Source organism: Niastella caeni (assembly GCF_004834005.1).
Taxonomy (GTDB): domain Bacteria; phylum Bacteroidota; class Bacteroidia; order Chitinophagales; family Chitinophagaceae; genus Niastella; species Niastella caeni.
The window spans coordinates 115344-173014 of sequence record NZ_STFF01000010.1; the positions used below are offsets into that span (position 1 = coordinate 115344).

The 57671-nt window shown below is 37.4% G+C and carries 47 protein-coding genes and 1 tRNA gene (2 of these 48 cut by a window edge); 21 read left to right on the forward strand and 27 right to left on the reverse strand.

Translation table 11 applies throughout. The features are described from left to right. Window positions 1-352, reverse strand: the 5' portion of a protein-coding gene (locus tag FAM09_RS26395; protein WP_243751788.1) for a DsbA family protein. 344 nt of this gene lie to the left of the window's left edge; 352 of the gene's 696 nt are visible here — the first part of the coding sequence; its start codon is at window positions 350-352; the stop codon falls past the left edge of the window. Then, complete coding sequence (locus tag FAM09_RS26400; protein WP_136580170.1) at window positions 324-1337, reverse strand: manganese catalase family protein; 1014 nt, start codon at window positions 1335-1337, stop codon at window positions 324-326. The genes FAM09_RS26395 and FAM09_RS26400 overlap by 29 nt, the downstream gene beginning before the upstream one ends. Window positions 1338-1712: 375 nt before the next feature. Between FAM09_RS26400 and FAM09_RS26405 the strand changes: the two genes are divergently transcribed. Together FAM09_RS26405 and FAM09_RS26410 are read left to right on the forward strand one after the other, a co-directional pair. After that, a complete protein-coding gene (locus FAM09_RS26405; RefSeq protein WP_136580171.1) occupies window positions 1713-2114 on the forward strand; it encodes an SPW repeat domain-containing protein in 402 nt (133 codons plus the stop codon). A gap of 283 nt (window positions 2115-2397) precedes the next feature. After that, on the forward strand, window positions 2398-3045 hold the full coding sequence (locus FAM09_RS26410) for a DinB family protein (RefSeq protein WP_136580172.1): 648 nt from the start codon (window positions 2398-2400) through the stop codon (window positions 3043-3045). A gap of 77 nt (window positions 3046-3122) precedes the next feature. Here FAM09_RS26410 and FAM09_RS26415 read toward each other — a convergent pair whose 3' ends face one another. Then, window positions 3123-4355, reverse strand: coding sequence for a PQQ-dependent sugar dehydrogenase (locus tag FAM09_RS26415; RefSeq protein WP_136580173.1), 1233 nt, complete (start codon window positions 4353-4355; stop codon window positions 3123-3125). A 738-nt stretch (window positions 4356-5093) separates the two neighbouring features. Here FAM09_RS26415 and FAM09_RS26420 point away from each other — a divergent pair. Further along, window positions 5094-5167 (forward strand) — tRNA-Asp (locus tag FAM09_RS26420). A 579-nt stretch (window positions 5168-5746) separates the two neighbouring features. Here the strand turns inward: FAM09_RS26420 and FAM09_RS26425 are convergent. After that, the gene (locus FAM09_RS26425) at window positions 5747-5962 is read right to left on the reverse strand and encodes a helix-turn-helix transcriptional regulator (protein WP_262711684.1); all 216 of its coding nucleotides are present in this window, start codon (window positions 5960-5962) and stop codon (window positions 5747-5749) included. 147 nt (window positions 5963-6109) lie between these two features. On the opposite strand from FAM09_RS26425, the gene FAM09_RS26430 reads away from it, so the two are divergent. Next, on the forward strand, window positions 6110-6439 hold the full coding sequence (locus FAM09_RS26430) for a helix-turn-helix domain-containing protein (protein WP_243751789.1): 330 nt from the start codon (window positions 6110-6112) through the stop codon (window positions 6437-6439). A 398-nt stretch (window positions 6440-6837) separates the two neighbouring features. Here FAM09_RS26430 and FAM09_RS26435 read toward each other — a convergent pair whose 3' ends face one another. From FAM09_RS26435 to FAM09_RS26455, 5 genes are all read right to left on the reverse strand, one after another. Further along, window positions 6838-8010, reverse strand: a complete 1173-nt coding sequence (locus FAM09_RS26435) for a radical SAM protein (protein WP_136580176.1) — start codon at window positions 8008-8010, stop codon at window positions 6838-6840. After that, entirely contained in the window at window positions 8010-9095 is a 1086-nt protein-coding gene (locus tag FAM09_RS26440; protein WP_136580177.1) for a glycosyltransferase family protein, read from the reverse strand. Before FAM09_RS26440 ends, FAM09_RS26435 begins: the two co-directional genes overlap by 1 nt. After that, on the reverse strand, window positions 9092-10420 hold the full coding sequence (locus FAM09_RS26445) for an ATP-binding protein (protein ID WP_136580178.1): 1329 nt from the start codon (window positions 10418-10420) through the stop codon (window positions 9092-9094). The genes FAM09_RS26440 and FAM09_RS26445 overlap by 4 nt, the downstream gene beginning before the upstream one ends. Then, entirely contained in the window at window positions 10417-10671 is a 255-nt protein-coding gene (locus FAM09_RS26450) for an acyl carrier protein (RefSeq protein WP_136580179.1), read from the reverse strand. The genes FAM09_RS26445 and FAM09_RS26450 overlap by 4 nt, the downstream gene beginning before the upstream one ends. 67 nt (window positions 10672-10738) lie before the next feature. Next, a complete protein-coding gene (locus FAM09_RS26455; protein WP_136580180.1) occupies window positions 10739-12049 on the reverse strand; it encodes a condensation domain-containing protein in 1311 nt (436 codons plus the stop codon). A 605-nt stretch (window positions 12050-12654) separates the two neighbouring features. Between FAM09_RS26455 and FAM09_RS26460 the strand changes: the two genes are divergently transcribed. After that, window positions 12655-13530 carry an alpha/beta hydrolase gene (locus FAM09_RS26460; protein ID WP_136580181.1) on the forward strand — a complete coding sequence of 292 codons (876 nt, stop codon included), beginning with the start codon at window positions 12655-12657 and terminating at the stop codon, window positions 13528-13530. 497 nt (window positions 13531-14027) lie between these two features. Here the strand turns inward: FAM09_RS26460 and FAM09_RS26465 are convergent, their stop codons facing one another. The 6 genes from FAM09_RS26465 to FAM09_RS26490 all read right to left on the reverse strand — a co-directional run bounded on the left by FAM09_RS26465 (window position 14028) and on the right by FAM09_RS26490 (window position 23510). Continuing rightward, a complete protein-coding gene (locus FAM09_RS26465; RefSeq protein WP_136580182.1) occupies window positions 14028-15299 on the reverse strand; it encodes an ImmA/IrrE family metallo-endopeptidase in 1272 nt (423 codons plus the stop codon). A gap of 123 nt (window positions 15300-15422) precedes the next feature. Further along, the gene (locus tag FAM09_RS26470) at window positions 15423-16763 is read right to left on the reverse strand and encodes a hypothetical protein (RefSeq protein WP_136580183.1); all 1341 of its coding nucleotides are present in this window, start codon (window positions 16761-16763) and stop codon (window positions 15423-15425) included. 170 nt (window positions 16764-16933) lie between these two features. Continuing rightward, entirely contained in the window at window positions 16934-18079 is a 1146-nt protein-coding gene (locus FAM09_RS26475) for a Wadjet anti-phage system protein JetD domain-containing protein (protein WP_136580184.1), read from the reverse strand. Then, window positions 18066-21470 carry an ATP-binding protein gene (locus FAM09_RS26480; protein ID WP_136580185.1) on the reverse strand — a complete coding sequence of 1135 codons (3405 nt, stop codon included), beginning with the start codon at window positions 21468-21470 and terminating at the stop codon, window positions 18066-18068. The genes FAM09_RS26475 and FAM09_RS26480 overlap by 14 nt, the downstream gene beginning before the upstream one ends. Continuing rightward, on the reverse strand, window positions 21448-22041 hold the full coding sequence (locus tag FAM09_RS26485) for a DUF4194 domain-containing protein (protein ID WP_136580186.1): 594 nt from the start codon (window positions 22039-22041) through the stop codon (window positions 21448-21450). The genes FAM09_RS26480 and FAM09_RS26485 overlap by 23 nt, the downstream gene beginning before the upstream one ends. Further along, complete coding sequence (locus tag FAM09_RS26490) at window positions 22041-23510, reverse strand: DUF3375 domain-containing protein (protein ID WP_136580187.1); 1470 nt, start codon at window positions 23508-23510, stop codon at window positions 22041-22043. The genes FAM09_RS26485 and FAM09_RS26490 overlap by 1 nt, the downstream gene beginning before the upstream one ends. 316 nt (window positions 23511-23826) lie before the next feature. On the opposite strand from FAM09_RS26490, the gene FAM09_RS26495 reads away from it, so the two are divergent. Continuing rightward, on the forward strand, window positions 23827-24309 hold the full coding sequence (locus tag FAM09_RS26495; RefSeq protein WP_136580188.1) for a hypothetical protein: 483 nt from the start codon (window positions 23827-23829) through the stop codon (window positions 24307-24309). A 114-nt stretch (window positions 24310-24423) separates the two neighbouring features. Here FAM09_RS26495 and FAM09_RS26500 read toward each other — a convergent pair whose 3' ends face one another. Both FAM09_RS26500 and FAM09_RS26505 read right to left on the reverse strand, forming a co-directional pair. Further along, window positions 24424-26196, reverse strand: coding sequence for a UvrD-helicase domain-containing protein (locus FAM09_RS26500; protein ID WP_136580189.1), 1773 nt, complete (start codon window positions 26194-26196; stop codon window positions 24424-24426). Then, window positions 26187-28370 (reverse strand): ATP-dependent nuclease, encoded by a 2184-nt coding sequence (locus FAM09_RS26505; protein WP_136580190.1) that lies wholly within the window; start codon window positions 28368-28370, stop codon window positions 26187-26189. The genes FAM09_RS26500 and FAM09_RS26505 overlap by 10 nt, the downstream gene beginning before the upstream one ends. Window positions 28371-29219: 849 nt before the next feature. On the opposite strand from FAM09_RS26505, the gene FAM09_RS26510 reads away from it, so the two are divergent. The 3 genes from FAM09_RS26510 (at window position 29220) to FAM09_RS26520 (ending at window position 32870) form a co-directional block, all read left to right on the forward strand. Beyond that, window positions 29220-30587, forward strand: a complete 1368-nt coding sequence (locus FAM09_RS26510) for a site-specific integrase (RefSeq protein WP_136580191.1) — start codon at window positions 29220-29222, stop codon at window positions 30585-30587. A gap of 299 nt (window positions 30588-30886) precedes the next feature. After that, a complete protein-coding gene (locus tag FAM09_RS26515; RefSeq protein ID WP_136580192.1) occupies window positions 30887-31675 on the forward strand; it encodes a serine/threonine protein kinase in 789 nt (262 codons plus the stop codon). Between the two features lies 1 nt (window position 31676). Further along, a complete protein-coding gene (locus FAM09_RS26520) occupies window positions 31677-32870 on the forward strand; it encodes a hypothetical protein (protein ID WP_136580193.1) in 1194 nt (397 codons plus the stop codon). On the opposite strand, the gene FAM09_RS26525 is transcribed toward FAM09_RS26520, so the two are convergent. The 6 genes from FAM09_RS26525 to FAM09_RS26550 all read right to left on the reverse strand — a co-directional run bounded on the left by FAM09_RS26525 (window position 32838) and on the right by FAM09_RS26550 (window position 38879). Continuing rightward, window positions 32838-33503, reverse strand: a complete 666-nt coding sequence (locus FAM09_RS26525; RefSeq protein ID WP_136580194.1) for a hypothetical protein — start codon at window positions 33501-33503, stop codon at window positions 32838-32840. The genes FAM09_RS26520 and FAM09_RS26525 overlap by 33 nt on opposite strands. Before the next feature lie 5 nt (window positions 33504-33508). Continuing rightward, complete coding sequence (locus FAM09_RS26530) at window positions 33509-34162, reverse strand: PP2C family protein-serine/threonine phosphatase (RefSeq protein WP_136580195.1); 654 nt, start codon at window positions 34160-34162, stop codon at window positions 33509-33511. Between the two features lie 244 nt (window positions 34163-34406). Further along, complete coding sequence (locus FAM09_RS26535) at window positions 34407-35072, reverse strand: DUF2290 domain-containing protein (RefSeq protein ID WP_136580196.1); 666 nt, start codon at window positions 35070-35072, stop codon at window positions 34407-34409. Beyond that, window positions 35059-37179, reverse strand: a complete 2121-nt coding sequence (locus tag FAM09_RS26540) for a DEAD/DEAH box helicase (protein WP_136580197.1) — start codon at window positions 37177-37179, stop codon at window positions 35059-35061. The genes FAM09_RS26535 and FAM09_RS26540 overlap by 14 nt, the downstream gene beginning before the upstream one ends. A gap of 105 nt (window positions 37180-37284) precedes the next feature. Continuing rightward, entirely contained in the window at window positions 37285-37512 is a 228-nt protein-coding gene (locus tag FAM09_RS26545; RefSeq protein ID WP_136580198.1) for a helix-turn-helix domain-containing protein, read from the reverse strand. 545 nt (window positions 37513-38057) lie between these two features. Continuing rightward, window positions 38058-38879, reverse strand: coding sequence for an AbiV family abortive infection protein (locus FAM09_RS26550; protein WP_136580199.1), 822 nt, complete (start codon window positions 38877-38879; stop codon window positions 38058-38060). A 69-nt stretch (window positions 38880-38948) separates the two neighbouring features. On the opposite strand from FAM09_RS26550, the gene FAM09_RS26555 reads away from it, so the two are divergent. Then, window positions 38949-39899, forward strand: a complete 951-nt coding sequence (locus FAM09_RS26555) for a PD-(D/E)XK nuclease domain-containing protein (protein ID WP_136580200.1) — start codon at window positions 38949-38951, stop codon at window positions 39897-39899. Window positions 39900-40405: 506 nt separating this feature from the next. Here FAM09_RS26555 and FAM09_RS26560 read toward each other — a convergent pair. After that, window positions 40406-41035: a hypothetical protein gene (locus tag FAM09_RS26560; protein ID WP_136580201.1), complete on the reverse strand. Its 630-nt coding sequence runs from the start codon at window positions 41033-41035 to the stop codon at window positions 40406-40408. 175 nt (window positions 41036-41210) lie between these two features. Here FAM09_RS26560 and FAM09_RS26565 point away from each other — a divergent pair, with 175 nt between their 5' ends. The 4 genes from FAM09_RS26565 (at window position 41211) to FAM09_RS26580 (ending at window position 48076) form a co-directional block, all read left to right on the forward strand. Then, window positions 41211-42140 (forward strand): HamA C-terminal domain-containing protein, encoded by a 930-nt coding sequence (locus FAM09_RS26565; protein WP_136580202.1) that lies wholly within the window; start codon window positions 41211-41213, stop codon window positions 42138-42140. Then, the gene (locus FAM09_RS26570; RefSeq protein WP_208025662.1) at window positions 42137-44722 is read left to right on the forward strand and encodes a DEAD/DEAH box helicase; all 2586 of its coding nucleotides are present in this window, start codon (window positions 42137-42139) and stop codon (window positions 44720-44722) included. The genes FAM09_RS26565 and FAM09_RS26570 overlap by 4 nt, the downstream gene beginning before the upstream one ends. A 108-nt stretch (window positions 44723-44830) precedes the next feature. Beyond that, window positions 44831-45868, forward strand: a complete 1038-nt coding sequence (locus tag FAM09_RS26575) for a RelA/SpoT domain-containing protein (protein WP_136580203.1) — start codon at window positions 44831-44833, stop codon at window positions 45866-45868. 618 nt (window positions 45869-46486) lie between these two features. Next, window positions 46487-48076 carry an ISL3 family transposase gene (locus FAM09_RS26580; RefSeq protein WP_136580204.1) on the forward strand — a complete coding sequence of 530 codons (1590 nt, stop codon included), beginning with the start codon at window positions 46487-46489 and terminating at the stop codon, window positions 48074-48076. A 606-nt stretch (window positions 48077-48682) separates the two neighbouring features. Here the strand turns inward: FAM09_RS26580 and FAM09_RS26585 are convergent. Beyond that, window positions 48683-49390, reverse strand: coding sequence for a hypothetical protein (locus FAM09_RS26585; protein WP_136580205.1), 708 nt, complete (start codon window positions 49388-49390; stop codon window positions 48683-48685). Window positions 49391-50890: 1500 nt separating this feature from the next. Between FAM09_RS26585 and FAM09_RS26595 the strand changes: the two genes are divergently transcribed. Continuing rightward, window positions 50891-51445, forward strand: coding sequence for an ORF6N domain-containing protein (locus tag FAM09_RS26595; protein ID WP_136580206.1), 555 nt, complete (start codon window positions 50891-50893; stop codon window positions 51443-51445). Between the two features lie 53 nt (window positions 51446-51498). Beyond that, the gene (locus FAM09_RS26600) at window positions 51499-52089 is read left to right on the forward strand and encodes a GGDEF domain-containing protein (protein WP_136580207.1); all 591 of its coding nucleotides are present in this window, start codon (window positions 51499-51501) and stop codon (window positions 52087-52089) included. 57 nt (window positions 52090-52146) lie between these two features. Here FAM09_RS26600 and FAM09_RS26605 read toward each other — a convergent pair whose 3' ends face one another. Both FAM09_RS26605 and FAM09_RS26610 read right to left on the reverse strand, forming a co-directional pair. Continuing rightward, entirely contained in the window at window positions 52147-52566 is a 420-nt protein-coding gene (locus tag FAM09_RS26605; protein ID WP_136580208.1) for a VOC family protein, read from the reverse strand. 57 nt (window positions 52567-52623) lie between these two features. After that, a complete protein-coding gene (locus FAM09_RS26610; RefSeq protein ID WP_136580209.1) occupies window positions 52624-53355 on the reverse strand; it encodes a helix-turn-helix transcriptional regulator in 732 nt (243 codons plus the stop codon). Window positions 53356-54610: 1255 nt separating this feature from the next. Between FAM09_RS26610 and FAM09_RS26615 the strand changes: the two genes are divergently transcribed. The 5 genes from FAM09_RS26615 to FAM09_RS26635 form a co-directional block, all read left to right on the forward strand. Beyond that, window positions 54611-55036, forward strand: coding sequence for a small multi-drug export protein (locus FAM09_RS26615; RefSeq protein WP_136580210.1), 426 nt, complete (start codon window positions 54611-54613; stop codon window positions 55034-55036). Between the two features lie 108 nt (window positions 55037-55144). Next, window positions 55145-55819 (forward strand): porin family protein, encoded by a 675-nt coding sequence (locus FAM09_RS26620; RefSeq protein WP_136580211.1) that lies wholly within the window; start codon window positions 55145-55147, stop codon window positions 55817-55819. A gap of 85 nt (window positions 55820-55904) precedes the next feature. Continuing rightward, window positions 55905-56495 carry a hypothetical protein gene (locus FAM09_RS26625; protein WP_136580212.1) on the forward strand — a complete coding sequence of 197 codons (591 nt, stop codon included), beginning with the start codon at window positions 55905-55907 and terminating at the stop codon, window positions 56493-56495. A 284-nt stretch (window positions 56496-56779) separates the two neighbouring features. After that, on the forward strand, window positions 56780-57244 hold the full coding sequence (locus FAM09_RS26630; RefSeq protein ID WP_136580213.1) for a T9SS type A sorting domain-containing protein: 465 nt from the start codon (window positions 56780-56782) through the stop codon (window positions 57242-57244). An 84-nt stretch (window positions 57245-57328) separates the two neighbouring features. After that, window positions 57329-57671 carry the 5' portion of a polymorphic toxin type 23 domain-containing protein gene (locus tag FAM09_RS26635; RefSeq protein ID WP_136580214.1) on the forward strand. It continues 6122 nt past the right edge of the window, so only the first 343 of its 6465 coding nucleotides appear in the window; its start codon is at window positions 57329-57331; its stop codon lies beyond the right edge, outside the window.

Genomic DNA, 57671 nt, shown 5'->3' on the forward strand with positions numbered 1-57671 from the left:
TTACAGCTATGCAAGCCGGATAGGAAGAGGCAGGCGGATTATCAACCCATATTTTGTGTGGTATGGGTAAACCGGAAATTTGACTTGCCTGCATCCACACAGGTCCCATTTGGGCCGGGCGGCTTATACAATTCAGGGAATCTATGTACTTATTCCATGCCGGCAATAAACCGCCCATGCAATACCGCCAGTGTATGGTCCCATTCCATGCTGTTTTTAGTTGGGCCAGTTGCCGGTTCATTGCCCAGCTCCAACAACACAAAGGATCGGTAAAATAAACAATGTTTAAATCCTCGTCTTTTCCCTGCCTGCCAGCGGATGTATTACAGGCCTGATTGATCGTTTTTTCCACTTTTGCCCGATTTGGTTTTACGTTTTGATTTTTCATTGGTGCTTTCTCCCATTGGCTCATCCCATTGTTGTTCACCTATAGGAGCGGCAACATTTATTTCTTCACTCCGAATGCCACTAAGCTCGCGGTCCATTGCATCAACCCTTTCAGGCGTACGGTCTGTTCCCATTGGCTGCTGCTGCATTAATCCATGTGTTTCCAGTATATACTGTATCGGATCTTCTACGTATTGGTAATTTTCAGCAAGCTGACTTGTCTGGCCTTCATTCCAGGGGCCTGAAAAATCGTTGCCGGTAGACATATTAAAATACTGATTGCTGTACCTGGGATCACTTTGAAGAACGCCTGGCGGGAAATTGGGTTGAATGGTTCCCAGCGCTGCTTCAAACATCTGGAAGTGCGCTACTTCTCTTGTCATCAGGAAACGCAGGGTGTCTTTTACATACGGATCGTTGGTAAATTGCAACAGGTATTCATATACCATTTTGGCTCTTGATTCGGCTGCAATATCAGATCTGAGATCGGCAGTAAGATCTCCTGTGCAATCGCCGTTAATATAGGCTGCGGTCCAGGGAACACCCTGGGTATTGGTGTAAGCCGGAGTGCCGGCACTGCCAACCAGGAACTGTGGAGCCGTCATCCCTTCATGGATCATTTGTTCTTTAGCGCCTTTTCCGTTCAATAATTTCATGATCTCTGAATTATCAGCAGCATTCTTTAAATCACCATTAATACCAGTCAATAACATCTGGATAGTAGCGCCAACTATTTCCAGGTGGCTGAACTCTTCGGTGGCGATGTCCATCAACAGGTCATACTTATCAGGATAAGGTTTTCGGGCGCCAAATGCCTGACCAAAGTAGCGTAAAGCTGCGGCCAGCTCACCATTAGCGCCTCCGAATTGTTCTAATAATAAAGTAGCAAATGCAGGATCGGGTTTTGATACCCGTGCATTGAATTGTAATTCTTTAACATGATAAAACATATGCGTTGAATTTTATTTTAATTAAGAAAACTGAATTACAGCACGCTTTCAATAAGCATGTAATACCTATGTTTCGTTGGGTAAAGTCGCCCTTTAACGAAGCAAAAACCAGGAAGCAATTATTTATTTGACACTACATTTGGCGGGACATAACGATTCGCATAAAATTCATGCCGCGCATTATTTCCTGTTATAAGGATATATTGATTGAGTAGCGATCTCAACGTTTTTAAATAATGCCTATAATTATACTCATAATACATCACATTAATGTTGCTGGCTGCAGGTAACAAAAGGCTTACCAATACTGGCATAGCCAGACTATGCAGGCTGGCATAACTTGTGAAGCTTTTATTGTAACTAAATGCTGATGTTATGAAACTAATAAGCACGAGGGTCCATGGATACCTGGATTATATTATGGGGGTATTACTCATAGCAGCGCCATGGATATTTGATTTTGCGCGGAATGGTGCAGAAACATGGGTACCGGTAATCCTGGGTATATCAACGATCTTATACAGTTTGCTAACAGATTATGAATTGGGTGTAACCCGCATGATCTCAATGCGTACACATCTTATGCTTGATCTTGTTTCAGGTTTGTTGCTGGCTGTTTCGCCCTGGCTGTTTGGCTTTGCCGAATACATTTGGCAACCGCACCTGATATTAGGTCTCCTTGAAGTTGGAGCGGTGTTAATGACAAGGCGTGAACCTGGTGAAAGACGTACGCCTGCCGATAGAAATATACACCAGCGGACTGCAACGGGGCATTAAGCCTGGTTTTTGGAGCACTTGTTTAATTCAAAAGTTTGTAGATCTGATCCGTGGCTCGCAAGGGGTTTGAATTTTAGTCAGCCCTAAAATGCAAAGGGGATCTCCGATGTATCGGGGATCCTCTTTTTTGTGACTGAAGCCTAAGGAGGAGGAGAGTGATCAGGAAATACATTAGGAGTTGTCATAATTCCTTTCGGCTTGCTGGTAATTATCCTACTACCACTTTGTAGATATTGCCGGTTGATCAAATCGTGGTAACTTCAGAGGTAACAAAACTTATGTTATGAAAGCTGAAATTACAACCAACCGCAGGGGATTTATTAAAACTACTGCCACCCTTACTGCCGGTTTAACTGCGTTACCAACGATATTGATGGCCGCTGAAAGTACTGTTGAGGATGGTATCCATATTATAGGGCCCAAAGAAGGTTTCTCTCCACAGATAGGGACCCTGGTATCTATGATGAACTGGATGCGCGAAACTGTATTGCGTTCGGTGAAAGGAATGAAACAGGAAGAACTGGACTACCTGCATGATCCCAAATCAAACACTATCGGAGCAATGTTATTGCACCTGGCGGCCACCGAAGTTTATTACCAGGGTAATACTTTTGAAGGACTGAAAGAATTTAAAGACAAAGCTACCTGGTCAATTCCCATGAGGCTGGGCGAGGAAGGCCGTAAAACCATAAAAGGTCATGACCTGGCTTATTACGTTAACATTCTCACCGAAACCCGCGAGAAGACCCTGACCGAACTGCGCAAGCGTGACGATAAATGGCTGATGACAGTAGACCCAAAATTTTTTGGCGGCCAGCCCACCAATAATTACTGCAAATGGTTTCATGTGGTGGAGCATGAATCTAACCACAATGGACAGATCAAGTGGATCAAGGGCCGGTTACCGGGAGCAGCAGGAGGAGGGGATTAGATAAGTCTCCTGCTTCAAAAACAAAAATGCCATCCCGGACCAGGGATGGCATCGTTATTCATTACAGGAATTAATTATTATTTCTTATCGATCTTATACAACCTGCCACCATCGGTTATGGCATACAACGCTTCATCCTTTCCTTGTGTAATATCCCTGAATCGTTGGTTTTCGCTTGCCAGCAATCTTTCTTCCCCTACCACCTTGTTATTATCTATCACCAGGCGTGCAATATGAGTACCACTTAACGCACCAATGAACAGATCGTTTTCCCATTCAGGAATACGATTGCCTTTGTAAAATGTCATTCCACTGGGTGAGATAACCGGGTCCCAGTAATAAACCGGTTGTTCCATACCGTTTTGCTGTTGTATAGGCGGATTGCCTATGGGTTGTCCACCATACTCGATACCGTAAGTAATAACCGGCCAGCCAAAATTAGCGCCTGCCTTAATACGATTAATTTCATCGCCGCCACGGGGGCCATGTTCGCTTTGCCAAAGCTCGCCGGTTGTTGGGTGAATAGCTATTCCCTGCGGGTTTCTATGACCGATACTATACAATTCCGGCAAAGCGCCTGACTGGCTGAACGTAGGATTTCCGGGCGCAGCCGTTCCATTGGTGGTAATGCGGACAATTTTTCCCAAAGCCGCCGTTACCGACTGGGCCAATGGCCGTGTAGCTATATCTGACCGTTCGCCGGTGCTCACGAACAGATTACCGGTTTTATCAAAAAGAATGCGGCCTCCGTAATGCATGGTGCCATTATAAGCGGGATTGGCGCGGTAGATCACTGTTGCGTTCTCTATGCTGGCTTCATTGTCGGCAAGCCTGCCTTTGGCTACTGCGGTTACAGTACCTCCTGTTACAGGTTCAGAAAAGACCCAATAGACCATTCTGTTTGAGTTAAACTGTGGGTCAATACATAAGCCTAACAAGCCACCCTGGTTACCAGCATTAACTGCCGGAATACCGGTGATGGGGTTACCTACTGTACCGGTGTTCGTAACAATACGCATTCTTCCTGCTTTTTCGGTGATCAGCAACCGACCATCCGGCAGGCTTGTGATGCCCCAGGGGGCAGTCAATGCAGATGTGAGAACAGTTGCCTGATAAGCAGCGGCGGTAGTAACACCATTAATACGTGTTTGCCCGGTAAATGCAGGTGGGTAGCTGGTATTGGCCGGTTTGGTCTCCACGGGTTTGCCTGTAGATGGAGAATCAGGTTTTTTGTCTTTATCATCCTTGGAGCAGCCATTCAAAACTGCTAGCGTAGCCGCAAGGGTGATAAAATAGGAAATAGATTTCATGTAACTACATTTTTGGTGGATAAATTAGTGTTCCCTTACCTGTTAAAAAATCGTTCCAGATTTCTTTCTTTAGCCAAAAATATATTCACCTGAGCATGATGTTGACGATGTAGTTTCTCAAATATGAATTTTTAATAATACTACTTTTCAATGCATCGAATAATTAGGTGTGTTAGGTACATTAAATATCCTCAAACATGCAAAAGATGTTGAGAGCAAATAATTAGAAAAAAACCTTTGTTATAATATTTTGAAGAGAATCACTGAAAGAGATTCGTTTCTTTAGCGTGTGATTTTTACTTTCAGGAAACCAATAGAGTTTGATGTCAACTTTGGTCACTTGTTTTGGAATAGTAACAAAACAACTACTTTCTCTATCTCCCAACTTTCAACCAGATCTCTGATTGCTGTTATTTTTAGGGCTGTGTGGCCCAGAATTGTAAGAGGCGGCCGGCTAATGGATATTTCAGCCAGCATACCGATCACCCAATCGACAGCCCTAAAATGTCCCTGCTCTCCACTTTTTATTAGTTTTCAATAAAAAAACTAAAAAACTTTTTTGGAGAAAGCCCAAAACTACTATCTTTGCCATCCCAAAAACGAACACGCTATCAGCGAAAACGTTTCGAGGTAAGGATCGGTAATTCAGTTGGTTAGAATACATTCAGCGATCCGGGTAGCTCTTAAGATTAAAAGCATTATCAAAATAACTTTGCAAGACCCAAAAGGTTAAGCAATGGATCGGTAGTTCAGTTGGTTAGAATGCCGCCCTGTCACGGCGGAGGTCGCGGGTTCGAGTCCCGTCCGGTCCGCTCACAAATCGCTTGAAACCCGCGCCCAGCGCGGGTTTCGGCGTTTTAGGGATTCTTTTATGCGACATAACCGGACAATACCCCAAACGTCCTCAGTAAAATTTGAATATCTAATCTATTGAACTTCATCTATCTGTAATAAATTGCAGTTTTCTATCCTTACATAAATGGACGAATTATTACTCGCGTAAAAATGATACATAAAACACTAACGTGATTGCTCAATTGAAGCTGCTTCCTAAGTAAAAAGCATGGAATTTTGTCATCCCGGAATCCAAAAGTAATGACATCACCCCAAACGTCCTCAGTAAAATCTGAATATCTAATCTATTGAACTTCATCTGTTTGTAATAAATTGCAGTTCTATCCTTACATAAATGGACGAATTATTACTCGCGTAAAAATGATACATAAAACACTAACGTGATTGCTCAATTGAAGCTGCTTTCCTAAGTAAAAAGCATGGAATTTTGTCATCCCGGAATCCAAGAGCGATTCCATAATTTAAAAGAAGTAGGTGGTGTAGCTTAGAAAATGATAGCGCTTTTCGAATACAATAAATATTCGTAAGTCTGAGAATTAATAATCAACCAATTTTTTTAAGGGTATATTCAGGGCTTCAGCAATAGAGACAAGAGTATCCAATGTTGCACTATACTTCGCATTTTCAATCCGCTGAATGGTAAGCTTGGATACTTCTGCGATATCCGCTAGTTCTTGCTGGGACATACCGGCGTTTTCCCTAAGAATTCTTAGGTGTGTAGCAAATGCTTTTATAGATGCCGGATTTTTCACCGGCTCAAAAGTCGTCTTCAGTTAAAATTTATTGGATACATATATGTATCCAAAATTGTATATTTGTATGAATGTGAAAGGGATAGGCCCTTTTTATTTCTTCGGTCTGAGTGATATCGTTGTGATTGTGTAATGAAAAGCGTGAAAATGGGAAACTCTTGGACTACACCCATCGTGCTGATTCCATTGGCGGAAGAACAGTTCTGGGAAAGGATGCGCCTGATTGTACGGGAAGAAATTCAGCTGTTTCAAAATTGGCAGCCTCCCGTAAGTGGGGCTGAATTTCAAACACCTGGCTTAACCTACAAGCCCCTTTACAAAATGGTCGAGGTGCAACAGCTCCTTCAGGTATCACGGACTACAATTTATGAGTGGATAAAACATGGAAAGCTGAAGCCTTACAAGGTTCGTTCACGGGTTTACTTTTTGTGGAAGGATGTACAAAACATATTAAATTCTAACGATTCTGAAAAGTAAAACACTACTCGTTTGAAGTGAGTACTATTAATTTAGCCATTATTCACTGTAAATGAAAATCAATTCTTTCGGAAAAAATTGCAGTAATCAATAAGGTTGGTTACCGGCTTGCCTCCTCCCATAGATTTTAGATCAAGCGCAGGAACTTTATTTGGCCTGGAGACTCCTATTGCAATCCTAAAATCGCATTTTTTATAATCCCGAGGCGACATTCCGGTTGGTATTCTTGAAGACTTTGGGGAATGTAAAATATTACAGTAGCCTATCTAACTAAGATATGATGTCGGCGCGTAACTCATTTGATAGTCGCCATAAGTCCATCACCCACCATCTTTATTTTAATGCGACTGAAATGAATTTGTTTTCTTAGCTGGCTTGGCATTAACTCTTTGTCGCCATTAATACCCGTTTCTATAAAGTAGTATACATTTAGAGCAGATAGGTAACAACCCATTCCCTAAAATATGACGTAACTTATTGAACTTATCACTTCTCCACAAGTTTAATAAGCCATAATCTTTAATGTTTCCTATACTTAATTCTGGGAAAAACTTGCAACATGTTCCCGCCCTTCCATCTGCAAGTATTTCAATCCTTGATGACCATGCGAAACAACTCCTGGTTGAAGAGTGTGAATCTATAATGAAGTCTAGAATTTCGTGATCCTGCATGTGCTGTTGAAATCTAACTCTGCTGTTCCATATTCTGCTTTTCAATTTTTGTATCTGTTCCTGTACTATAATTGCTGAGTCAGGACTTAACTTATAATTAAACGAATGCCAGCTTTTGGTGCCAGATAGTGTAGACTCATCCTCAATCCATGCTAGCTTTGAATTATAAAACTTATCCATTTCATATGCTCTTTGCGGAGATATATACCAAGGATAATTAAAATACACTGAGTCCACTCCAAGATCATCAAAAAATTCCATAAATTCATAAATATGAGGAGCAAGAGAATCGTTTAAAACAGCATTGATTGAAATGGTCCCCTTGTAAGTTCCTTTTTTTTGCTCAGTAAAAAGATCGCTAATTTGAGTCATTACGCGTTCAAATGTTAATTTTCCTCTCAGTTCATTGTTTGTATCTCCTAGTCCATCTATGCTAATTAGCAAAGCAAGATTTGATGATATTCTAAGTAACGAATCCATATTCTTTTGAATGAGCAATCCATTCGTACACATTGTAGTGTAACGTAAGTCTTTTTCTAATGCTTTAGAGATCCCTTCAAAATTCGAATGAAATAGCGGTTCGCCTCCCCATATATAAAGAGACGATTTTATATCCAGGGTTTCTTCGAGAATCTTTTCGAAAAGATCTACCGCAATTTCGTTGTGCATATTTTTAGCACTACTTGCACTATTAAGATATCCCGTTTCATTCCATTGATAACACATTTTACATCTTAGATTGCACGCATAAGTTAGTTGAATACTTATTTCTTGTGGAATATCGATGTAATATGCAGGATTTGATAATCTCATCTTTCTGGTATTTGACCATTGTTCAATTCTTTTTACCTGTCGGTCAAATGTTGTTTTGTCAAATTTTCTATTAGTTTTTGGTTCCATTATAGTTCGATTAAATATTCAGCAATTGAAATTGTATCTTTTTTCTTTCTTTTCAAATTTTGATGAATATCGAGAAGTATTTTGTTCGAAAAGCCATCTCTTTTCCAATCGTTAAAGGATATCCCAAGGCCAAGAAGTTCCCACAAAAGGCCGTTTTTTTGTTCATATTCTCCAAAAGGGTCTAAAATTATTAATGGTGTTTCAAAAGATAAAGAATCAATCAAAGTTCCTCCACCAGGTTTACTTACAATAGCGCCACTTTCGTTGCATAAGTCGTCGAATGAAATAACTTTAGTTGAATCATACAATTCCGTGAATTCATCGCCGACAGATTTAATTGATGGATATTGACAGTTTCCGCCGTCGTCTTTTATCCAGTTTTTCCAATTGGGATCAAGATAAAAGTACTTACATCTACAAGAAGTCATATTTAGGTCTTTGTGTTGGTAACCTAAAATATTCAATGAATACGGCGAGTCAATTAACTCGGCAACTGCATCCTGATAATTTCCAATACCCCATCCTCCACCATGAACAAGTAAGTTGTTATATATACCGTTATAGGATAAATTGCCGTGTAATGCAGTTTCGAAATGAAAATTAACAGCTTTTGTTTCCCAGTTACAGACCCATAATTGTATATATTCTGAATTAACGTTTGGGAACAATCCCCAAGAAGTTGAGTAGTCACAATCAACATGGCATAAAACAACAGTAAACGATTTGTAAGAGCCCTTATCTACATATTCATCTATTATTGGCAACCAAAATCCTGAGAATAGAACAAACTTTCTTATATCTTTTTTGTCCCAGGCTGAAAATAATTTACTGACTTTATCTCTATCAAGAAATGGGCTAAGGTCTTTGGCGACTAGTTGAGCTGTTTTGGCAAAAGTGAAATTCTCATGGAAGAGCTTTTTGGCTTTTGCGACATTATCTTGCTTTTCATCCAGGAGTAATCCTTCAATTACATCAACATCCGCAGAAACGCCCCTTTCCCTTAATTGGTCGCAAAGTTTCAATCCTGGCACGTAAAAACCAAGACCAGGCCCAGCACATAGTATTTGAAAATTTATACTATTCATAAGCTGGCAGAAATTGGTAGGCTTGAATTAAGCAAAGAGTAGAGAGCTGCAGATAAGATTTCTTCATTTGTAAAGCTTTTACTTTTAATAATAGAGATATAAATTCTGCCTTTGTATGGATAACCAACGTTATGCTTAAAATTAATATCAACCGTATTTGCTGATAGTGGAATAATGCCATAGGGTTTCTTTGTAGTAAAAATTAAATCCTCTTTGTCCCAGATGTCAAAAATGTCTTTAAATGAAATGTTTTTATCTGATTTTAGATAAATACAGGTAAAAAATCCGTCAGTCTTAAATTTATTTAAAAAATAATTTAGGTGCGTATTAAGAGTTCCCATCGACTTACGTGCATTTATTTCTATAATAGGAAATACTTTGTCGTCGTATGTTATAAGAGAGTCAATACATACAGGTCCAAAATATCCTTCATTGAATAAAGCATTTCCGACGTTTTCTACGATATTAAAGTATTTATTTTGATGCAACAGTCTCAATAGATTAACATCTGCATTTTCAATGCTATTGAAACAAAATCCACTATTGTGGAATTGTTGTACGTTTAGTATTTCAATATTGCCATCTTTGTCGATTTGCAAATGACTAGAAAAGTCTCTTTTTTTTGGTAGCAATTGTTCTATTACAAAATCTATTATTTTGTTTTCACTTTCTTGTTGAGAAAAATAAGACACAATTCTTAAAAGAATGTTTAATGAAGTGACTTTCAATATTCCTTTACCTGAAACCCCATAAGAATCTTTTATTAATATAGGACCATTTTCTAACATTTTCGTTCCAGCAGACATTAGTTGCTCTGAACTGCGAATGACTATTGAATATGGTGGACTGTATAGTGTAGAGATTTGTGATGAGAATGATTTCGAATTAACTTTAACTACAGTCCCATAACTGGGGAAGTTGTACGTTATGGAGTATCTTTCGCAAAAAGAAATAATAACCTTAGCTATCGAAAATGGCGATATATCATGCCCTTCTATATTTAAGGCTTTCCATTTGTCTTTAAACGATAATTCATTTTCTATTATTTGATCGAATATCGTTTTGACCCGCCCTGAATCATGTCTTATATCAAAATCATTACAGGAAAATGAAAAACCTATATCTTTTAAGTAGTCTTTAAGCATAGGATTCATTGCTACGGATGTAATTAGTAAATCATTGCTGCTTTTACAAAATAAAAATTGCATCTCATCCATAACTTGAACGATAGCTTCAGCTTGGGTGTCGTACATTTGAGGCAAACTGACATAATTTGCTTCCTTCCAATGTGATTCAGCATTGAATGAGCCCAAAAAGCAGGTCATGGGGTATTTTTTATATTTTCTTGGTTGGATATAAAATCTACAAAGCTTTCAATAGATCTTAGTTTATTAAAATCAAGCTTGCCATAATCAATATGAAAATTAAACTCCGACTCAATAGTTAGTAAAAATTCGATCATTTGTAAAGAATCCAATCCAATGTCATTTATTAGATCAGCAGAACTATCTGCGTTAATCTCAATTGATGGATCTTCCATAACTTCTGACAATATTTTTTTGACTCTCGCTATCATTTTATTATTTTAAATAATACTGTAATCGGCGTATGTACACTGTTTGATTTAGGCGTAATACTTTATATTATATCTTATTAATTACTTCATTACATCGGTTACTATTGGCAGTAGTTATAAGTTCAATAACAACTTGCAATTTATTCCTCATTTCTGTTGGGTTAACAGGCCATAATATTTTATCCCAGGCTAGATCTAGAGATAAAGATTGTGTAAACTGATGAGCCCCTAGCGTAAAATACCCGATCGGTACTTTAGAACTCGACGCGGTTATCAAATAAACTCGTTCAGAAAAGAGTGCGTTTGGAAATTGTAGGGGATCGCTGTGCATAATGAAACTGCATCCCTTGGACAGGTTTATGCGTGAATTGTTGCTCTGTCTAGTACTAAGTAAGAACCGGATTAGCGATGAATAATCGTATTGCTTATGTAGTATTGATGCTAATACTGTGTCTCTAGTGCGTTGTATAAAGCATTCAATTGATTCATTAGGGTTGATCGTAAATCGGACATATAACGGCGATACAAGATTGCCAATGATTTTGTGATCTTGAGGTCGGGATCTATTAGATATAGGTATACCAATTACCGCATCTGTAGTTTTGTCAATTGAAAACAGCAATAATAATTGGCAAGCAACAACTATATTAAATAATGAACATTTATTTTTTTTACATAAGAGCAATAGACTTGTATAGGTCTCTCCTTTTAACTGCATCTTGATAAATCCAGCAGGATGCATTTTCTTTGTTGCCGAAGCTGGAAAATAGAGTGGTGCCTCTTTTAGATGATTCTGCCAGTAAGTAAGGTTTTCATTTTCACGGATCCTTTGTTTTGTTTCTCTTAAAATATATTCAGAAAAAGAATTACACTCACTATCGGGTAATATTGAATTGCAACAGAATAAAGTATAATTATCAATCAACTCTTTTTCAAAATTATCAAAGGCTATTTCGTCCACTGATATATGATCTATACATATGCTAAGTAATGATTCGCCATTGACCTTTACAATTTTTGCCTTTAAAGGAGGCTCTGTCCTTAAGTCCATTATCGGCTTGCTCTCTTCTTTAAGAAGGATGTTTGCATAAATTGACTTAAATAATTTCCCAAGTCCCTTAACTTCTTCTTTTGTAATATCAATATTCAAATTGGGAAAATGCTGGGTTAGGCTGTTGGGAGCTTCATTAATCTGTAATCTAAGGGCTGGATGTTTTGAAACTGTATACTGAAGGGCTTTTATAAATTCAATATACTTATAATTTTGTCTAAAGCGATAAACTCGCTGAAATGGCTTGCATAATGTCGGAGCCGATTTCAGCCTATTGTATAAATAGCGTTGCCCACTGGTCAATAAATACATCTTTGATGATGTCATTTCTTTCTATTAAAGATGAATGATACTGGATGCCATATACAAAATGTTTTCGATGGAGGTAGGGAAATGAAAGGTCTATTCAAAAGAATGATTCTTATGACAAATTATTAGAGTGTCGTAGTGAACGATGGTTTAAAATAGAATCACTGGCTATACGTGCGTTGTTCTCTAAGAATAAATATGCAGGCGATAGTGTTATAATAATTGGCAACTAATTATCTAACCAGGCCTTAAGATCATTTGTCTTATCAGATATCATAAGTTACAGAATTATCTTGAATAAATTTCTGATAGGAAACATAATTATAATAACATGACGTATCCTTGCGTGATATATTAATTTACGCATGCCTAAATTCAAAATGAATAGAACGTTGCTGCCGATTCATTGAGCACCTTGCCATGGTCTTGGAGATTTACTGTATTAACTTAAAACGCGCAGCAAAGCTTGATAAAAGGAATAATTAAATATAGTTTGATTATATTTGAAATCATCAGATCGGTTAGTGTTGTGTTTTGGGTACATAAATCATCATTCTTTTTAGCGTATGAAAACCGGTACGCTCGCAGGCCGTATACGTATTTTGATAAAGTAAATATTTTAAATGTATATAAGAATTATTAAGACAATATTACTGGTCCTACTCTTTGGAGTATCAAAGCTTAAAGCTCAAAATGGTACTCATATCAAGGATCTAACATTTAAGAGTAAAATTCTAAATGAGGATATAAAATATGATATTTATCTTCCTCCACAGTACGATACAACAAAAAAATATCCATGCATTTATTACTTGCACTGCTTTGGCGCAGATAACCACCTTTCTTCGCACTTTACTCGGGAGGTAGACTCCTTAATAAAGTTAAAGCAATTTCCAGAAGTAATAATCGTATCACCATTTGCAAAAAACAGTTGGTATTTAGATGATTACTCAGGGAAATACAAATATTCTTCAATGTTTATAAATGAATATTTGCCCTTTATTAAAAAACAATATTCCATCTTCACTGAACCATCAAAAACAGTTATTACAGGATTCTCAATGGGAGGTTTCGGAGCCTTGAGGTTTACAATGTTGTATCCTGAGTATTTTGGTATTTGCGTTAGTTTTATGGCGGGTATGTCTACAAAAGAACAAATATGTCAAGATTCGGATGCTGATTATGCATTTTTTCATCAAAAAATTTATGGTGATAATTTGAAAACAACGGAAAGAGCCAATAAGTATTTTGTAGATAATAATCCGCTTTATATTGCTGAAATTGTTAATACTGAGATATTACGCAAATCCAAGTGGTATATACAATCATGCGATGATGATTATCATTCATTAGGGAATGTTGAATTGCATGCTGTTTTTCATAAAAAAGGGGTTAAGCATGAATTTAGAGTCAATGATGGCTCTCATGATGGAAATTGTGTTAATAGAAGTATGCAGGATGCTTTGAGGTTTATAAAATCAAGTATTGCGGATCGGTAGCCTGTTTTCCCATATGCACTCAACCTGAACGCCCGGCGTGGGAAAAACAGAACTGTTTCATGCAAATGTTCAGCGGCTTCCTATACAGCTCCGATGTGTATAACTACAGCCACATAGTTTTATGCCTAAGAAGAGTTTTGCTAGATTGAATACTTGAGCCAGGCAGGATGTCGCTTTGTATTAGTTAACAGAGGGAACGAAACTGGTATCTCCCGAATGATGATGATAATTACAATATTTCAAACAATCCTCATTGAAAGAAATTTGCCAGGATCATTGATTATACACCTGGCGCCCCAGAAGAAATTAAACTAGTAGCACAAACGAAAACCACTATATCTCTTAAAAAAGTAGTTCAAATCATGGGCCGCACAACAGCTAGCGGTCTCTACCCAGGTTAACATAATGCTGGTTATAGAGTATGCCAAACTGCTGTTTTATTATTAGCTTAATACCATACGGTTGTGCATTCTATATGCTAAATTATACCTTGGCGATTACATGTAACGCATTTCTTTCAAAACATCTTTTATACTCTTGTATCTGTTATCAATTAACAGACCTAATGCAATTAATCTGATTCTCACCACCTCAACGGAAACTCCATATAATGTGCTAAGTCTTGTTAGCAGGTTAAAGACCAGGTTTTGATTAACCGGCTGATTATCCCAGTAAAGAGCTCTTTTATAAATATTTTCTTTGGCAAAATACGTTGCGACTTCTTTTATAAGTGTACTAATAGGTAACAGTAAATGACTTGCAAAAAGATTAGCCTGGTATTCGAGGCGCTTCGTCGTTGCTTCTGAAACGGCATATTTAAATGACAAAGAGTAGTCGGTGTCCGTCTTTTCAGTAACTTTTTCCTGAAGAAGCTTTGAGTGAAGTATCAAATGGCCAATCTTATGAGCTAAAGTAAAACGCCAACGGTTTATGTCAGGTTTCAATGATTTTGAAACTTGAATTTTCAAAGGGCTAAACGTTATTTTTCCGAGTATATTATCAGGAAGTGTAGTTTCGAAATCGAATGTAACAGGATATTTTGTTTCAAGAAATCTGCATAACTTCATTTCATCCAACAGTTTTCCATTGAATACATCGTATCCTTCTAGCTTTTGCACTATGTTATCTATTTTTTGTGCAGTGATAAAAGGAATATTGATGAACTTCTCCTTATATGTGAAAAAATCTATCACTTGTGATTGTATAAGGAGCTCAGTCACCGTTTGTAATACAAATTCGCCATTCATAGCCAGAAAGTTCGGTCGGCTATCGCTGTCGTTTTCAAGTAATATAATCGCGTCAGATTTCTTTAGCAAAGCATCATTATTAGCTTTACGGTGTACAAGCCATTCAAATTCATCATCGCCGTTAACCCTCGCTAGGCCGATGCCGGCGGACTGGGCAAAATTGTATAAGCCAGATTGGAAAGTGCTATTTGTTATAAGGATGCCCTTTGTATTGTGTTCGCTTATCTGCCTGATTTTTGAATCAAACTCTTCCAGATCGTTTACAGGCACTGATGACTGATAGTTTTTGCATTCGATAAGCGTTAACAGTGAATAGTTGGAGTTATTGTTTAGATATGTTTCGATGGCAATATCAAAAATGATTTCGGATTTTCTTTTTTCAGAATAGTAGCCCTTTTTTCTAAAGATTTTACTACGCTTTCCGCTGACATAAAAATCATCGTTGTCAAGTAGTTTCTTAAAAAGCTCAAATGTTTTGATTTCAAATGAATCGCCGCGGCTATAGGTGCTAGAATCACTCATGATTTAATATTTAATGCCGTTTTGGAAATATTACAGAAATAGTAAGCTGCGTACAAGTAAGGGATGTTTAATCTGGCAGAAATAAATTAATCAAAAAATGACAATGGTGAATTAATTGACGCGTTAAAATCTTCTACGCCTTAGAGTTTCTTTTTGGCTGTCGTCAATAGCAAATAAAATTGAATGACCGATTTTAATAGCAGCCTCAATAAAAGTTGCAACTTTTTCGGATGCAACTACATTGGTCCCGAGAAGGCCCTTTTGGACAAGTTCAATAAATAATTGAGTGCCGATGTATCTTTTACCTAAATTGTGAAATCCAACTTGTAGTCCACCTTTGGGGCCTTGAATAGACGGATCCTTTAAAAGAATATTCCAATGATTCAATGAGATGTAAGCCCCAGGAACTATCGAAGCATCGTCAGCCTTTAACCCGATTTTTTTACAAAGCTTGAAAAATATAGGGCAATCCGTCAATCGATAGTCAATCAATGTGCTGCTCACTGGTTCAGCATTCAGTAATTTAAAAAAATTATCCATCCGTAATAGTTCATCATTGTGTGAGTTTTGATTTGGGTTATAATAAAATTCTCTTTTCTCAGTTTGATTTTCCATAATCTTATATTGAACGAAAGTAAAAGCCTGATATTTCCGATGGTAATAGATTAGATCAACGCCTAAAGCCTTTTCTAGTGGTTTACGGTTGGCGTTAATAATCACTAAACGTTCTTCTAGTTCATTTTTAAATTCCACAATTCCCGTAATATTCTTGGCTATTTGCTCCCATCCCGGAAGCGAATGAAGGTCGTGGCTAATTGCATCGTCTTCATAAATTGTATAATCAGTTAGGCCAGTTAAAAATGATTTGCCATTTAATCCTTCTTCAGGATCCCAAGTTTGAATAATTTGGCTTCTATCGATACCAAATATATCCAAACAAATAGAGGTGGCATCCTTTTCAGTGGCAACATCCATGGCTCTGTTATTTACTTCAAGTTTTGGGGTGTTTATTTTATTGGCTAATCTTAAAATTTGTTCTTTTTTTTCAGGGAGTATTTTTAATAAAGCCTTGAACAATTCCTTACTTGTCTCTTTAGGAATATTTTTATACTGTCTGGTAGCAATGTCTTCTATATTTTTTTGAAGTACAGAGGATACATTAAATAAAAGGGTACTTACAGGAATAAATGGTAATTCAACGATATCAGTAATTTTAATTCTAACCTGACTGGTTGCCACTCGCTGACCTTTTCTTAAAATGCCTATGTGGGTAAAACCAGGTTCTTGTTCTTCATAAGGGTTAGAGGTTAATCGGATAAGTATTAAGGCGATCTTCGCTATCTGTGAGGGATAGGTAGTCATAACTGTAGTAAATTCCGAACTGACCGAGAGTCGCTCTTCAATCGCATATGCCAAATCTTCGCTTAGAATGCATAACGTTGCATTAATTGAGAAGTTGCTCATAAACAAATTCTAACTTTTTATATAGTATAAAATATCTCCTTAAGCCATTTTAATATGAGTAATTATAATTAGATTTACATTATTTATCTTGAAGCTATACTTTGTTTACGCATTATAATGTTTTATTAAGTACAACATTAGCGCATTCTATTACTTGGGAACATTTAAATCTAAGCAGGAACAAGTTTATATAACTGATATTGCACATATTGCTGTGTAATTCTTTCCTGTTCAAGTCTTTTCTTATTTGCTATTAAATATTCATAACATCCCTTTTCTTTATCAGAAAGGCGAGCTAATTCACTTTTTCTTTGGGTATTGGCAACAGAAAAGTGACCGAACTGGGTATACGTTTCCATATCCATTAAAAAGCTTTCTGATTTTGGATAATGCTCTCGTATCATATTGAGCATCTCAAATCCTGCTGCATCCAAATCGAACCAGCAAATCAGTCGCGTGTCATCCAACCAGGGTAAGTGTTTGCTCAATCTGCTTTTAAAGCCCTCACCAAAAATGGCTACTGCATTTTTTATTTTGGGAAACGTGAGAAAACAAGTTTGATTCTCTATGATAAAAACTTTTTCAGGCGTCCATTTAAGCCAAGCTGCATCATCAAGCTTTAGCGAGCATTCATCATAACCTAAGTATGGTTTCAGATCATCATCCAATATTCTGATTTGGGTATAAACTTGAACTTTCTTTAAAGAGTACCTTAAGCTAAAATCCGTTTCGGTACTGTTTATCCAATCAGGGGGAAGCAGTTGGTCCAGTAGTTTTTTTAATAACGCTGTATTTTGTTCAATAAACTTAGAATGCACTTCAATAGGTAACTCACGAATATAGAGGGGGTGTGGTGGTGCATAAGTAGTAAAGTACTTGCACACCTTCATGAGGTCGTTCCACTGCTCATAGTTTTCCAGAACAAGCGCTGAATTAGTATTTACCCAGTCAAGCAAAGTAGGAAAATTTAAAAGGATGCATTTCCTTGCTTCCGTAATTTTCTGATAATCCTGAGTTTTGTGCGTGAAATAAAGGAAGTCCTCCAGCGATTCAAAATAGATTTTTGTGGGCATGCTCTGACTAATGCCATTTATCTTTTTATTTGCCCACTCCACTGTGTAGCCTTTTCCTTTTGCTTCCTTGGATTGTTCAAAAAGAGGTACTAGGTCGTTATTCCAATCACTAAAATTGCTCCCACTAATTTGTATATTACTCGGTATAATCAAGGGGAATAGGGATGCTCCTTTAAAATGGGCGTAGAGCACCTTCAAAAATAGTTTTTCCGACTTGATTAAAAGTTCTTTAGGGGTTATCATCTGTTAATTTGGCTAATTGTTTGAACCCTTCCTTTTTTTCCTCATATTCTTCCATATTAAGGTTATAGACAGTAGAAAGCTTTTTGTTTTTAATCTCTACAAAATGCACCGCATGGATGTAGGGCTCCGCAATGTTGATTTTATCCAGGGGAGTAACCACCAATAGTTGCAGGTTGAGTTGCGCACAGAATTCCATTAGGAATTTGCTTTTTTCCGGGTCTAATTTGCTGAAGGCTTCATCTACGGTTATGAAACGAAGACTTTTATGCTGCTTGCCAGGCTGGTAAATACCAAATTGGTGTGCTATGGCGGCACCCAAAATGGCATAGGTAAATTGCGCCTTTTGACCTCCGGAATAACTGGCGGTGTTATCGTGGTATTGGCCGGGTTTATTGTCTATAAACGAGTATTCCCGTGCACTGAAGGTGAGCCAGTTTCTGATGTCGGTCACTTTCCTTCTCCAGGCTTCTTCTTTTTGGAGTTCTGTAATAAGTTCTTTTATTGCATGAAAAACTTTTTCCCGTATGGCTTCATCTTTTTGTGTGGCAAATTCCAAAGTGTTGGGTATAGCTGCACTTAATTGATCTTTAAAAGGCTTGATCTCCTGATCTCTGGTTGTTCTGCATTCCAGTTGTAAATACGTGTCTGGATTTCTGTTGAAGGTGATTTTTTTAAGAGGAACATTTAATTCCTCTATGACTTCTTTTATTTTGTCTTCTTCATTTATCAGCCAGGTCCGGAAATTGGTCAATGCGTCTAACATGCTTCGGTCCATATATTCCCTAAAGCGTCTTTTATGCTCCACCAATCTTTGGTTACAGATGTTTTTGTACAGGTCTTCCAACTCGCCCAAGCTGTGAAGGTTGGCTGCAATATTGAGTACATCTCCACTCCAGTCTGGAAATTCCTTTAAGATTCTTTCGATTGGATGCACAAAGGCGTTGATATGGGAAATCGTATCCTGTTCTAACTCTTTTAAAGCATTCCGAACACCATTCAATTTTGCTTTAAGAGCACTATCCGTTTGCTTTATTAGTAGTTCCAATTGATCGAGCGTATTAGGGAGTATGTTTTTTATCACACACTCTTTTAGAAAATCCTCAATCGCCTGACTTCCTTCATGCGTCAATTTTTCAAATTCCAGTTTTAGCCTTTTTAAATTATTCTGATTATATTCCTGATTGAGCCGTTCCAATCGGCGGATAACACTATCCTTATCCTTTCGTTTTTCACGCAGTCTGCTTTCTACTTCATCCAATTGGTTAGAAATCGTTAGATATTTGTCGGACGATGTTTTTAACTCTTCTATCTGCCTTGATATGTCTTCTATCTTTTCTGCGTGTTGCTGCCAATTGATATCGTCAAAAAACTTCTTTTCAGCGATAATGCTTAGCAGATTACTCTTATTTTTTAAAGCATCAATGTCAGGCGCCAGTTCCTGAAGTTTTCTGAAAAGCTTGTTGTGCTGTTGCTCCAGCGTATATTTTTCTTCCTGCAATAATTGAACGGTGGCTTTACTGTCCCATCCAAGCGTATACTGTCGTTTGTGCCATTGGCCAGGGCGGTCATTTTTTTCATGCCGGTTGGCATTTCGGATAAGACCGTTGGACGTGATGGCTTTTCGACTGCCGTAAAAAACCTCTAATTCATCGGTACAATAATAATCGAAGCGTTCTACTAACTGGGTCTTCAGCCATTTGGTATATAGTCCAGACTTCTTTAGTTCAATCTTATTGAGCAATGAATTATTATCTGTAGGCCATCTGAGCAGGGACTCGCCGGATCTGCGCTCAATTCGTTCATATACTAACCAGGCATTTAAATTATGAGTGTGTACAAAATGGTTCACCTGTTTATTGAACGTTTCAGGAACCAGTAATCGTAGTGAAAAGCTATGCAGAACCCTTTCGATGGCATCCTCCCAATGCAAGCAATCTTCACGCACTTTGATCAATTCACCCACAAAAGGTAATTCATCTTCCCCTGTTTCCAATAAATTGAGCAAGCGCTCTCGCACAGCAATTAACTCTTCGGGAAGGCGATTGTTTCTTCCAATTAGCGAAGTAATTTTGTTTTGTGTTGTTTGAATTTGATCGGAAACTAACTCTTTTTCATTTTCGGTTCTAAATCTATCGTAATTTAATTTGTCGTAACTTTCCTGGACGGTAGTTTTCAATTGTTCTACATGTCGTACATTTTCCCAGAAGGATGTTTCATTGATCTCTGTGTTTAAGCCGATCTTTCCTGCTAGGTTTTGGTAAATTATATAATCTTTTTTCTTGGCCTCTCTTTTTTCAGTTTCCGAAAGCAAATCTTTCTGCAATAACTGAATCTTGGTATCTATATTAAGGGAGGCTTTTTGAGTAATTAATGATTTTTGCTCTTCTTCCAGCTCCCTAATAGCTCCTTCCATCAATTTCTGTTCTTTTTCCTTTTGTTCTACTTCTTTTTCAATCTCTGCAATATGAGTTTCCAATAAACCATCTTCGAGTTTATCCAGAAAAAACGGAAGCTGCTCCCCTATAAAGGTTAAGGATTGTAGTTCTTGGTTTTTGTGGGCAAGCAGCTCTTTATTCATGACTACAGGTTCCAGCAGTTCCAACTGCTTTTCATCTTTTTGTATGGCTTTGTGACTGATCAGCAAGTCCGTGTAATGGTCATATAAATTCTTAAACTGTTCTTCCGCATCTGGCTCCTCCAACATTTGCTGTCGGATAAACTGTGTTAAATCTCCTAAAACCTTTATACCCACAGTTTGATTAAACAGGGAAAGGGCTTTTTCTTTCAGGCCGAACAAATCGCTAAACCGGGCCGCATATTCCTTAAAGGAGTCGAAAAGTTCTGTTTTGGGGAATTGCTTTTGCAGTTTTCTCTTCCATTCTCCTTTCAGGTCAAATTTGCCTTCTCCAAAATGCTCGTGGATATTTAAAGGATAGGGTGAAACAATAAATACTTTTTTTATAGCGCCACCGCTAAACCATCGTACCTGAACCAGGGTAATGGTATGCAGCGAGGCGGAGTTCTGGAAAAGAACCAATAAAACAGAATAGGGATTATCACTTTTACTTCTGAGTTGCTCTGTCTGGGAACGATCGTCCGCATCAGAATAGGTTTTCCCGTGATAACCCCAGAAATAAGAGTTTTCATCCCTTTCTTTTTTGGCCTCCGCTCCGGATGACTGGTTATAAAATCGCTTATTACTGGGAACCAGTAAAGTTAGCAGCGCATCGATCAGCGTGGTTTTGCCGCTGGCATTTGCCCCGGTGAGCAAGGAAGTTTTACCCTTCGGTTCGATTTTGAATATCTTATTATGGAAGGTTCCCCAGTTGAAGATTTCCAAGGTACGTAGCCGGTATCCGCCTTCTGCGTTATTGTTGAACAGTGTTGACATGATTTTGTAACTTGGTCTTAATTTCCTCAAGCTTGTCGTTAGTAACCAGGGCTTTAATAATCCTTTTTACTTCATATTGATTATTATCCCTGTTGGTAATGTCTTCACGGGATAATTTCAGAATTCCTATATTGACCAAGTTGTTGATGGGTTTGGACAAGTCCTTCCATAATTTACTTTTATTGGTTTGATCTTTATAAAACAATTCGATTCGTTCCTTTATCTCTTTTTGTGTGAGGAACAGTTTAGAGCCTTCCATGACCACATCAAATTCCTCAAGGATCTCTCGCAGGATGACACAAAGCAAGGTGGCCTCATAGGTCATAGTTTGTTTGCGCATCAGGCGGGGGAGCGGATTTTCCTCATTTTCCTCTGCTTCCGGTTGGATAATTCGTGCAAAGCCATCCGTTTCATGGATGGAGAGTTCTATGCCAAATTTGGCAAAATGCTCCCAAACCGGGGACTGCCAGGCCATGAGGTCTCGCCAGAGGTTCTTCTCATCAGAATAAATGGGGCCTTGCAGCAGTTTAATAATTATATGCGCATAAAGCGCTCGTGGGGTAGATTCCATTAGGTAGTAATAGCTTTTGTGTAAATAATCATGGGCATGTTCACTTTTCTATCCTTAATCCAAATTGGATCAATAGTTTTTTCCAGGATAATGTGGTGTGTAGAGCTACTGGCAATGGAAAAATAACCAACCAGTTCGCTGAGTCCGTTTTCCAGTCCATATTGATCCACTATGGTTTTCAGGGTAACCTGATCTTTTCCTTCTAACATGGTGTGGATCCGATGTAGCAGCTTCTGTTCGTCAATGGTAAACTGGTCATAAAGAGCACTTAAGTCAACTTCTTCCGAAAGAAGCCCACCTAAGCCTTCCGGAAAATGAAGGGAGAGCGAGTCCTGCTTTTCATCCCCTAATTCCCATCGGTCAAAAAGGTTTATATTAGGTTCAAGTTCTATTTCCATGAAGGCGTCGTCTTTGATGCGTGTATCTGCCAGTGTATAAGCCATTTGACGGATTTCTCCGATCAACTCCATAGCCCTTCTTCTTTCCAACAGATTTTTCTCCGATAAGACACGGCTGATTTTCTCGCTTAGTTTTTTATTGGAATCGATGACTTTTCGACCGGAAGCATGTAGATAGCGTTTCAGATTTTTTAAAAAGCGGTCGTTATTATATTCAATATTTCGCTCGTTTAAAAGCTGATACAAATGATCGGTAAGGGCACTGTATTCCTGCTGCCTTTTTTCGTCCATGAGAAATTCCCAAAAGGCTTTAAAGCTTTTGCCCTGATCTTTATTTTCAATCTCATCCAGGGCATCGAGGGCAAATACCAGCAAGGAGCCCTTAACTACATCTTTTTCGGTGTACTTGCGTTGGATTTCCTTGCGGATTTGTTCAAAGTTTTGTTCTACTTCTGTAAAATCAGATAGCAGTTCACGGGCCATTTTGTTTAGGTTGTAGAATTGCTCCTTGATTTCTGTTTCATCAAAAAGGGAAGGTTTTTTACCGTTCTTCAAAAGGTTGATCTCGTTTTCAATTTCCCATTTCCTTTGTTCAAGTTCCTGAATTCTGACTTCAGCATTTTCGGTTGTCTTTTCAATCATCTCTTTTAATTTAGAAAAGATGTCTTTAAAACGGCTGTTGGTACCAATGAATTCCCGGCGTTGCAGGTCATCTATCCAATTCATCACTTTCACAGTATCAGAAGTTAGCTCGTGCAAATCTTCCCCATCATCATTTGGATATTTTCGCAAAAAACCTGAATTACTCCATCTCTCAATATATTGGGCAGCCCGCACGCTATAGTCGTCAAAAAGGGTAGTCGCCTTTAATTCATCATCGTTTTCTTCATACTCCAGGTCCTCAAGGTACCCTTCGAGCTTGTTTCTTAATTCAGTATTAGATATGGTAGTAGTATGGGTAGCTTTAAAGACTTTATAAAAGAAAGAAAGCATGAACGGAGCATTTTTTGTCCGTACCAGCACTAGGGGTAAAGCAGTTTTAAATTGAAGATTAAGCTCATCGAAAGTCATTCTCTAATATAAAAAAAATTACATTACAAGTAAATAGGCCGCACCGAAAGGAATTTCAGCAACCAATTTGGAAGAGGAAAAGCCGGGCAGCTATTTTCGCCATTGTGTAACCTGGTTTGAAATATTTCGTATATATGTCCCGCTCAGAACGCAGTTTTTGGCTATATGGAGGCGGTCTTGGCGCTTCAAAACACAATCTTGAAGGCGATTTGAAAAAAAACATCAGATTAATTTTCAGCTACATATAAGACTTAATGCGTCTTGTTTACATGTTTTGTTAAACAGAATGTCCCCTTTTTACTTACTTTGTCGTAATATGAAAATTCGCAATGCCAGCGCAGGAAAGGATAACTTGGAGAAACAGATTGCCTATTACAAGGGAAAAAGTCTTTCGCAACTTCACACAATTGTGCCTCGATGGGCGTATGGAGACAATGCAGACAAAATCCGTGACCGGGGAATCAGCGCAGAACAGGAACGGTATATCATCTGCCTGACCGATGTTGGGAAACTTATCCAATGTGTCGATTTTGGGGAAGTTGAGCGGATGCTCCTGTTTACTGGTGAACTACTCAATGATGGTCGTGTCGCCCGCATTCTACACCGTTGGGAACAACTGCAATACATAGATCCACCGACGATTTATATAACGGAAGGCATCGATCATAGGCTCGTCTTTGTTGATGGACGACATCGAACAAAAGTAGCTTACTTAATAGGCTCTTTGCAAATACCAGTTGCCGTTGAACCCGGGGACATGGAAATCATGAAGACCATGATGCCGCTTTGGGCGATATAGAAGTTAAATACTGAATTGGCATACAAAATCCTAAGTTTTCCCTTTCATAATATGCACTTAGAATGCACTCGGCTCTACAATAACAAGTATGGTGTAAATTAAAAAAAGCTAATGTCACAATCGTACTATGTCAAACCAGTGCCTAAGTTTTGTCTCTTTCGACGTGTCTAAGGTGGGTACGGAAATAAACAGCCTCTCCCTTGTCCTACTTATTCCTACATAAAATATTCGATGCTCTTCTGTAGTAAGTAACGAAGGGTTTAAAAGAAATGTAAGATTTGCTTCTTCTTTTAATATAACCACAACGTTATCAAACTCGTCTCCCTTTGCCTTATGGATAGTGCGATTAAGCGAATTATCATCCTGAATACTGACACAAACTGCTAATTGCTCATAGGTGAAGGCTGTGTAAAAAATTTGAGGCTTGCCACCAGTAACTCTCGAAAGACTTGGGTTTATATGTTGTTTCAGCAATTGAAAAAATGTCAATAGGGGCTGGCTTTTATAGGCTTCATATTCTGAAAGTAATAGTGATAATTTTAGGAATGCAATTTTTTTCCGAACACCCTTGTCTGTGATTTCTCGGAAATTTTTACTAATCTCTTTAATGGCCTCTTTAAAACGTTTTTGTCTGGCTAGTTCAATGGCGTTGATTGTATATACTACTGTTTTTCTCCTTTTTGAATCGCCGTCGAGATCGAAAATGTCATCAATCAAATTACTAGATGGCGTACTTGTATTCAATTGACGCTTCATTGTATTAGCCGTTATGTTATCTCGTGAAAGAGTTGCTATCGGAGAAGTTCCGCAAATGGATTTTACTGCAGTAACGGCCGCAGTCATATCTCCAACATAAATAATTGGGCGTGTTCCTTGTTCTTGCCTTACTGGTTTTTGAAAGATGTCGCTGCGAACACTGTTAAGAACATCAATGATGGAGTTTGTGCTTCTCCGATTATCTGCAATCATAAAGTCCTTTAAGGCAGGAAGCTTGAAGTCGTCAAATTGCTTCATATCCGCCCCCTGGAACTTATAGATAGATTGTGCTTTATCCCCAATTATACCCACATTCACCAATGTGTCGCCCAATAATCTCAGAATATCGGCCTGTATTGGATTGGTATCTTGAAATTCATCAATAAAAAAATAAGGGAATTTGGCCTTTAGTATCGTGAGTATAAAGGGAAAGCGTGTTATTAGCTTATGCGCAAAAAATAGTACATCTTCATGATGCAAAATCCCATCCTTCCAGTAAATCTTTTTGTATCCCAAAAGTGCCGTATCTAATTTATCCAGGCAAGCTTGTTTTGCAAGCCTTGTAGTGCTCCCATTTGTTATGTGTACAGCCTTACTGTTATCTGCAACTATGAATATTCCTTGAGAAGTTAGCTGATAGGAGATAGATTCCAGCCAATTTTTCAATGCCGCGAAATTATTTGGCCTTTGAACGAGTTGATTGTAAGTATAAGGACTGGCGAGCGTGGTTCGGTTCGGATGATTATCGAGCCAATATTTAATCTTTTTACCACTTGGAAAGTGGTCATCATGACCATCCATTTTACCTACGTTTAACTCATATTCGGCGGCAATGAAAGTTGCATAGGGCTTAATTACATGCTTGTACAGAAAGGCATGTATAGTCGATACTTCTACTCTCTCTGCAACAAAATCAAGTCTTCGAACAATTGTATCTGCGGCAATATTGGTATAAGTGATACAAGCTATTTTTTTGGACTTTCCTAAATTCCCAGAATGTTGTAACACGTTCTTTATGTGTTCAACGAGCCAATAAGTTTTGCCCGCTCCCGGGCCCGCGGAAACCCTAAAGTGGCCATCCGGTGAAATAATAGAATCAGATTGAATAACGGTAGGCGTAGTTACTGGCATATCCACGTAATTGCATCTTGAATATATGATGGTACCTTGAAGTCTAATCTGTGTGAAACACTCTGCGCAACAGCAGGCCCGGTACCAGGTGTAGCAGGCGGAGTGCTTAGAACGGTTGAAGATGTATTGGTCGCGGTTGTTGCAACCGGAGGGGGCATTGTTACTGATATAGGCAATAGCAGATTCTTTTCAAGTTTTTCTGCCAGTTCAAGTGCATTTTCTCCCTTCCCGACAGAAGCGAGATAGCGTGAGGCAACAACAGCCTTCTTCTTGTCATCTTCAGTCCAAGAAGGATCTGTTAATGAAGTAATAGCGGTTTCTATTTCCTGATTTGCGCCACTAGCTCGAAGTTCGGTCAGCAGATCCTGTAAGGTTTTATTTTGATTATACAGATTGAGTAATTCCAATATTTCACTTCTATTTGATATAGAATCCGTAATGAGAATGTCGGAATAAATATTTTCCAAACAAAGCTCATACTCAAAGGTTTTCCCTTTGGGGTGATCCTGCCCGAAAAATTGAATATTGGGGTGGCCATTATATGTTGTAATCTTATCTGAAATGTGATCCTTATAGGTAAAGTTGGCAGTATCCTGATTGAATGAATATGGATAGCACTTGGTAAACCCTCTGCCGCCAATAATCTTTTGTCGTTCAGGGTCCCGATCCTTTAAACAAGCAACCTTTTTAGGAATTGCAAAAGAGTTATTCTTGTCGAACATATGCAAGAAATTATCAAAGAATCTGCCACCAACTGGAATAATGGCAATATGATGATCTTCCAACTCCTTTCCGCAATATTTAGCGAGGGTAGGCACAAGAAGCTGCTCTGCCATACCTTCCACAAAAATGACTTTTTGAGCAAAGAGCATATCTGAACGAGTTGCATCTAAATAACGCTGAACATATGTCTTCGCATTTTGACCGGCATCTGTAGCAGGAAAGGTTTTACCAGGATATCCTACATGAATGACCCCGCAATCATTATGGAGACATATAATCTCATCAAGAGATACTGCGGAGGTTATTTGAGTGGAGTGGGTAGTAACAAATACCTGGCGCACTTTTCTGCTTTCCTTATTTTCCTTTAAGAACTTAAGAAATTTATACTGCATTGAAGGATGTAAATGCGCCTCCGGTTCTTCAATAGCTAGTACAGGAAATACTTTGGCATTTCCACCCAAATAATTACCATCTGCATTAACCTGCATTTTCGCCAGCAAAAGCGACATAAAGATGAGGTTATTGTAACCTAGGCCATTGTGTGTAGCGGGGATTTTAATATCGTTATGATCGTATCCTATGATCAGTTTTAATGCCGAATAAAAATCTACATCGGAAAGTGACCCGGCAAAATCGGGTTTCGCATTGTTGAAAGTAGCCCCCGTTTGTTTAGCATAGGATAATATCTGTTGTTTGCCCTCATGCATCCTGGTATGTAAGACCTGAAGTAATTCATCCGCTTTTGTTGAAAACTGCGTCCGTAGGGTTTTTATTTCCTCCTGTTTTTGCAGTTTGTTTTTTAGAGAGTCATCAACGGACTTGATATCATAATCCATGAAAAAATCAAACACCTCCCTTAACATAGTGTTACGACCAGTGAACATGTCGCGCTCCACATCTCTGATGGCGTTGAGAAACTGGAAATCGAATTTTTGTAAAGAATCGCTGTCTGCAACAGTTTGGAGGCTTGGATCACCGCCATAAATGCGATACGTATAAAACCGCAAAAATTCGTGTTTAATTGTGAACCAGGCGGTATCCTTATCGGTAGCATGCGTTAATGCCTGCTGGTAATCCGACAACTTATCCAGTGGTAGCGAGAAGACATATGTCAGGGCTGCATCATATGGCTTTTGCAGGTTGGTTAGCCAATTAGAAACCATCACTAGATCATCGCTATTTGGATCTTCATTCAGGCTTTCTTTTAGTATTAGTTGAATCGTGACTTTTGGTGGCTGGGCCTGTAATTCCGCTAGGGATGATTGTTTGGAGAAATCGTCTATTTCCAGCCTACGGGCTTCGTCATTATCAATAATCAGTCCCAGGGCTTTTAATAAACTGGTCTTACCTGCATTATTGTGTCCAATTATCACGTTGACGCCATCGTTGAATTCGATAGTATTATCCGGAAAATTCCGGAATCCTTTGATGGATATTTTGGAAATGTACATGAGTGAATTTTAAAGATGGGGTATAAGCTTAAATTTATATATTATTCACTTCATGCGTTAAAAACAGTGGGTAATTCCCCCAGAACTAGACTATAATCAAGTTTTTGAACCTAATTGATTAATTTCGATATGCAAGCTCTTTCACATCCCTCAGTCAGTGAGTGATCCGGTGAGTTCGATAAATTAGATTTATAGGTGATTAATTTTCAATAAATTATGGAGGATATTCTAATCCTGTCCTGCCGAGAATATGCATTGAGTTTAGAAATGATAGATTTAAAAGACCGTTGAAGGCAAGGGGTGGCTATTCGCAGATGCAGGTGTCGTTTACTTTTCTGTAACATTTTTGCACAATATTTCATGGTTGGTAAACTGCGGCATACAACAAAATAGGCTATCACGAAAGAACACTTCTAATCCGTTTCATTTAGATATGGTTGGTAACGGCGACCAAGCTGGACTCGTGGATGTACGTATGATGCCCGATAAATGGAAATAAATTATATCGGCAAAAGCATATGTTATTGCCAATTTGTCTTATCTTCGTAAGGACATGTTCGGATACGTAATGACATGTAAGTTTTTTGAAAAAAGTAGGATTCGTCGCGTAAGAATTTAAACAGTAAAGCACATGCGTTTCATTTTCAAATAATTGTAACCGTTAGGGTTAAGTCCCGTCCGGTCCGCAAAAAAGGTTCATCAGCAATGATGGACCTTTTTTATTTTTATCCAATCTTTACTTACAGCCGGTTGATTTTCAGGTATTCATAACAGCGGGCCATTTTTATTCTTCCGACCTTTAATTCAGGTAGACACATTGTTGAATCGACCAATTGAATCGACCAAATTATGTTGTTACCTATCAAGCCGATTTGCCGCAGCAATCGAATTAAAAAAGATGGAACTGCGCCGATTTTTCTGCAATACTGCTACAGCAGAACGAAACGTACATTATTAAGCACAGGAATTGCTGTACCGCCGGAATACTGGCAGAAAAAGCAATTACGCATCTCTCCACAATTACCGCCACAATTCGGCAATGCTTCAAAACTAAACGATGAACTACTCCGTCAAAAGCGATTGGTGGAAGACCTTGTTGCAGAAGCTGACAAAAAACAAATAGAGGATAAAGGGGCGTTTGTAAAAAAGATGTTCACTCCAACGCTCGATCTGCAATCTCTCAATGAACGGGCAACCTTGGTCGCCAAACAGGAAGTAGCTAAAAAAGAAGCGAAGCAGGATATTTACTATCACTTTGATGAGTACATAAAAACGAAGGAAAGAAAAGTAAGTAAAGCAACACTTACTGTATATGGTAATGTAAAAGCCCATCTACAGGCATTTGAAAAATACCGTCAGGAGAAGATCAGCTTCGCCAGTTTCGATTTTAATTTCTACCACGACTTTATTGACTACCTCACCTTTGAACATGTGCATATGCGCCGCCAGGAAGTATTAACCGGGTTAAAGCTGAATACCATTGGTAAAACCATAAAACATCTGCGCGGCTTTATAAAAGATCGGGTGAAAAGAAAGATCATTGCACCCATTGACCTTACCGATTTCAAAATTCCCGAAGAAGAATGCGATGCTATTTATTTAAGTCACCAGGAGATTGCTACTATTTATCAAACCGATCTATCCGCACATCCACACCTCATTGAATACCGCGACCTGTTTGTGTTGGGCTGCTTAACCGGTTTACGGTTCTCCGATTTCTCCACTCTAAAGCCCGAAGATCTGCAACGGGATATGCTTTATAAGAAACAGGAGAAATCAGATCACTGGGTTATTATTCCTTTACGCGAAGAAGCAAAACACATCTTCACCCGTCAGTTCCGGGAGCGCATACCCGCACTCACCAACCCGGAATTTAACCGCCACATTAAAACCATTGGTAAACTAGCAGGACTAAACCGCTCCATTAAATTCTCCTACAAAAAAGGAAACAAAAGCATCGAGGTTATAAAGCCCAAATATGATTGGATCACTTCGCATACTGCCCGCCGATCATTCTGCACCAATGAATTCCTGGCCAGCACACCGGTTGAGCTTATTATGAAAATCAGCGGCCATAAGCGAACAAAGGATTTTTATAAGTACATCCGTATTTCACCTGAAGAAGCAGCAAATAAAATAAAGGAGTTGTGGATAAAGAGGGATGGGATGCGGTTGGTACAGGAGGGTGGGGAGGTTGTTTTAAATAAAGAGGAATGAAAACGATTTCAATTTGGCCGTTACCGACTGCCAAACTATAAAGTGTTGATACATAGGCGAACGTAATTGGGCAGTTGCTGACTGCCTCGGCTAGTCAGGAACTGTCAATAGCTAACAGGTGGAAAAGTGAAAATTCACAAATATGTTTTAACTTTATGTCGATTCCAACCAAAAATGAGAAGCATCCTAAAGGCTTGATTAATTAGATGCTCCCCCGTTTATTATCTTTTGTATTGTCAGGCTTCTACAAGCGTGATGGTGATTCCTTTTTTTAAAATTTTTTCTCTTGTAGTTAATTTATGGGTATTAAGAGCTTTGATAAGGACTTTCTTGTCCATTATAAAATAGATAGTTTTTTTAGCCCAGAGAAGAAAGGCGGGCAAAAGGTTGTTCTCTTTCCTGTTATTGAAGGGGTTAAGCAAGTGATGAAAATATATGAGAGTGGGAAAGATGAACGCTTTGATCTTGAAATGAATATTTATGAAAATTTTAAAGGACATCCTGGCTTGCCAATCATTTCCAAAATTGATGAATATCATGGAGAATTAATTGTGTTTGAAGAGTATATTGAAGGAGATACGCTGGCTGATATTATTTCTTCTTATAAAGGTGATGCTGATAAAATTCGAAAGTTACTTTCTGGTATCTGTGATATCATGGCTCCTATATGGAGATGTAGGTATGTTCATAGAGATTTGAAGCCTGAGAATATAATGATCCGGAAAGACGGATCTCCAGTAGTACTTGACTTTGGAATCGCCCGTGACTTAGATGGGGCTACGATAACAGCAACGGGCATTCAACCTGGAACATGGAAATGGGCATCACCTGAGCAGTACGCTGGGAAAAAGGACATGATTTCTTATAGGACTGATTTTTTTAGTCTTGGCGTGATTGCGTATAATTTGTATTATAACACTATGCCTTTCGGTGATACAATAAACGCAATAGATATTAAATTTAAAAGTGGAAACGAGAGTTTTTCCATGGATAATTCTTGCCCTTTAAAAGAATATTTGAGAGAAAGTATGAGGTTTAGTGTTGCTCAGCGCCCAAGATTAGTTGAAGATTTAATTGCATTAATCTAATATGAAAGTTTTACAATTAGCAGGACATTTAATAAAATGGAATTTAGATGCATATTATCAAAATGATATAAGCGAGGGTTTTGTTATATGTGCATATAACTTTGAAAATGGATATTTCAGCCGCGATAAAATAAGCGGGTATGAAACAAGTGATATTCTTAACAAAGCTTATTTTGATTTGCAGTATTTCGCCAAAAAAGATGCGAAGAATATAACAAAAGGCAAACTGGGAACTTATCCTTTTCACCCTGCTGCAGCTATGGATGACGGATCGCAAACAAATACATGGATTGAAAACTTAATTAAGCAAGGTGTTAAGTTTCAAATAGAAACACTTGGGTTGAAGAATATTATCATTCCTAATTATTATGAAAATGATAATCTTGAACAATTTGTAGGAATGATTAAAACAATTAATAGATGGCTAAGTAACAATAAGATTGAAGGTGTCAAGTATTATATGACCATTCCAATTACTAATCATACAATTATTGACGCAGAAAAGATAGATAAGCTATTGTTCTATTTAACGGATATAAGTATAGTTTTTGATGGATATTATATACTTTGTGAATCAAAGCCTGATAATCGTCAAAAAGTTAGTACCGACTTTAAATATTTAAATAATCTTACTACTGTATTGTATGTATTAAAGAAGCAAAAGTTTACAACTATTTATTCATATGCAAATTGGGATGCGCTAATATTTCTGTCATTAACTGATATCGATTATATTACTATAGGAACTTATGAAAATCTGCGCAATTTCAGTATAAAAAGATTTACGATGGATGAAGATGGAGGCCCGTCCAAAGGGTGGTATTTTAGTGAAAAGGTGCTAAATTTTATTAAATCACCTTGGCTTGATCTTATTCGCATGAATAATGGTCTTGATCTTATAAAGAACGAGCGGAATATATTTTCAGATGCAATCTTAACTTTCGGTTATCCTTGGAGCAATCAAAAGCCAGAGGTTCATAAAAACTATCTTCTTTCAGTTGAAAGACAATTGAAAGAGATAGCTTCCATTGAAGATTTATCAGTGAGAAAAAAATATATGATTGACAAAATAGATGCTGCTATTGCTACTTATAGGAAATTAAATGAAATGAATATATACTTTGATGATGAAAGTAGAAACTATCACTTAGCCACATGGCGATCATATCTTTTGTCTAAAAACATCTTGACGTAAAGTTTCATTTAGAAGTATCCACATTGTAGGATTAATCGGAGCCTCCTTTTGTGGTCTATAATGAATTACAATTTGCCCCCCTTTAGATATTTCAGCCAAGCCAACATTTAATTTTCTAAATTCTCCTATGTTATTAAGAGCAGGTTTAAAATGCTTAGAATCCAAAACAACAAAAGATTTTTCTGCAAACCATTTATAACGGAATGCTTGGGCTAATGCGCGTCTCCAGTTTTTCAATTTAGCTTCGATCGCAATATTTGAAAGACTGACGCCTTTATATGTTTTATTAAGTCTAATAAGATTGTCGTGTTTGTATATGTAGCTATCTTGAATTAGTTTCTTCAATGAGCGGTTAATTGTTGTTGTGTTAGATTTGGTGACATTCTTCAGTGTGTCAAAAAGAATTTCCTTTTCTGTCTCTATTATACGGTAAACGATTACATCAAAGTAAGTTAAAGAAACAGATCCATTTTTTCTCTTGGGGCTTAATTTCGATATGACAAGGTCCGCAACTCCAAATCCAAGATCAACTTCTTCTAAAATATTTGTATTGAATTTTTGAGTATCCCAATGGCAGATGGAAATATAATTATTTTTTAGTGTATTTACTAGTTCTCGTTCAGTAAAAAACATAAGTGCTATTTGACAAAGATATAAGTTGAGTCGTCTAAGTTATTACCTGTCACTAATGCATCAATATTGGATCTGATTGATGACACGGATTTTTTGTGGAAGCTCTCAAAAAATGTAAGAGGATTCATTTCTAATAGTCGATAAAAACCATCCGTACAAATTAACATATGGCTATGTTCTAACGCCGTTTTTTTTTGTCTAAAATCCTCGATCAGTAAATTGGGATTTCCTAAATAGTTTGATAAGACATTTTCTTTGAAGCTGTCATCTTTCGTAATTGCCTCCATGTATTGACTAGTAATAATATAGACTCTTGAATCTCCTAGCCACGAATATAATATTGAACTGTCATTCTTATCTATATATACTAAGCAATAAGTCGTATACGGTTCTTCTAAATCAGATTTTACCAAATATTGATTTAAATCATACATAAATTTCTTTATGCTTATACTTGGGTTAAGATATAATTTATAATTAGATTCTATAAAAGTCTTTGCTCTAGAGGCAGCCTCCTTTCCATTCCGTGCGCTACTAACTCCATCGAAAACAGCAAAAATATTATAGCTGTCTTCATCAATTACTAAAAACTCGTCTTTATTCTCCTTGCTTTTTATGCCTTTTAAAGTCGAGGTGATATAATTAATTGAATTGCTCATGTAGGGATATTTCTAATCTGATACGTCCTAATATAATATACAAAATATTAATAAAACAAGAAAAAGTAGCGCAATTTCGTATCCAAAACGGAATTTGTAAAAATGACATGATAATGAGACGTTTGTAGACTGGCGAAGGACCGCTTTCAGGAAGTTTTAATAGCAGACCTTTAAAAGAATAAATTAGTCTAATTTTTTTAAATCTTTTGAATTCCAAGCCTGCCCAATAATGTCCTTTAAAATGTTAATCAATGTTGAAATGAAGGATATTTTTTTCATTATTTGTAATCGTCATGTCGAAACGAAATTTTGACTGAGCGCAGATTTCTCCTCTCGATCTTACTGCATTACTATAAAAGTTTCTTAAAACAAAACTTATGAAAATGCTAGGGGTAATCGGCCTATTAACTGGAATACGGCAAAACTCATATTCGCCAAAACTAACATGGGAATACGGATGGTCTATTTCTTTAAAAAATTCCTCATTTTCATTGTAGTCGAATCTAATTGGAAAGGCAACAATATTTTTCTCAATCATGTCGTGAAATTCAGACTGACCAAAGTGCAATTCCTCATAGTCTTCGGGTGCAGAATCATAGTGCTCTAGTTTCGGTGAGGGTAGAAAAGCTAACCTATGAGATTCTAACTTGCGACCCGTTTGGTTAAATTCATACATGAATTGTATTAATGCACCATCGATCATTTTAAAGTTGAAGTTTTGATCCGACTCGAGAACAGTATACTTTTCCGCATATGGAATATTCTTCAATGCTATTGATATATCATTTTGGCCATTCCAGGTTATTCTTGAGCCGTTTCGTTCAGGCCATTTTTCTTGCACTGATAGCCCACTTTCTATTACTTGCTGGGTTATTGTAACAATCTCTTGATAAGTATCATTTATTGTCATTTAGTATCCGTCTTAATTGTTCAATTGTTTCCTTTGATAAATCTTCTATATGAATTTGATTATTTTTAAGTTTATTTATCAAATTGCTTGCTTCCTTTTCAGATTCTGTAATCATTTTTTTATCTGCCTCTGAGAGATCTCTATGCAAGACATTTAGTTTATCCATTTCTTCAATTGTAGGATATCGAAAAGATAATTTAAATCTTGCTCTTTTTGCTTTATCAAACTCCTGGTTTAATTTTACCATACTATCTCCTATTCCTAGGACCCTAACCCATCCTTTACTTCTTGTAATGGCGGTAAATAAGGTATTACGTTTCTTTATTAATTCATAGCCTTTATAACAATATTCGGCACCAACAACGTAAACCATTGCAGCTTCGTTTCCTTTTGCTCTGTAAATGCTTGTAAAAGCTATCGATTTTTCCATAAAGAAATCATCTGGAGAAGTATTGACTCCTGCTAGGTGAGATTCTATACCTTTTTTGAATAAAAGATTTCTTAAAGGCCCTAATTCGTTTTTTGCCTTGATTGCATTAGGGTGAATAACTATAATATCGCGAAATACTAAATCGTCTTCTTTTAAGTTTTTTTCAATTTCACTCGCAATAAATTCATACTGTTCAGTATTATCTTTGAAACAGTAGAATTGGATTAAGTCATTAGGATCAGATTTTTCAGTGAGGAAATCTGGACTTGTATCATTATCACGTTTTAGAGTGACATTTTGGCCAAATTCCAAGTTTCCCGAATCAACCTTATAACCAACATCCCGCCAAAGCTCCTTATCATTAAACATTGTAACTAGCTCTTGATTTTCACGATAAATGCCAAATCCTAATGCATGTGCAGTAACTAAAACAGGTGCTGAATTACGATAGCATTTTTCAAGTATAATGTCTTGTTGAGGTTGGTTTTTGACGTTTTCAAAATCAATTCCTTCGAAAATTTCCTTTGGATTTTTTAAGGGATTGACATCATTTAATTTTTGAAGCTCATCATAAGCATAAATCAGCCGTTTGTTCTTCGGATTTTTAATTGATGCAGGTTTCAATAAACTATAGCAGATTTTTAGGAATGATTCTGAGAAGTCTTGTGCCTCATCAACTAAAATTGCATCATATGTTTCATTGAACATTTTAGCCTCGGAAATTGCTCTTGCCGATATAACTTCAATTAGGTTTCCTGATGAGCCATATTTAGCTTTTGCACTGTCATAATCAAGGTACTCGACATTATTAAATTTGCAAAATTCATAATAGAGGCCATTGTCTCTTGAGCTACCCCATGCTTGTAAAATTTTAACTTTACTCCAATCAGGCTCTTCGTTTTTATGTTCTATTGTAAACTTTGTTATTAAATCTATAAATTGATTTCGTAAAGATCGGGTATAGTAGGTAACCCCGATTGTCCATTCGGGGAATTTAGAATGCAAATAGGCTACTTTTAAGGCTAAAATTATCGTTTTTCCTGAACCAGCTAACCCTCTAATTCTTTGAATGCCATCTACCGTTTCAATTACAGCTTTACTTTGTCTTCTATCTAAGTTAGCTATTGATTTCTCCAATTCATTCAGTATTGCACCTTTTGAATTTGAATTTGAAACTTTTCTAGGGGGCCTAGATTTTAATTTCGTAATAGCCTGTACTGCTTGAACTAGTTTTCTATAGTCATCATACAGCAAATCTTCTTGGACATTATTATTAAAAAATGTGGATAGGTCTTTGCCCTCAATAATAACATCTTCTTTTTTATACTTTAGTGGCCAGGATGGCGCAATAGTAAGTACATTGAGATTTGCTTTTAGTTTACCTCTTTTTGCAGCCAACTCTTTATACCCTATCAACCTTTGTAACATCGAATTGTAAAGGCTGTCTCTTATTTCATCTCGTTCCGAGAATTCTGGCTCCTCAACAACATCAAATGCAATCACTCCATGGTTGCTTGTTATTAATAAAGCATCTAAAGATGTATTATCATCAAACGAACTTATAATTGGATACCCTGTATATAGTACGCCTTCTTCAATATTAGAATTCTCAACGAAATCAATTAAAGCGTCAGTTGATGCTGGCTTTGAAGCTGCACCTCTTATTATGTCTATCATAAAATCGCACAATTAATCAAAAATGGAACATTTAAAATAATGAAATTAGATCAATTTGGAAATATTGAAGTTCAGTTAGTTTTAGCTGAATCAATATGCTTAAATTTATAAACTTTCAATCTTTTTGTGAAAATCAGATAAGGTAATTTTGAAATATTTGCATAAAGCCGCTAATGTGCTAACCGTCAGATTTGCCTTCGCCGTTTCAATCCGGCCAATATGGATATTTATATCATTATACACTTCTTCCTGAGATACTCCTTTTTCTTCTCGTAATTCCTTGATGACAATCGCTATTTTCTGTAATAATTTATTATCTCTTATCTGGCTCATATATGAGTCAAGATGTGAATAAAGAATTACCTGGTTAATGACGAATATGTCATTATTTGTATTAAATTTAGTGTACTAACGTATTCTTGAATGAAGTACTTCAAGTAAAACAGGGTACTTACGAGGCTCGCCACACGAATCTTACTAATTCCCAAATGCGAGGTAAGTAAAGCGCCCAATCCTTATATTGCACTATAGGGTTGGGCCTACTTATGTCTTTTCGCATTTGGCTACCGTAAGGTGGTGGGCTTAGTCAGAGCCCGGTGTGGCAAAGGACAGGTGGGTTCCAACCCTTTAGTATTCTGGCCCTTTTAAATCCGCCTCAGAACCTTCCTTTCTTTTAGGCTCATCAAACCATATCATGTAACCTAAAATCTTTTCGCATGAATGAGCCATTAACTACTCGGAGGTACACATATAACGGGTGAAATCCTTGAACAGCGAAAACGGTATCCACAACAAGTACTGTTTTAATGTTTGATAATTGTACAACCAAAATAGGAAACCAATATCAATACATTTCGTCAGGCATCTGCAAATATCGTTTAGTCCGGTGTTTGTTTGGAAGGAGGAACAGTAGTTTGCTGGAATGTATGCGGGTTGCTTAGATAGGCCAACGTCAATGCAAACGGGTCATTCTTATATGATTTTAACTGTTCAAGCCAATTTTCGATCGATGTGTACCGGCCCTTGGTCTTCATGTCGTTCATCGTTTGCTCAATAAAGTTTTTGAATTCTGGGTTGCCTTCCCGGATAGACGCTATGAGGCCAATACATATATCCTTGGCTTTACTGAACCGTTCCCTAGCGTGATTATAATCCTCCAGGGTAAGGTCCGATGGGACAATTAGAAACTCATCGTAGTCAGAATAAAATCCATTCTGGCGCAACTTATCTACTTTGCTAAACCAGTGAAATTCGCGCTTAAACTGGTTGACTTTTTTAATTCCGTAGTACTTCAACAAGCGGGTGAAATCCGGATCGTCTTTTTTGTACATCACCATCCATTCCATGATAAGGGTAGGATTGGATTGAAGTAGTAAAATGAAACCCTTTAATTCATCCATGAGCAAGCCCATGGCATACATGATATAAACTACCAGGTAACGCATGGTATGTGACTTGAATAAGGCTTTCATACCTTTAAGATTGCGTAGCTTAAAGCCCAGGCTATCTAAAAACAAAATCGTTCCTTTCACCAGTTCTTCGCTGCTGATAATCATCATCGAAATCGCATACCCATAGTCCTGTTGATGTGTAGCGGCTGCCTGCGCGTTTTCCCAGTGTTTATTGGCTTCGGATAGTATTGCATCTGATGCAGTCCTGCATTCTGCCATACTTAGATTCCCAAATGATTTTCCTGTCATTTTCGTTAAATTATACTTACACAATATAAAGGAAGTTATCGACACCCAAGCAGTGCTCAACCATCGCCGATGGTTAGACAATTTGCCAGAACACCGCTTTTTGAGGACAAAGACCTGACGATGTGGGGCAAAGGCATTGAACTAAATATTGGCGCGTTACATTCAATCTGGTATGAATTAAATGCTTTGGCACAATGGGACGAAAGCAAAATGAGTAAACATCGGACAGCCATTGAGTTTACTCGATTCAAACTCCAGGGCCAATTGATCGCGGTTGTTAAATTCTTTTTATTCGATTGCAATGAAATGATTTTTCTGAGCATGAAGCATGATATACAGATTCAATTACAGAAAATGGACCTTCAGTTAGAAAAGGGTGCGTATTTATTAAAAGCTCAAAAGGGCATTTTGTTGCAAAAAGACCAGTTATGGGAGTCGGTATTCATGCGCTTGATTGAATTTTTAGATATAGAACTTGCTCATTTCCGCGCCTTGAAGGAACACGAGCGCGTAGATGCCACCAATGAGCTCATCTGTACATTTCTGGCGGATAGCAATTCCCGAATCTCTAGTGGCAGGCTATTGGGATTTTTGCTGACGGATCAAATAGATTGTTTTTGCGCAGATTTGAAGGAATTTGCGATGCGGGTACTCAGTACGCACGATGTTGGCGGAAAGGATCCTGAAAAGGTATATCATTTATTTTTGGTGGGCATCTTCTCTGCTTTCGCACACCAGTATGAACTCTCTTCCAACCGCGAGGTGGGGCTCGGCCGGTTTGACATCTGTTTAAGGCCGTACATCCTGGGTAATAAGGGGTTAATTTTTGAAGTAAAACGCGCTAACAGTAATAAAGAACCGGTGGTGAAACAATTACTCCAATCCGCACTCGAACAAGTGCAGATAAAGAAATACTCGTATGAATTGAAAGGGGGAGGTGCGCAGGAATTCACGGCAATTGCGGCCGTTTTTTTCGGCAAGGAACTGTTTTTTAAATATGCAGTTGTACCTATTCCTTAATATTAAATACTTTTCCCGTAATTAATTAATAATTAATTATTTATATATTAGGCAATTTTTCTAATTTCTCCAAATCATGTATAAAATGGCTCAAAAAATGTACCGACGGGTCACATCAACCGCCGAAGTTTTAACGAAGGCAGTCAAATAAGTCAAATAAAAGTAGGTCGAGAGGCCTGCTTTTTTAGTTTTTTGAATTCCTAAATGGTACGATTCAAACAAAGTTGGTCATCTCATAGGGCGACAGGTTGTAAATAATTATCACCGGTATGCAAAACTAAAATCGGAATGGCCGACTAAAAAGAGAAATACCCGGTCGTTTGTACCGAGCTATCAATTGGGTAGATGGTTACCCGGGGTTGTGTATACTTTTAATCAGAGGAATGGACAGAAGGCTAAAGATAAAAGCCAAAGCACAGATAGAATTGAATACCTAAGAACTTGTCAGCTCAATCAACGTGTCAGGTTTATCAACTCAAAACCTACTGTTTAAATAATCCGGATCACTATATAGGATTGCCACCTGTATTTACAATTCCCTTTAACATTTCGGCCCTTTCCTTGGCTGAAAGGCTAGATATTTTATACAACCTAGAAAGGTTCTGTTTTAACTTGTCCTTGTCTGATCCATAAAGCTTGTTTAGGAGTTCTGCCGATGAATCGTTGGCAGGGAGAAGGGGTGTGGCGCTAAGCTTGCACTTGACATAATATATAATTATTAGCGTAGGAGCTTGAAATTGCGATCGTTTGCACTTGGTTGGTTCCTGTACTTGTGCAACCAATCTTTCTTGTTCCCCCAAAACCACCTCAAGTTTTGGAAGGAAATTATAATAGAATGATGGCAAATAAATAAATGCCGTTAGGCTAAATAAAGCAGGAAGGCCACCAATTAAAATAGCGGGAAGCATGGGGCGCCAGCTATTATAATACGTTAGTGTTAGTAGTACGCTAATGGTCATAATTAGTCCAAAATGTATCAAAACCTCTCTAAACCAATAAGTTCCGATTACCAATATTTGGGTAGCCTTAAAATTCCAGGTGGGATTTAACTTAAGGCGTTTCTCATGTTCCGCTATAAATAGCGATCTTATGGTTGTAATGTTTAATGTGTGTTCCCTCGTTATAAAGGATGTCATATTCCTCAGATTCACTCTTCGCATATACTAACGGTTTCTACTTAAAGTTAGAAAAATTAATTCATATCAACCGGTTAATGGTTTCACATTAAATGAAATTTATTTATCTTAAAGTCCCTAAATGTACTAACATAAAAGTCAACAAGTTTGATCTCAAATAAGCACTCCCTAAACAATGATTCAAACTTCTATAAAACAGGATTTTCTCGAATTGTTCTACTCCGATATTTCAAATTACTCACTCGAGAATGGCAATAAATTGAACGTATTTACATTGAGAATCATTAATAATCAATTCGCTTATGAGCAATTAGTAGAATTATTGGGAAACAAACTATATCATTTCGCACTATCTAGGTCGGAAGTGGAAACTCTAAAACAAAAGGATCAGTTAAATACCTTAATTACAAAAGCGAAGGCAAAACTTAGAGAGTATATTGAGAAAGAAGATGCCGGTGCAAGAGCAGGTCAAAACGAGGGCGGTGAGTTAGGTGAATTGCTTTTGTATTGCCTGTTAGAATGTCATTTAGACGCTCCAAAAATACTAAGTAAGCTCGAAATAAAGACGTCCAATCAAATGTATGTTAATGGGGCGGATGGAGTACATTTATTAAAAGTGAACAGCCGTGATTACCAGGTATTGTTTGGCGAGTCTAAGCTACATGCCGATCTTTCGAAAGGCATCTACGAAGCGTTTTCGTCAATTGCCACACTACTAGAAAACCGTAAAAACAAGTTGTTTTTTGAGATTGATCTGGTCAATAGTCAACTTGTCAAAGAAGTGTTTGATGATAATACTTATCAGTTTCTAAAAAAGATACTTCTGCCAAGTGCTCAGGAGGACCAAACGAACATTGACTATTCATTTGGGATTTTTCTGGGCTTCAACATAAATATAACTGCTGAAGAGAAACGCAAATCTAATTCTGATTTTAGGAAAGATATTAGGGAGCGAATTAAAGTAGAAATAGAAGATAACCTATCTACAATAAATTACCAAATCAGAAAGCAGAACTTTTCCGGATATAATTTTTACGTTTATATTATACCTTTTAGTGAATTAACCGTTAACCGAGTGGAAATTCTAAATAGACTTGCGCAATGATGGAGGCACTAATAGATAAACTAACTGTCGAAATTTTACATGAACCGTATTTTTATAGTTTAGTGGATAAGTGTGCACAACTCTATGCTTCAAAAGAATTTGATTTCAATAGCAATTTGACTGATAATGAATTGCTGTCGGCGAAAGAGCTAAAAGACTCCTTGAAATATGCCGATCTATTGTCGAACTCGTCCGATGTTGTCGCGCGCGAATACGCCTACCAGATTATAACCCATTTGAACTCTGCATTTGCGCAAAATCCATTTTATAAAACTGTTTCTAAAACAGTTTATTCGAAACTCGGCAACTTTCCGGCGATTAACTACCTAGAGACCAGAAACGGGAATTCCGCAGAGGTACCCTTCGAGCGTTTGTTAGAGATGGAATCAAAAAAGATTTTACAAGCGGTACCGAATCAAGATGGGTATGTGTTTACTGATGCACAATACAAGCTTTTCTCTCGTTTGATTTCAAGCACTCAATTTAGTTTTTCCGGCCCGACATCTATGGGTAAGTCTTTTGTTATCAAGTGTTTTATTAAGAGTATCATTAGAAATATACCATGTGAAAATATGGTAATACTCGTGCCTACAAGGGCGTTGATAAATCAATTTGCCCTGGATTTAAAAAAAGATTTGGATGCAGATCTTCGGAACTATAGGTATAAAATCATTACAAATTCCAGTGTAACTGAGTTAACGGAAGAGAGTTTTAGCTATATAATGGTGCTTACGCCAGAACGACTAATATCATTTTTGTCCAATGACCAGCAGACGCCAGTGGGTTTCCTGTTTGTCGACGAAGCGCATAAGCTTGCACAGCTAAAAGATACACGGAGTGTTACAACTTATAGTGCAATCGAAAAAGCGCTGTTAAAATTCGGTCGCAATCTAAAGCTTTATTTCTCTTCACCTAATGTATCGAACCCTGAGGTGTTCCTCGACTTATTTAACAGAAATATAGGTGATAGTACTTTCAAAACTGAGGAGTCACCAGTAACGCAGAATATCTATTTTATAGATTTATTGGAAAAGCGGGTTGAATCAATCCAACGGAACGCGACTCAAAATCGAATTATTCCTTTTGACAGTCGTTTTAATTCCGTTAACGACGTTATTACATTAATGGGTAACGGCCAGAATAACTTAATCTATAATAATAGCAAGCAAAAAACAATCAATGTAGCCAAAACATTTGCTGATTCGAGTTCGATGATAGTCAATTTGCATTCCGAAGTTGTCAAAGCCATTGTTCAAATCAGAGAATATGTGCACCCTGAATATTATCTAGCGGATTTATTAACAAAAAAGGTCGCTTATCACCATGGAAAACTACCACAGTTAATCAGAAATCTAATTGAGCATCTATATAAAAATGAATTGGTGTCATATGTATTCTGCACCTCAACCTTATTGGAAGGTGTAAATATGCCAACAAAAAACCTTTTTATACTTAATAACCAAAATGGTTTAAACAAACTGGAGGATATTGATTTTTGGAATTTGGTAGGGCGTGCAGGTCGTTTAAATGTTGAATTGTCAGGAAATATTTATTGCATACGGCATGAGGACTGTAATTGGGATAATAAGGATGTAATCTTACAAAAAAAAGCGATAGCCATTACACCGACGGTAATTTCCAGGATCGACAATAATCTCAAAAAAATTGAGAGACTTTTATTGGAACAGGAGATATCTGGTTCACAAATTGAGAAAGAGGTATTAAAATATATAGCAAATATTATTTCTATAGACAGTCTACAAACTAAGTCAACATATCAAAGTCCGATCATAAACAAATTAATTCAGGAAAAAAAGGAGAAAATCATTCAGATCGCACAATGGCAGGGACAAAATATTAATGTGCCATTCCGCATATTAAATGGAAACCCGTCGATTAGCATTACTATCCAGCAAAAGGTTTATAACCAACTGTCAGACGATCACAGAATGGGAGTCAATATTTTGCTTCCAAGCAGTAACAGTGAAAGGTTTTACGAAACTTGCAGAGCATTACTTGAAAAGTTCTACGAACTCTATAATTGGTCAACAGCAGAAAGAAAGTTACGCAATAGGAATAGTCTCACCTATTATGCGGTTCTAATGACTCAATGGATTAAAGGATTTAACTTGAGTCAGATTATCCAACAGTCTATTGATTATTACGGCACTAACAGTAGCAAGATTGAAGTTAATTATAATGAGTATGTGCCTTTCGAAAAAGGTAATGTACAACATATTAATATCGTGATAGAAAATATTATCGATGATATTGAACATGTTCTGCGGTTTTTATTAGAAAAGTATTTTAATCATTATTATCAGGTACTTCTCAATATCCTCGGTGAGAACCATGCTGGTGAGAATTGGGCAAATCTTTTGGAATATGGAACCCAAAACAGAGTGGTGATTGCCTTGCAGAATATCGGTTTATCACGTCATACTGCTCTGTCGGTGTATGCCCGCGGTCGCAGCTATTTAAATATAGAAGATGGTAAATTAAAGGAAATTAACAAAGAGGGCTTATTGCGAATATTCAGTTCAACCTCTATTGAATATGATGAGGTTCAAAAAATGCTTTAGATTTTTAAGATGGTTTAACCTGTATGGGATGTAACAAAATTTATTGATTATCATTAAAAGAACAAAAAGCTATTTATATTAAAGAATTGATAAAAATTATAAAACGACATGAAGTCAGTAGTTAAACAAGAAGAATTTTTAAAAAAATATAATATTGACATTAAAGTTTTTAAGGATACAACTCTCGTTTGGGAAGACCTTAATAAGATATATTTAGACTACTGTAAGGAAATTCCGAAGCTTGAAGCCTCAGCAATTTATATTTTCAATAACCTAATGAAGGTGGCTGATGTACACTCAGTCAGGTATAGAATAAAAGATGCTGAACATGTAGTTGAAAAAGTTATCAGGAAACGGATAAAAGATCCTCAGAAAGTAATTACAATAGACAACTACAAAACTGAACTAACAGACTTAATCGGTGTGAGAGCTCTTCACTTGTTTAAAGAGCAATGGAACTCTATACATGAATTTATAACAGCAACTTGGGACCTGAAAGAAATTCCAGTTGCTAATTTTAGAGAAGGAGATTCTGCAGAATATAAAAAAAAGTTTGAAGAAGCAGGCTGTGAATTAAAAGAGCATCCGTTTGGATATCGCTCTGTTCATTATATAGTAGAAACAAAACCAGCGAAGAAGACTTATTTTTCTGAAATTCAGGTGAGAACAATATTTGAAGAGGCTTGGAGTGAAATCGACCATACAATTCGGTATCCTTACGATCAAGACAATCTACTATTTGGCCAGTTTCTATTAATTCTAAATAGGTTGGCAGGGAGTGCAGATGAAATGGGGACATATATTTCTTATCTAAAAAGAGAACTCCAAGAAAAAGAAAACAAACATAGGCAGGCTATAACTGAAAAAGATACCCTTATACAACAATTAGAGCAGAAAATTAAAGAGCTGAAATTAAAAGAGCCAGATTTGAAGTTTATAACTGAAGCATTGAACAAATTAAAGCTTCCCATCATTGATACTTCTGGATTTAAAGTTCCGGATTTATCTTGGTTGGACAAGATCAAGCCAATTACGTTAACTAGCTTTCCTACATTGGACTTAGAATCTTCTTCCATAACTTGGATGGATAGAATCAAAGCCTCTGATGAGAAAGGCGGCAAGTCAAAAGATAAAAAGAAAGATTGACTATTACAATTGATTTCTAACAACATTGCATTGGTGTTTGTGGTGGCGTAACCTTAATAGTACTGTCATCGTAGACTTAATGTAAAAGCTCAATAAAAGTGTATAAAATTAAGCCTACCTTCGTAAAGCCAACGTCAACCTGAACCAACCCAGGTAAGAATAAGCCACCCTCGCTCATTGAATCGACCAAAAAATCGACCTAAAAATTAAAGCGCTGATTTTCCTAAAGATATAACGGCCGCACATATCCCGTCCGGTCCGCTGGTAAGTAGAAACGCCTTCAAGTCGTTGGATTTGAAGGCGTTTTTGTGTTCGAAATATTTCCACGTGACTAACTCCTCCTTGAAATAAACTTTGACTATCAAATAATTAGTGGGCTCGAAATGTTATAATAAAATAATCATATATTATCACCCCAATTATTCCACGCAAAGGATAACAAAGCGAGTTAAAATCTGCTTCATATGTAGATAACGGAACATGATAACCCCCTAATACGTTTATGGTAACCCCTCATTTCGGTGATGGTGGTTCTTCGTCAGGCTTGGTGGTCGTGTTGATTAAACGCGACTCTTTTATAATGTAATAAGAAGTTTGTAATCTCGGCAAACGAATGGAATGCCATATGATGAATTAATGTTTGGGGAATCGGAAATGTTCCAGGTGATTAATGCTGAAAAGAAAGATGGGAAGGTGTTAATCTATGTCAACAGTAAACAACCCGGAAGTAATTGTCCGGAATGTAATGACTTGAGCTCCCGTATACACAGCTATTATACAAGAAAGATTATGGATTTGCCAATGGTAGGTAGTCAAACCTGGTTAATTCTCAACGCAAGAAAGTTTTATTGCCTCAATGTTAGTTGCGTCCGAAAAGTATTTGCAGAAAGGTTTCCAGAGCATGTAGTCACTCGTAAAACAGTTACAAAACGAGTGAATGAGAAGTTTTTAAAAATTGCTTCGTTAATGGGAGGGAATGGAGGAGTGCGAATATGTCAATTAATGAATCTCCCGACCAGTAGTTCAACCTTAATCAGATTAATACATCAACAACCCCTTGAGCAAAATACTGTTCCAAAAGTATTGGGTATTGATGACTGGGCTTTTAAAAAGGGATCTCGATATGGCACAATTATCGTTGATCTTGAGAAAAGAAAGATAATCGACTTGTTGCCTGATAGAGAAACTCATTCAGTAGAGCAGTGGCTAAAAGCACACCCTGGTGTTGAAATTGTAAGTCGAGACCGGTACGGTAACTTTGCCAATGGTGTAAAAAATGCATCTCCACACATTAAGCATGTCGCAGACCGCTGGCATCTGCTTAAAAACCTAGGTGATGCTATGCAAAAAGCATTGGATAGAAATGTTATCATTTTAAAAGCGGCCAGACAAAGGAAGAAAACTCAAGCGCATAGCGAAATACAACCCCTGTCCGGTGTAGAAAATGAAAATGAAATAATTGATAAGGGTGTAATAGCTAAAAAGTTCTATCTAGTGAAGCAAATGCTTTTGGAGGGTAATAGTATTAAAAAAATAGCAAGGGATACGGGTGTAACACGAATCACTATCAGAAAGTGGAAATCGTTTGACGTTCTGCCTCCTAAGAGGTCACCAACAATGACCAATATGCACTTATACGATGAATTAGTAAGAGAAATGCTGGTTGAAAACCCAACTATTGAAACAAAAGCAATCTTAAAGAAAATTAAAGAGATGGGTTATAACGGATCGGTAACTATGTGCTATGAAAACATCAGAAAACTGCGAGAAAGAAAAACAAAGAATACAGAACATCAATTGTCAACAGTTTTCTGGGTGCCGCCTAAAGCCAGCAATCTTTTTTATTTAAATAGACGAGGTTTATCACAGAGCGAGAAGATGTTTATTGATACCCTATGTGCAGAAAGCAAAGAAATAAAAAGGGCTGCAAAACTCATAAGGCAATTCAAAAGTATGCTCAAGAAAAAAGACTGCTCAATGTTGAGTGTCTGGATTAATAATGCAATATCCTCAAACGTAAAAGAAATCAAAGGATTTGCAAAAGGATTGCTTTCTGACTTCGAAGCAATCGAAAATGGTGTAAAATTGCCATGGAGTAATGGTCCGGTAGAAGGCATGGTTAATAAGTTAAAAATAATCAAGCGTCAAATGTACGGCAGGGCTAGTTTTGAACTTTTAAGGAAAAGATTAGTTAACCACCAAACCTGACGAAGAACCACCTTCGCCGAAATTTACACTTCATATTTTTGAGACGGCTGCTTTTTGATTTTATAACTTTTTCTTTTCCTTTGATCCAAAGCGAGCAGGAAATTGAATTGAGATAGGGCCTCCGCGGTGATTGGATATATTAAAGATGGCCATTTGCAAAGGGTCATTATATTTGGTACCTTTACATCACGTTAGTTATAAGTGGGTAAATGAATTGATGCCGAATTGCGCGGTTAAAAATTTCCAATTATGGCTGGCTGTCGATTTTGCATCCAAAAGGTGGAGGCAGGATTGGAGTAGATTGAAAAAGGTCTTTGTAGTATTGTTTTTTTTAGGTTTAACGATTTATTATGGTAAACATGTGAAAGAATCCGTTGTTTCATTATTCGATAATTCCCCTGTCATTGAGCAGGTACAAAAAAACACAAAGGAGGTGAACATGAATAATAAATACTCAAACAGAATAGTGGTAATTGAACCTACAAAGACAATATCAAAACATCCTGCTAATCATTAAAGATAGAATAGCCTGCTTAGCGAGGCTATTTTTTTTAATTGCATTAGGATACCCGCTATAGAGACAAACCAATGTAACAGCTGTTTATGTTAGATTATAATATCAGGTTCTTTAAAATCCAGTTTCCCAATTATAACATCGTCAGGTATTGAGTAATATCCAAATTTGTCACTTTTTTTTGAAAAGATGCCGAATGTATTATTGTCTAACCATTTAGTATTTTTTGCCATTTCGTAAGCAATGTCATAACAAAACCAATTTCTATTTTTAAAAAGTGTGACTGTTTTTGTACTATCACCAGTTTTTAATAATAAATTCAAGGTGGTTGTTTGCTCATTTTTTTCGATTATAACTTGGCCTATCCTTTTTTTATCTCTCGACATTTTTGCCGGGTATACTATTTTAAATTCAAAATCACATTCAATGATATCGATATACGCTTTTTCGAAAACTGTCCTGTCCCAACCGTATTCGTCACTTAATTGAATTGTTGCTGTTTGAATTATGTCAAGAATGTATTTATATCTTCCTTTCCTATCAAGAGAAACATATTCGTCATGGCTATAAAAAGGAGCAATTGAAACTATTGATCCATTTTTCCATGTCCGATTCCAAATGTTATGATAGGCTGGTTGGATTGTTATTCTGGTAGTTTTAGGAGGTTTATAACCATTCATCTTCTGAACATACAAATCACTTACATAATTTTTTAATGAAATATCCTCCCAATATTCAGGTGTGTCGTTTTTGTATGGAGTCGGAGTATATAATGTTATGTCAGAGAATGGTGCTCCCATAAAAAATTATTGCTAACGAATCGGTATTTGCGATGGCAAGATATTAGCATTTTGTCACGCCGTACCGAAGCTGATTGTTGTTTTATTGTTGAAGATAATATTTATCGATTAATTATTAACGTCAAGCCGCGAACAGAAGGTGACTAAAAATATAAAAGCTCATTGTTTATCTCGTATTTCGGCGTTATTCGTCTGACAAAATATTTTGTTCGAACCGAATCCCCATTACTTGTCAAGGATTCTTTTTTAAGTTGTCTTTTGAAATTCCGGAAAATACTTATTGGAAAAGTCTACTATATTATGGAGTTCTGTCGCAAACCGGTTCGAAAGTTGTAACCTACAGCCCGCAAAAAAGGTTCATCAGCAATGATGGACCTTTTTGCATTTTATACCACTTTACTTTTAGCCGGTTGATTCAAGGAATCAAGTCACATTCCTGGGGGATTATAAATTGGGCTCCTTGAGCTATTCCAGTGTTAAGGTTTGCCAGGTCGCAACTAACCATTTATGTTTCAATCTTAACTTTTTATGCATTATCACTCGCTTTTTTCATAGTATCCATAGCTTTTTTTGCATCATCACTCGCCTTTTTTAGTGCTCCTTTACTCATTCTATTTGTATCAATTGCCTTTTATGACTCGTCACTAGCCTACTTTAGAACGTGAGTAGCCTAATATGGTGTACTAATAGCTTATGTACGATCGTATGTTGCTTACTTACAATCTGAAATTGGCTATTTGTGTGGCAAAAAAAACTATTAATGCACTGAAATTGCGAAGGGATGCGCTAAAATAAGCGAGGTACGCGCCAAAATAAGCTACTGGTGAGCCACAGTTAGCTTTGGATGAGTCATAAAAGGCAAGGGGCGCACTATAAAAAGCAACTTATGTACTAATTAAAGCGAGGGTTGCACCATAAAAGGCTACAGTTGTTTCAAACAAGGCTACATTAGCTCCAATGTTTGCAATTCCGGCCAAAGTGATGAACATTTGTGTGAATTCCTTTAAAAAGACCGGGTGAAAAGAAAGATCATTGCGCCGATCGATCTTACCGATTAATTGCCACCATTTACCAAACTGATCTCTCCGCGCATCCTCACTTCATCGAATACCGTGACCTATATGTATTGGGTTGTTTAACTGGCTTACGGTTCTCCGATTTCTCTACCTTAAAACCTGAAGATCTGCAACGGGATATGTTATATAAAAAGCAGGAGAAATCAGATCCCTGGGTTATTATAGGATGCGGTTAGTACAAACCGATACTAAAATTGTTTTAAATAAAGACATTAACCATTAATCAATAAACTATGCAGACTAATCACCATTGTACCCAGTTATTGCTTGATATTAATCAAGCATCGCGAAAAGCCGATATGTGGTTGCTCGGATGGTTAACCAGGAGCGATTAGATTTCAGTTGTCAAGGACAACTTGACAACTGACTTGGTTAATCGTTGCCTGAGCGGACAGAAACTTTTTTACAGTTTAAATATAGTAAAATGGAAATTATTCAAAGTATTCAAGATAGAATTTATGAAATAAGGGGCGAAAGAGTGATGCTTGACAGGGATCTGGCTGCCCTTTACGATGTAGAAACAAGAATATTTAACCAGTCTGTAAAGCGGAATGGAAAGCGTTTCCCTGCCGATTTTATGTTTCAACTAACAAGAGACGAGTGGGAAAGTGTAAGATTGCAGATGGAGAGTTCACAGAAAAGTATGTCATCACAAATTGTGATGACATACCCAAGTAGGCGCCCCAATAGTGCGTTGCCCTATGCTTTTACTGAACAGGGCGTTGCTATGCTAAGCGGCATACTAAATAGTGATCGGGCAATAAACATGAACATTGCTATCATGAGAGCTTTTATTCAAATAAGGCGGGTTGTCTATAAGGAAAACGACCTGGTAGAACAATTAAAACAAATTAAAGAGCGCTTAGGCGAACATGATGTCCAACTCAACCAAATTTATGATGCCCTGGAAAACTTGCTGGATGAAAAAGCGGAACAAAGGAAATGGGAAGATAGGGATAGAATAGGATTTAAAAGGTAGAGTTGTACCATTGTTTATTAATTAACTTAAAAGTGATTTTAATTAGGGGTTACATGAACAGAATGTGGGACTATATTAGTAAATCTATTGGAAAATTCAGACAAGATGCTTTGTCAAAATTTATTTATGATATAGGTAAATATGTAGGAGCAGGGTTGCTCACTTTATTTTTGGCAAAGATTATTCCAGCCGATACATCTTTTAGCAGCATTATTAACAAGAGTATAAGTTTGACCGTAATTAATTTTACGCTTTTACTAATAATTTCTATAGTGTTTACCTTATTATCTACCCGCTTTTATTTGCGGAAAAAGTTTAAAAAATTACAGGAAGATACTTATACAGATGAATTAACTGGGTTGCTTAATGAAAAAGCATTTAAAGATCTTATGCCCAAAACCATTGAAATATGCCGAAAACAAAACATTAAATTATCACTTATTATTATTGATATTGATGATTTCAAGCTGTTTAATAAACAATATAATTATCAAATTGCTAATAAAGTTTTATCAAAAGTTGGTACTCTATTGAAGTCAGATAGCAGGGCTACAGACATTACATTTAGACAATTCTTCAAGGGAGATTCTTTCAAAAAGCACGGATTGGGCCACTTCCCAAAACAAAAAAATGTCAAAACGTAATAAAACCTGCAAAATCAATGATTTGCAGGCTTTTTGCTTTAATTGGTACGCTAATGCTTATCTGCTATTCAACTTTCCGTCAAACTTTTTGATAGCTTCTGCCGTAATTGGCGTAAAGAAATTAACAAGGTTTCCATCCGGGTCACGGAATAAAAACGACCTGTTTCCCCAGGGCATTGTTGTAGGTTTCTGCACAATGCATTGCTGAAGAAAATCAGCCAGCCTTTTGTAATCGTTATCTACATCTTTAGTGATAAATTCTATTATGGCTGTTCGATTCTGTGCGGCTTTTGCAACCTCGTCACCTCCAAATAGCTGTAACGTTCTGGTACTCCCAATTGCCAAAGTGGCCCATTGGGTTTGCAGTTCGGCAAAATCATCGGTGTATTGTATTGCAGATATACCAGTAATATGATTGTAAAATTCAACCAGTTTTTTTACATCGGCCGTAATAATTCTAACTGACATCAGGTTCATAATACTGTTTTTTAATGGGTAATACATGTTCTTTGTTGCAGCAAAGATGAAACAGGCTTATGACAAGGGTGTGTCAGGGGTGGTGAATTTTTTTTCTTTTTCACGTAAATATTCCTGAAGAGTCATTTTGTGCGGTTGAAAATTCAATTCAGTCAATTCAAGTTTTAGGATGTTGCTAAGTTTGAACATCCTAAACTCATTTCTTAATCTACAATAGGCAATTAGCGCCCAACTTTCCTCAATACAATAATACAAGGCAAATGGCTCAACAAACCTTACTGTTTTTTCTTTTTTACCTATTGAATGATAATGAATATTGAGAACCTTAAATTCGGTAAGGGCATGTTGGATTAGTGTAAGCAAATCGCTTTTTTGTGTTCTTAACAATAAGGGGCTAACAGCAATCCTGTTTGCTAAAAATTCTACTTTTTCTTTTGTAGAAAATTGCAATACTGCTTTTATTTTGTTCAAAGCAGATAGCAATTCTCCTGTAAATGAACGGTCGGTATTCGATAATAAAAGTTGTTCAGCTGTAATTAGCGCGTTTGCTTCGCTCGCGGTAAACATTACAGGCGGCATTTTATATCCCTCCATTAGCGAATACCCTTTACCATCTATTGTTAAAACAGGTATGCCTGCATCTTCAAGAGCTTTAATGTCTCTGTAAATTGTTCTGATGCTTACGTTGAATTTTTTGGATAGCTGAGTGGCGGTCAAAAGACTTTTTGTTTGCAATTGTGTAGCTATTGCAACCAGTCTTGAGATTCGCTTTAAGTCGTTGTCGTTCATTTTTGTTAATATGGTTCGCCGGCGGAATTTGCAGACGTATAGGTGTTCATTGAACCCCGGCTCTGAATCAATGCTGATATAAAGTTAATAAAGATGATATTTATTTCTATTGCTCTATGCTTTTCATCTGTCAAAACAGCCGTTTTTTGGCCATCTTCTGCAAGTTTAAAATGGTAATTGAAGCTGAACTTTCTTTGTGCCCGGTGTTTAATGACGTAAGGATTGGCGGGCAGGTGGTTTTAGAACCGGCTTTTCCATATGCCGCATTTATGACTAACTATGCCGCATCTATAACTAACATTGGAGCAATCTGACTAAACACCGGAGCAATCTTTTAAAAATGGAGCAACCTGACTAAACATTGGCGCAACCTTATAAAACTTTGGAGCAACCCTATACAACATTGACCAATAAGTGCATAACTTTCGTGTAAAGTTCTGTACTTACATGCACAAGTTACATACTTATGTTGAATAGTTATGAACTGATGCTCCATTGTTAGTCATAGATGATCTATATAGAATGATCGATACAAAATAATACGTAATTGATCTATGTTAATGAACGAGGGTTAATTCATATTTAGCAAGGATAATTGCATAAATACGTATTGGAAGTAAGCACCATTCCGCTTTTACAGCGATGTAAGTAGCTAAACTGCACTTCGATACCAGGATATCACACGGGGAAACAAAATAGCTGGAATGCGATTATCATTGTCCGGAATGCAAGGCACACAGGTGCGAAAACAACATCTCAACTGGCTAAACCCAAAAGCAATCAAACGATGGTCATTGCAATCCAAACAATAGCCCCTGCATTCCGAACAATGCCTCTTGCAATTCAACAAAGAGGTTATGGCAATGAATGACCAGGTTTCGTAAACCAACAAAAAGGAAACCCCGGTTAATTATCAGGAAATATCATGTAACACCATGGCTGGCTGCCTGTAAAAATAATAACGATCCTAAACAGACTGCAAACAGCTGAAAGAACAGGCTCGCCCCCAGGTATTTGACTTGCTCCGATGTATAACAAAGTAAGGTAACCAGTCAAAATGGGATCCAGGAATTTGACTTGATCCCGGAACCTCCATCAGGCATCTGCGTTTTTTTATAAAAAACCGGGTGAAAAGAAGATTACTTTTAACATTTACCGAAGAATTAGGCAATATTTATTACCACGAAAACCATCCGGGAAATATTAAACAGTTAAATTCGCCCCACCCTAAAAAAATCAGGTTTTATTTTAAGTTATGTTTTTAAAAGCACTTACTGTAGCCGGCCTTGCCACTTTTGAGATCTATGCAGCCATCCCTGCCGGATTTGCCTTTGGATTATCGCCATGGACAATTTTTTTTGCAAGCATTACCGGTGGTTTAATTGGAACTTTTGTCGCGGCTTTTTTAGGCGATAAAATCAGGGCGTTTTTTCACAAAAAAAAGCCTACTAAAGACGTTGCTGAAAAAAAGCACCCTATGATGCTTCGTTTGTGGAACAAGTATGGCATAATTGGATTAGGGTTTTTAGGAACAATGTCGGTTGGTGCACCAATAAGCCTGGCTGTAGGTATAGGGTTAAACGCAAATATTAAAAAATTGGTCACCTGGTGCTGTATTGGTGTTATTACTCGCTGTATTGTATTCACAATAGTTGGATGGTACGGATTAAAATTGCTTTAATGCTATACCGAAAATTGCTTTTCAGTAAGGACTTGCTAAAGCAATTTTTATCATACATTTTACTATAAACCCCACTTTATAATTCTACTTTGTCAACAACTCCTAACTATGAAATCAAAAGTTTTTGTTCTTGTCCTTGTATTAGCAATGGTATTTTCATCAATCTCAAAAGCACAGGTTTCTTATGGAATCAGAGCTGGCATAAGTCTGCAAGATCTCAACAGCAAATGGCCCAGGGGAGATGATATGGACTATGATCTTAAAACCGGCTTCCATGTTGGCGCCACCGCAGAAATGCATATAACATCAGATCTCTATATTCAACCAGGCGTATTGTTTAGTACAAAAGGAGCCATACTGGAGAATCATTTTCACGCTAAGGAAATAAAAATAAGCATCTCGTACATTGAACTTCCTGTTAACTTTTTATATAAGCCAGCGTTCGGGCCTGGTAAATTATTAATGGGGATTGGTCCCTACCTTGCCGTGGCAATAGGTGGCCATGTAAAAAGGGATGATAAAGAGGGTAAAGTGAAAATTAAAAATGAAATAGCATATATGGAATGGAGTGACGCGCCGTATGATGCCAAATATTATGTGAAGCGTTTTGATTTTGGTGGTAATCTGTTGTTTGGGTATGAATTCACAAAGAAAATTACTGCTCAACTGAATGCGCAATTGGGATTGGCAAATATTGCTCCCAAAATGGACTCGGGTGGCGGCATTGACAAAACACAGGCTAAAAATGTCGGCTTTGGTCTTTCGGTTGGTTACCGCTTCTGATTTTTCTCATATATTCCTTAATGTATCTTATCTTAGGTTCATCGGGTCTTTTGGAATTGCTTTTGCTCTTCATTAAACTCTTATTATGAAAGCACGTATGCTGATCTTTTTATGGGGATCATTGGTTTATACCGGATGTGCAGGGCACAAAGAAGCCGGCTCCCTATGGAATGCGCAGCCATCCAACACTGATAAAATAAGGACCGATGGAATGTACAATACGCTCGATACAACCTTAATGCCTAATGGCAAAAGGGCGAGTGATTATACTACTACCATTTCATTTATTGTATTTAAAAAAGATCAACGTATATACAGAGACAATGGAGGGAATATTGATTCACTTCCTTTTACATGCGAATACTACAAGCAATCTAACAGAAAGGCCCGGGGGCAATATGAAATAAAGGGCGATTCCATTATCGCTTATTTGCCGGCCACTTTTATAGTATGGGGAATGCGATTCAAAACATATAATGCCTGGTTTAAGGGATATATTAAGAACAGAGATACAATAACCGGCTGGCATGTTGTTCCTCCTTATCCAAAAAAAATTGGAAAATGGTCATTGAAACTCGAAAACAATCAGGTCACATTCACACCCCATACCATTTATTTTATTAAAACGGATGCTGTGAGTTGTCTCGGAACTGATTCTTTAGATATTCAAAAATAAGATCAATAACAAGTTGCAATAGCGGACAGTATACCTAACATACTGCCCGCTATTTTTTTGCCAGGAATGCAGAAGGTATTTTTATAATATTTGAATTTCATATTTAAATCATGTTTGTTGCTGTCTACTTTATAATTTAAAGTTGTACCTTAACCTGCATGCTTGCCCGCCGTCCCCCGACTCGTCGGGGTCGTTGAAGCATTAGCTGAGGCGCACCATTTAGCGAAGGTGGGTGTCTTGCGTCTTAAACTTAAACCTTATACAATAAACCTTAAACTAACGCTATGAAGTATTCGCTATTCCTTCTCCTTTTGTTATTTTCTTTTCTCTTCCATTCACAAGCTCAAACAATTCCTTACGGTCAATGCGGTTTACAATACACCTACGATGCCGCAGGAAATGTGCTCAGCAGGGATTATATCTGCAACAATACACCACCCGGCGGAAGAATGGGCATTATTGCCAACACCAACGGCGCTACGGAAAAAGAACAGGATCAAAAAATAGTTGTACAGCAGGTAGAAGCATTGTACCCAAACCCTACAACAGGCCGCTTTAATGTTACCTTTTTACAGGCGCTGGATAACGCCGTAATACGCATTGTTGATATTAATGGTAGAACTTACAGGCAATTTAAGGCCAGCGGCACGCAAATTCAGTGCGATATTAGCAGGCTGCCGGCTGGTATGTACTCCATCGAGATCATCGATAAAAGCACTGTTATTTCAAAAAAAGTTATTAAGCAGTAACTATGTTGCCCGTTGTGGTTCTACAATCCACAATCCACAAACTACTTCTCATCATTTAATACTTGCACTTTACCCCATTCCATTATGAAAAAGGAATTATACCTCATCCTCATCGTGGTATTCCACGTATTCATTGCCCATGCCCAACCCGACCAGAGTAAGCCTGTAGGGTCAATACATGGCCAGGCATCTGTTTCTCCCAATGGCGCTGCTTCCTATTCCATTCCCATACCCGCCCCTGTTGGTATTGCCGGTTTGCAGCCTGCCTTATCGTTAGTATATAGCTCCCAGGGAGGTGATGATCTGGCCGGATGGGGCTGGAGCTTAAACGGCTTAAGCGCCATTACGCGCGGTAACCAGGCTAAATTTTACAATGGCAAAGTAGAACCGCTAAAGCTGAATGCCGACGATAATTTTTACCTCGAAG

Coding starts and splice junctions, on each gene's coding strand:
- FAM09_RS26400 (WP_136580170.1), bottom strand. CDS start 1,337: ATGTTTTATCATGTTAAAGAATTACAATTCAATGCACGGGTATCAAAA.
- FAM09_RS26405 (WP_136580171.1), top strand. CDS start 1,713: ATGAAACTAATAAGCACGAGGGTCCATGGATACCTGGATTATATTATG.
- FAM09_RS26410 (WP_136580172.1), top strand. CDS start 2,398: ATGAAAGCTGAAATTACAACCAACCGCAGGGGATTTATTAAAACTACT.
- FAM09_RS26415 (WP_136580173.1), bottom strand. CDS start 4,355: ATGAAATCTATTTCCTATTTTATCACCCTTGCGGCTACGCTAGCAGTT.
- FAM09_RS26430 (WP_243751789.1), top strand. CDS start 6,110: ATGGGAAACTCTTGGACTACACCCATCGTGCTGATTCCATTGGCGGAA.
- FAM09_RS26435 (WP_136580176.1), bottom strand. CDS start 8,010: ATGGAACCAAAAACTAATAGAAAATTTGACAAAACAACATTTGACCGA.
- FAM09_RS26440 (WP_136580177.1), bottom strand. CDS start 9,095: ATGAATAGTATAAATTTTCAAATACTATGTGCTGGGCCTGGTCTTGGT.
- FAM09_RS26445 (WP_136580178.1), bottom strand. CDS start 10,420: ATGACCTGCTTTTTGGGCTCATTCAATGCTGAATCACATTGGAAGGAA.
- FAM09_RS26450 (WP_136580179.1), bottom strand. CDS start 10,671: ATGATAGCGAGAGTCAAAAAAATATTGTCAGAAGTTATGGAAGATCCA.
- FAM09_RS26455 (WP_136580180.1), bottom strand. CDS start 12,049: ATGACATCATCAAAGATGTATTTATTGACCAGTGGGCAACGCTATTTA.
- FAM09_RS26460 (WP_136580181.1), top strand. CDS start 12,655: ATGTATATAAGAATTATTAAGACAATATTACTGGTCCTACTCTTTGGA.
- FAM09_RS26465 (WP_136580182.1), bottom strand. CDS start 15,299: ATGAGTGATTCTAGCACCTATAGCCGCGGCGATTCATTTGAAATCAAA.
- FAM09_RS26470 (WP_136580183.1), bottom strand. CDS start 16,763: ATGAGCAACTTCTCAATTAATGCAACGTTATGCATTCTAAGCGAAGAT.
- FAM09_RS26475 (WP_136580184.1), bottom strand. CDS start 18,079: ATGATAACCCCTAAAGAACTTTTAATCAAGTCGGAAAAACTATTTTTG.
- FAM09_RS26480 (WP_136580185.1), bottom strand. CDS start 21,470: ATGTCAACACTGTTCAACAATAACGCAGAAGGCGGATACCGGCTACGT.
- FAM09_RS26485 (WP_136580186.1), bottom strand. CDS start 22,041: ATGGAATCTACCCCACGAGCGCTTTATGCGCATATAATTATTAAACTG.
- FAM09_RS26490 (WP_136580187.1), bottom strand. CDS start 23,510: ATGACTTTCGATGAGCTTAATCTTCAATTTAAAACTGCTTTACCCCTA.
- FAM09_RS26495 (WP_136580188.1), top strand. CDS start 23,827: ATGAAAATTCGCAATGCCAGCGCAGGAAAGGATAACTTGGAGAAACAG.
- FAM09_RS26500 (WP_136580189.1), bottom strand. CDS start 26,196: ATGCCAGTAACTACGCCTACCGTTATTCAATCTGATTCTATTATTTCA.
- FAM09_RS26505 (WP_136580190.1), bottom strand. CDS start 28,370: ATGTACATTTCCAAAATATCCATCAAAGGATTCCGGAATTTTCCGGAT.
- FAM09_RS26510 (WP_136580191.1), top strand. CDS start 29,220: ATGTTGTTACCTATCAAGCCGATTTGCCGCAGCAATCGAATTAAAAAA.
- FAM09_RS26515 (WP_136580192.1), top strand. CDS start 30,887: ATGGGTATTAAGAGCTTTGATAAGGACTTTCTTGTCCATTATAAAATA.
- FAM09_RS26520 (WP_136580193.1), top strand. CDS start 31,677: ATGAAAGTTTTACAATTAGCAGGACATTTAATAAAATGGAATTTAGAT.
- FAM09_RS26525 (WP_136580194.1), bottom strand. CDS start 33,503: ATGTTTTTTACTGAACGAGAACTAGTAAATACACTAAAAAATAATTAT.
- FAM09_RS26530 (WP_136580195.1), bottom strand. CDS start 34,162: ATGAGCAATTCAATTAATTATATCACCTCGACTTTAAAAGGCATAAAA.
- FAM09_RS26535 (WP_136580196.1), bottom strand. CDS start 35,072: ATGACAATAAATGATACTTATCAAGAGATTGTTACAATAACCCAGCAA.
- FAM09_RS26540 (WP_136580197.1), bottom strand. CDS start 37,179: ATGATAGACATAATAAGAGGTGCAGCTTCAAAGCCAGCATCAACTGAC.
- FAM09_RS26545 (WP_136580198.1), bottom strand. CDS start 37,512: ATGAGCCAGATAAGAGATAATAAATTATTACAGAAAATAGCGATTGTC.
- FAM09_RS26550 (WP_136580199.1), bottom strand. CDS start 38,879: ATGACAGGAAAATCATTTGGGAATCTAAGTATGGCAGAATGCAGGACT.
- FAM09_RS26555 (WP_136580200.1), top strand. CDS start 38,949: ATGGTTAGACAATTTGCCAGAACACCGCTTTTTGAGGACAAAGACCTG.
- FAM09_RS26560 (WP_136580201.1), bottom strand. CDS start 41,035: ATGACATCCTTTATAACGAGGGAACACACATTAAACATTACAACCATA.
- FAM09_RS26565 (WP_136580202.1), top strand. CDS start 41,211: ATGATTCAAACTTCTATAAAACAGGATTTTCTCGAATTGTTCTACTCC.
- FAM09_RS26570 (WP_208025662.1), top strand. CDS start 42,137: ATGATGGAGGCACTAATAGATAAACTAACTGTCGAAATTTTACATGAA.
- FAM09_RS26575 (WP_136580203.1), top strand. CDS start 44,831: ATGAAGTCAGTAGTTAAACAAGAAGAATTTTTAAAAAAATATAATATT.
- FAM09_RS26580 (WP_136580204.1), top strand. CDS start 46,487: ATGCCATATGATGAATTAATGTTTGGGGAATCGGAAATGTTCCAGGTG.
- FAM09_RS26585 (WP_136580205.1), bottom strand. CDS start 49,390: ATGGGAGCACCATTCTCTGACATAACATTATATACTCCGACTCCATAC.
- FAM09_RS26595 (WP_136580206.1), top strand. CDS start 50,891: ATGGAAATTATTCAAAGTATTCAAGATAGAATTTATGAAATAAGGGGC.
- FAM09_RS26600 (WP_136580207.1), top strand. CDS start 51,499: ATGAACAGAATGTGGGACTATATTAGTAAATCTATTGGAAAATTCAGA.
- FAM09_RS26605 (WP_136580208.1), bottom strand. CDS start 52,566: ATGAACCTGATGTCAGTTAGAATTATTACGGCCGATGTAAAAAAACTG.
- FAM09_RS26610 (WP_136580209.1), bottom strand. CDS start 53,355: ATGAACGACAACGACTTAAAGCGAATCTCAAGACTGGTTGCAATAGCT.
- FAM09_RS26615 (WP_136580210.1), top strand. CDS start 54,611: ATGTTTTTAAAAGCACTTACTGTAGCCGGCCTTGCCACTTTTGAGATC.
- FAM09_RS26620 (WP_136580211.1), top strand. CDS start 55,145: ATGAAATCAAAAGTTTTTGTTCTTGTCCTTGTATTAGCAATGGTATTT.
- FAM09_RS26625 (WP_136580212.1), top strand. CDS start 55,905: ATGAAAGCACGTATGCTGATCTTTTTATGGGGATCATTGGTTTATACC.
- FAM09_RS26630 (WP_136580213.1), top strand. CDS start 56,780: ATGAAGTATTCGCTATTCCTTCTCCTTTTGTTATTTTCTTTTCTCTTC.